Genomic DNA, 57,432 nt, shown 5'->3' with positions numbered 1-57,432 from the left:
CTATCACTGGATGCCACATAGCGACCATTGACAATTTTAATCTCGCCGGAAGCAAGCTTCTCTCTCACATCTCGACCTGCTGCTGCCTGCAGACGTTTGCCCATTTCAAGAGTAAGGCGTTCCACTGCGGCGTTGTTAAGGCTGGTAACTTTGAGTTGTGACGACATAACTTCTTCCTCCTGCGTCTATATCGGTATATGCGTTCCAACCGATAAACGGGCTGAACAGCCTGCTTGTACGGTGCCCCTGAAGACCGAGTGCTCGCGAATAAATTACTGAAAGATCAGTGCCTCGCTCATGCTCTCTATCTTCCGCGGCGCTGAAAACATATGCACCTGCATCGCAAATATTATAATGGTCATAAATTATACTTGCAACGTTTTGGAGCACACGCCCACCCGCTAATCCGTCAAACTTAACATGCTTAAAGCCTAAAGGTGAGTCTGTTACCGGGTCAATAGTGTCAAATAGTACTGCCCAGACACTATTGTTCTGTGGGAAACGAAACTGTGGGAACGCATGATTCAACTTTATATGTTTTGCTTCTAAATCTGCCAGCGTCGGCAATTCTTGAAAGCCGATCCCGTAGAGTTGCCCGCAATATAAAAACTTGCGATAGACCATCCCTCCCGCCAGAGAGTCATCGAAGGGATCTGGCCACTGTATCCGATTGTTCACCTGGCTTCTCCTTGCCGCAAACTGATAACTATTCAACTAAATGGCAGTAAATTAAATAAAATAAAAGTTACCTAACCCCAATTATTCAGATCCAAAGAAATTTGCTCTTTATAATCCTATGTTAACTATGTATGGAATCACAAATCTTCATTAAATGCTTCTAAATGTGCGCTTTTCGCTCGTAGCATACGGGGAGCGCCTGGCGCCTGTCCACTTAGAGCCAGGGCGTTGCTAACCGCGTAGTATAGTAATCTGTAGGAAGCTGGTGCCTGGAGGTTTAAATGCTTTATAGCTGCATGAATGATACAAAATGGAATGAAATCCGTCTGGCAATGGTGAACATGACATCGCCTCCTTTATGGAAAACGACCTCTCTCGATGGCTATGGATCCGCAGTGGATGGCGAGTGGTTTTACCATTTCAACGTGGGCGGCTATTCGGATATCCACTATCTTGATATTTTGACAAATTCAGTTGAGCAGCACGCGGAAGTTGGCGTTATTCTTCGCGCTATTCATCTTCCCGGTATTGAAACTTCAACCGGCTACAGGATTTTTGGATACGCGGATTCGACCAGCTATGTAGAATATCTTTAGTTGGGCAGCATTAATAAGCGGCCAACGGGATTATTAATGATAAGGTAAAATTTGTGTCCGTTTCTCGCTCAAAACAGTAGCCACACGGTATCTGATTTTCCCATGACGTCCGCTCCCACAAAGCGGACGTCACTTAAACATTCAGGGAACCCGATCACGCCATCTTTTAAATCAAATCGGTGGCGCCAATCGCGCTTTTTTTACGGTCGGCCACTTCCTTCAGCAGGGCGAAAGCAAAGATCACCATCCCCATCAGCGGCAGAACGGCGCCATAGCTGGCGGTCTGCGTCATCGGATAGCCCTGCTGCACCACCCAGGCACCCAGAAACGCACCCAGCGCGTTGGCGATATTAAAGGCGGAGTGATTCAGCGTCGCGGCGAGCGTTTGCGCTTTTCCGGCCACCTGCATCAGACGCACCTGTAGCGGCGCGCACAGCGCCAGATTGGTGCCGATCAGGAAAGCCCCCAGCAGCAGGCCGCTGACGGAAGAGACCATCAGCGGGAACAGGGTCAGCACCAGCACGCTCCAGGCCAGAATACAAAAAATAGAGAGCATGATTTTGCGGTCGGCCAGCTTGCCGCCAGCCAGATTGCCCAACACCATGCCCAGACCAAAAGCGAACAGCACCACCGGCAGCCAGAGCGTAGAGAGGTGCGCGGCCAGCGTCAGGATCGGCGTGATATAGCTGATCACGGCAAACATGCCGCCAAAGCCGATAGCCGCGATGCCCAGCGTCAGCCAGATGCGGCTGTTCGCCAGCCCGCGGATCTCTTTCAGCGGCGAGCTTTGCGCTTCCTCATGCTGCTGTGGGAAAAGTTTAAAAATCAGCAGCGCATCGGCCAGCGACAGCAGCGACACGCAGGCAAAGGCCCAGCGCCAGTCCAGGTGTTCGCCCAGCAGCGTCGCCGCGGGATTCCCCAGCAATGAGGCCAGCGTCAGGCCGAGCATGACTTTGCCCACCGCCTGACCGCGCCGGTTTTCTTCCACCAGCGAAGCGGCCGCCAGCGCCGCCACGCCAAGAAAAGCGCCGTGCGGCAGGCCGCTAATAAAACGGGAAATCACCAGCGCGTGGGCGCTGTCCGCCAGCATGCTGCTGACGTTGCCGCCTAAAAATAGCGTGATAAAAATCATCAGCTGATGCTTGCGGCTAAGGCGCGCGGTGCTCAGGGAAAACAGCGGCGCGCCGATCACCACGCCCAGCGCGTAGTAGCTGATAAAACGGCTGCCTTCGGCCAGGCTGACGTGCATCGCTGCGCTGACCTGCGGCAGCAGGCCCATGATCACAAATTCGCTCAGGCCGATGGCGAAGGCGCCCAGCGCCAGGGCAAACAGCAGCGGGCCGACGGCGCGCGCCGCAGGGGAAGTTGGGTTTTCAATAGTCATAAAAAGTCTTAATAAGAGAGGCTAAAACCTGTGCACAACGCGTGACGGGGACGATGAGGGCAGGGCAGGCAAGAGTAGTTATTATTGCCGGCTGGCAGCGTGCCGCCGGAAGGCGCTGAGTTTACCGTGTAGCGGCAGGGATAAACAAGCCGGGCCGCGTGGATGGCCCGTCAAAACGTTAGCGCAGGGCGCTTTATTCGGCTGGCTATCTGTCTATATGACCCAAATCCCGCTCGGGAAAACAGTAGTTCCGCACGCGCTGCTTCAGCTCTTTCACTTCCGGAAAGCCGCCATCCACTTTGCGATCCCACAGCAGATGACCGTCAACGGCAATTTGATAGATGCCGCCCGTGCCCGGCACCAGCGTGACCGAAGCTAAATCGGTGCCAAAAGTATGCAGCAGCTCCTGCGCCATCCAGCCCGCGCGCAGCAGCCAGTTGCATTGGGAGCAGTAGTGAATAGTGATGGCAGGCGTTGTCATTAGCGTAGTCCGGAAAAAAAGGGGAGCACCATCTTCTGGTCGGTGAGAGGCGCTGTCAAGCCCGCGACTGCTTGCCTTTTCCCGGATTGTGAATTCTTTATGGAGATTGTTGATAACATAAATCAATATGATTATCATTCGCATTTATTGAGGTCAGGGATCGACTATACCAGGCGCGGCGGGCGTCAGTAACGCTTTTGGCAGTGATGTGAGTCGATACTAATAAAGAAAAAGGCTTACCAGCATGTACAAGAATCAGTATTCTCAGGGAATTTTCCATCGTTCCGTGCTGTTTACGGCACTGGCGGCGGCCGGTTTATCATCAGGTGCGCAGGCGGCGGACGCGCGTGCCGCAAATGAGCAGCTGACCGTTGCCGACACGCACAGCGAACCACAGATGGTGGTCACCGCGCCCCGACAGGTAAAAGAGGCGGGCAGCCAGACCACCCTCACCGCAGCGGAAATGCAAAAAAAAGGGGCTAACGACTTCGGCTCGGTAATGCGTTATGAACCGTTGATCGGCGCGACCGGTGCCAGCGGCGGATCGGGCGCGGGCAAAAGCGGTTTCGATCGCGGCGGCTATACCGGCTACAACATTCGCGGCCTGGAAAGCAACCGCGTGGGGCTGGAGGTGGACGGCATTCCGCAGCCGGAAGCGGCCGGGCGCAGCTACGCCAGCCGCGCAGGTCTGAACACCTTCGGCATTGGCCGCGATTATATCGATCCTTATCTCTACGGCCTGGTAGAGATCGAATCCGGCGCGACCTCTACGGAAAAAGCCAACAACGCCATTGGCGGCGCGGTCTCCTTCCTGCCGAAATCGGCAGATGACTACCTGTCGCCCTATAAATCGACTTATTTCGGCTATCGGTCCGACTACGACTCCGCCAACCGCAGCTGGCACAACGGCATAACCGCTGCGGCAGGCGATGCCACGCTGCGCGGCATGTTCGTTTACAGCCGTCGCGACGGCCAGCAAACGCGCAATAACAGCGATACGCTGGCGGCTTATCCGGCCAACTGGCATTCAAACGCGCTGCTGGCTTCCGGCATCTGGCAGCCCAACGACGAGCACAAGCTGACCGGCACCGTCGATTATTATGACAAAACCAACCACACCCATTACGACTCGTGGGACAGCAGCGGCAACACCATCTGGGGAACCGCGCAGCAGCAAAGCAATACCCGCCGCTGGGGCATCAGCCTGAAGGATGAGTGGACGCCGACCAGCGATTTGCTCGACAGCCTGACCTCCCGGCTTTATTACCAGCAGACGCAGGCGCACGACAATACCCTGATGCCTGCCAGCGCGACGGCGATGGAGCGGGTTTATTCCGATTACAATGTGGATATCCGGGGCGTGGAAACCCGGCTGATAAAAACCCTGGGACGCCACGAGCTGAGCGGCGGCCTGAACGCGACCGTCACCGACACGCAGCGGCCCTTCCGTCAGACGCCTGCGCCCAGCCAGTACAGCGTCATCATGCAGCCGCAGGCCGACAGCCGCGGCTATCTGGCGGGCGGTTACCTTCAGGATAAAATCCACTTCGATCTGAACGGTCACGACTTCAGCGCGGTGCCGGGCGTGCGTATCGCTTACCAAAGCATCAGGCCGCAAAACCTGAGCAGCCTGGCCACCGGCAGCACGGCTATTACCGAAGCGGATCTGCAAAAGCTTTACGGGCAGAAAAATAGCGATACGCAGGTGCTGCCATCGCTGAGCCTGAACTACGAGCTGACGCCGGATCTGATGACGTATGTGCTCTACAAGCGCGGCGCGCAGTTCCCCAACGCCAGCCAGCTGTACGGCTCCTGGAATCTTGGCTCCAGCTATGCGGGATCCGCGCAGTACGCGCTGATCGGCAACAGCGCGTTAAAAACGGAAACCAGCGATAACCTGGAGTGGGGGCTGAAAGGCGAGGCGGCGAAAGGCGTATCGCTGAATGCCGCCATGTTCTACAACACCTACGACAACTTTATTGCCTATACCCGCTACACGCGCGCCGGCAGTCCGGCGAAGTTCAGCCGGGTGCCGTCGAATATTTACACTATCTATCAGGCAGAAAACCGTGATAAAGCTTTTATCTGGGGCGGCCAGCTTAGCACCAGGCTTGATGTCGGCAGCTGGTTTAGCGAGGTTAACGGCCTGAGCGCCACCTTTGCGCTGGGTTACAGCGAAGGCAAATCAAAATCCAGCTACGCTGGCGACAGCTATGTCGATTTAGACAGCGTGGCGCCGGTCAAAGCGATAGTGGGCGTAGCCTGGGACGATCCGGCAAAAGTCTACGGCGCTGCGGTAACGGCGACCTTTGTTAAGGGCAAGCGGGCGACCGAAACCAATCGCGAAAGCTACAGCAACAGCGGCGCGGCGCTGGCCGGGTCGGACGAGGAATACAGCCGCGTGCCGGGTTACGGCATGGTGGATATGACCGCCTGGTGGCAGGCGGCGAAAAACGTGCGCGTCAGCGGCGGTATCTATAACCTGACCGATCGTAAATATTGGGACTACCTGAGCAGCCGCAACCTGACGGAAAGCACGCGACAGGATGCCTTTGATAAAGCGCTGGCGGTGATGCCGGGCCGCACCTTCCAGCTGGGCGTCAATGTGGATTTCTGACCGCCTTAACTTTGCCCCGCGCTCGAGGCTTAATGGCGTAGCGGTAATGCCGGTTTCACAGTTAAGGCAACTTTGCCCCGCGCGCGGGGCTTAATGGAGAACAAGCGATGAACCTTTTACAACGTTACAGGCAGCTTAAAGCCGACCACCCGAAAAAATACGCCCGCGACCTGGCCGCGCTGCTGGACGTCAGCGAAGCCGAGCTGACCCATGCCCGCACCGCTTTCGACGCGGCGGCGCTGCGGCCGGATTTCAGTGCGCTGCTGGCCGCGCTGGAAGCGGTGGGCGAAACCAAATCGATTACCCGCAACGCCTTTGCCGTGCATGAACAAATTGGCCGCTACGAGAATTTGCATCTGGGCGGCCACGCCGGGCTGGTTCTGAACCCACGCGCGCTGGACCAGCGGATCTTTCCGCAGCGCTGGAAAAGCGCCTATGCGTTGCGTGAGGAGACGGCGCGCGGCGAACGTCACAGCATTCAGATTTTTGACGCGCACGGCGACGCGGTACTGAAAATTTACGCCACGCCCAACACCGATATGGCGGCCTGGCAGGCGCTGATCGCCGACTATCGCCTGATGGAAACGCCGGAGCTGGAGGTGATCCCGGTGACGCCTGCCAGCGTTAGTCCGCAGCCGGACAGCGCGGCTATTGAACAGGAATGGCGGGCGATGACTAACGTGCACCAGTTTTTCGGCCTGCTGAACCGCCACGGCGTTTCGCGCCAGCAGGCTTTCCACGCCGTTCCCGACGATCTGGCGCAGCGGGTGGACAACAGCGCGCCCGGCGAGCTGCTACGGCAGGCCAGCCAGGACGGCAACGAGATCATGATTTTCGTCGGCAATCGCGGCTGCGTGCAGATCTTTACCGGCGTGGTGGAGAAGCCGGTATGGAGGGAAAACTGGCTGAACATTTTCAATCCCACCTTTACGCTGCATCTGATGGCGGATCGCATAGCGGAAAGCTGGATCACCCGTAAGCCCACGGCTGACGGCTTTGTCACCAGCCTGGAGCTGTTTGCCGCCGACGGCACGCAGATCGCCCAGCTGTTTGGTCAGCGCACCGAGGGCCAGCCGGAACAGGCGCGCTGGCGCGAGCAGATCGCCGGGCTGACGAAGCAAGGAGCGACGGTATGAGGCTGTGGCTGATAGCGCTGCTGGCGCTGCCTTTTGCGCTGATGGCGGAAGAGCGAGTGGTAACGATCGGCGGCGACGTCACTGAGATTGTCTACGCGCTGGACGCCCAGCAAACTTTGGTAGCACGGGACTCCACCAGCCTGCGGCCCGCGCTGGCGACCAAACTGCCGGACGTGGGCTATATGCGTCAGCTGAATGCGGAAGGCATCCTGGCGATGCGGCCCACGCTGGTTATCGCCAGCGAGCTGGCTAAACCCTCGCTGGCCTTACAGCAGGTTGAGCAGGCCGGGGTCAGGGTGGTCACGGTAACGGGCGAGCCGACGCTCCAGGCGATCCATAAAAAAATCGCTACCGTTGCAGGCGCGCTGCATAAAGAAGAGGAAGGCAAAGCGCTGGACGCCAGGCTGGACAGCCAGCTGGCCGCAATGGCGAAAAAACCGCTGCCGGTCAAAGTGCTGTTTATCCTTAATCATAGCGGCATGAAGGCGATGGCGGCGGGAACGGAGACGGCGGCGGACAGCGCCATTCGCAGCGCGGGGCTGATTAACGCCATGGGGCAGGTGCCGCGCTACCAGCCGTTGACCCAGGAAGGTATCGTGGCCAGCGCGCCGCAGCTGGTGGTGATTGGCAAAGACGGCCTGAAGGCGATGGGCGATGAAGAGCGTATCTGGCAGCTGCCGGGACTGGCGCTGACGCCTGCGGGCAAGCAGCGCAACCTGCTGGTGGTGGACGATATGGCGCTGCTGGGCTTTGGTCTGCAAACGCCGGGCGCTATCGGCAAACTGCGTAAAGCGGCGGAAGCGACGCTGCCATGAGGAAAATGACGTCGCGCGGGCTGGGGATCATGCTTGCGCTGACGGTGGCGACGGCGCTTTTTGCCGCCAGCATGGGCGCGATGCGGCTGTCGCTGCCGATGGTCTGGCAGGCGTCCGCCGACAGCCTGGTCTGGCAGATCTGGTGGACTATCCGCCTGCCGCGCGTGCTGCTGGCGGTGCTGGTCGGCAGCGCCCTGGCGGTTTCCGGCGCGACCCTACAGGGGTTGTTTCGCAATCCGCTGGCCGATCCCGGCCTGTTGGGGATCAGCAGCGGCGCGTCGCTGGCGCTGGCGCTGGCCGTAGTGATGCCGCTGACGCTGCCTGCCGTGCTGGCTTTATGGTGGCCGATGCTGGCCGCCTTTGTCGGCAGCCTGGCCGTGACCCTGATGATTTTTTTGCTCAGCCGTCACGGCCGCACCACGCTCTCTCGCCTGCTGCTGGCGGGCATCGCTATCAACGCGCTCTGCGGCGCAGCGGTCGGCTTGCTCTCCTGGATCGGCAACGATCAGCAGCTGCGTCAGCTTTCGCTGTGGGGTATGGGATCGCTGGGACAGGCGCAGTGGTCAACGGTGCTGGCCAGCGCCGCGCTGATCCTGCCGGCGCTGCTGGCGACGCAGTGGCAGGCAAAGCGGCTCAATCTGCTGCAGCTGGGTGATGAAGAGGCGCACTATCTGGGCGTCGATGTGCAACGCACGCAGCGCATCGTACTGGTGCTCAGCGCGCTGATGGTGGCCGCAGCGGTGGCGGTCAGCGGCGTGATCGGTTTTATCGGCCTGGTGGTGCCGCACCTGATCCGGCTGGGCACCGGCGGCGATCATCGCTGGCTGCTGCCCGCTTCGGCGCTGCTCGGCGCCATACTGCTGCTGATAGCCGATACGCTGGCGCGCACGCTGGTGGCGCCTGCCGAAATGCCGGTTGGCCTGCTGACCAGCCTGCTGGGCGCGCCGTGGTTCTTATGGCTGATTTTGCGTCGGCGGGAGGGCGAATATGACTGATGCTTTACAGGCGCTCGATCTTTCCTGCCGCTCAGGGGCGCGGCTGCTGATCGATCGGGTTTCGCTGACGCTGACGCCGGGCGAAATGGTCGCTCTGATTGGCCCGAACGGGGCGGGGAAATCCACGCTGCTGCGGCTGCTGACGGGCTATCTCTCGCCGGATTCAGGTCAGTGCCTGCTGAACGGCCAGGCGCTGGATAGCTGGCCGCGCGATCGGCTGGCGCGCGTCAGGGCGGTGATGAGGCAGCAAAGCCACGTCGAGTTTCCGCTCAGCGTGCGCGAGGTGGTGGCGATGGGACGTGCGCCCTGGCCTGGCCGAGCCAGTGCGTCGATGCTGGACGAAGTGATGCAGCTGACCGGCTGCGACGAGCTGGCCACGCGCGACTATCGACGGCTTTCCGGCGGCGAACAGCAGCGTGTGCAGCTGGCGAGGGCGCTGGCGCAGCTCTGGCACGACGATGGCCCGCGCGGCTGGTTATTTTTAGACGAGCCGACCTCGGCGCTGGATCTCTACCATCAGCAGCATGCGCTGCGTTTGCTGCATCGGCTCAGCCGTAAAGGGCAGCTGGCGGTTTGCTGCGTGCTGCACGATCTGAACCTGGCGGCGCTGTGGTCCGACAGTATGCTGCTGCTGCACGAGGGCAGGCGGGTCGCCAGCGGCACGCCGGCGGAAGTGATGACCGAACCGACGCTGACGCGCTGGTATCGGGCCGAGCTACAGGTTTATCATCACGGCCCCACGCCGCAGCTTATGCTGCGGCGCTAGCGGCCGGGCTATTGCGCGGTCAGGTTGCTCTGTGGATCGGCGGTAGGGGCCATCGGTTTAACATCCGGCGGCAGGAAGATGTGGTCGAGAATATTTCTTACCAGCGGCGCGGCCGTGACGCCGTTGATGCCGCCGTTTTCCAGGATCAGCGCTATCGCCACTTTGGGCTTATCGAAAGGCGCAAAGGCGGTATAGAAAATATGGTCGCGCAGGCGGATCGGGATCGTTTTGGCGTTGTAGATCTGATTCTGCTTCAGGCCGAACACCTGCGAGGTGCCGCTTTTCGCCGCAATGCCGTAAGGCGCGGTATGGAAATATTTATAGCCGGTGCCGTTTGGCGCGTTGGCCATGCCGAACATGGCGCGGCGTACGATCCCCCAGTACGGCGAGTCAGGATCGCCGACCTGCTGAGCGGGCAGCGTCGGCTGCCAAAGGCTGACGTTTTTACCCTGTTTTTCCTCATACATCAGGTGAGGCTGGATAACGCGCCCGTTATTAATAAGCGTGGCCATCGCTTTCACCATCTGGATTGGCGTGGCAATCCAGTAGCCCTGGCCGATACCGACGGAAACGGTATCGCCCTGATACCAGCTCTTTTTATGCACCTTTTGCTTCCATTCGCGGCCTGGTAGCAGGCCGTTGTACTCCTCGTTGAGATCGATGCCGGTGGATTTACCGTAGCCGAACTGGCTGAGCATGGTATGAATGCGATCGATACCCATCATAAAGGCCACCTGATAAAAGAAGGTGTCCGCCGACTCTTCTATCGCGCGGGTTACGTCCAGCATCCCGTGTCCGGTTTTTTTCCAGTCGCGGTATTTGCGCTCGGTGCCCGGCAGCGTCCAGGTCGGCGCGCCGTAGAAGCTGGTTTGCGGCGTAATGACGTGATTCAGCAGTGCCGACATCGCCATATAAGGCTTAACGGTGGAGGCTGGCGGATAAAGCCCTTGGGTTACGCGGTTGATAAGCGGCAGATCTTTATTAGCCAACAGCGACTTGTAGGCTTTATAGCTGATGCCCTTCACAAAAGGGTTGGGATCGTAGCTGGGACTGGACACCATCGCCAGCACCTCGCCGGTTTTGGGATTTTCAATCAGGACGGCGGCCCGCTGGCCTGGCAGCTGCGTCTCCACGTACTGCTGTAAAGGAAGATCCAGCGTCAAATAAATATTTTTACCGGCAACGGGCGGCACCTCTTTCAGCACGCGGATCACCCGGCCGTGGTTATCCACTTCCACTTCCTGATAGCCGGTTTTGCCATGCAGTACCGATTCGTAATAACCTTCAATCCCCTGTTTGCCAATATTATGGTCGGCGGCGTAGTTCTCGCTAATCCCTTCTTTATCCAGCCTTTTATAATCGCTGTCGTTTATTTTAGAGACGTACCCCACCACGTGTGCCAGATCCGGGCCGTAGGGGTACTGGCGATCTTCATAACTGTTGATATCGACGCCGGTATACTTGAATTGATTAACAGAGAAACGGGCCACTTCTTCCGCCGATAGCTCGGTTTTCAACACCACCGGCTTGTAGCGGCTGGCGTTGTGCAGATTATGGGTAAACGTCTCGATATCGTCGGCAGAAAGATCGACTATTGGCGTCAGTTCAGCCAGTAACGCCTTCATATCATGCACTTTATAAGGCACAACTTCGATGTCATACCAGGTAACATTTTTTACCAGCGGCGTACCGTTACGGTCGAAAATAATCCCACGCGTGGGCGCGATGGGGATCATCTTGATATCGTTTTGATTGGAGCGCGTTTGATAGTATTGATTTTGCTCAATCTGCAGATGCCAGAGATTGATGCCAAGCGTGACAAAACCCGCCAGCACAACGCCAAAGGCCACCAGTGCCCTGCGAACAAACAGCTTTTCTTCTTCTGCAAAATCTCTGAATTTCATTCACTGCCAATCAGGTAGTCTTTTATTTACCCGCTACATGATAGAGATTACGCAACAAATCACGACCTGAAAGATGCGTCCCGGCCAGGTAAAGTGTGACATTTGTTGAAGTTGTAACAGAATGGCTGCCTTTTTTAAAAGAGTGATGATTATTACCGCTGCCGCTGCTCATAAATAATATTTATTTTTTCCGCCTTCTGGCGAAAATTTATGACCATTAAACGAGAATGCTGTTTCTGCTGATAACGCGCCGTGACTATAAAATTCAAATTATTTTTCCGCTCTGTTTATTATTTTTGGCTATCAGCCATACGCGGCTAATTCGACGTGGGCGTTTTATATTTTTTACGAACAGGCCTCTTTGGAGCAGTCTGAGTCCGTTACCCAAATTTATTGCTGATTTTGCCTGGCCTGCGGAAAGCCGCCTGCGTTAAGCGGAAAAGATCGGCCTGTGACCACGGCTGACGCTGATACCCACCCTGCGTACAGCATCAGCATTAACCGCTTAGTGAAGTTGCCAGCATTGGCGTAATAATCGACCGACATGACGTTGTCATCAGGCAACCTGTTTTACCGCCATCCATTAAGAGGTTTTTATGTCAGGGTTATTTTCCCCTTTTACCTTAAAAGACGTGACGTTACGCAACCGTATCGCCGTACCGCCAATGTGTCAGTACAGCGCTGAAGATGGGCTGAGCAACGAGTGGCACCGCGTTCATTATGCCAGCCTGGCCCGTGGCGGCGCAGGTCTGGTGATTGTCGAGGCGACGGCGGTTGCGCCGGAAGGGCGTATCACGCCCGGCTGCCTCGGTATCTGGAACGACGAGCAGGCTGAGAAACTGGCGATCATCGCCCGTGATATCAAGGCGGCAGGCGCGGTGCCGGGTATTCAGATTGCCCATGCGGGCCGCAAAGCCAGCGCTAACCGTCCGTGGGAAGGCGACGATCATATCGCGAAAACCGACCCGCGCGGCTGGGAAACGCTGTCGCCGTCCGCTACCGCTTTCGGTGCTAACCTGCCGCAGGTGCCGCACGAAATGACGCTGGAAGAGATTGCCCGCGTTCGCGATGATTTTGCCGTGGCGGCACAGCGCGCGCGTGATGCCGGCTTCGAGTGGCTGGAGCTGCATTTCGCACATGGCTATCTGGCACAGAGCTTCTTCTCCGTGCACGCTAACCAGCGTCAGGATCAATATGGCGGCGATTTCGAAGGGCGCAGCCGCTTCCTGCTGGAAACGCTGGCTGCCGTACGTACACAGTGGCCGGATAACCTGCCGCTGACGGCGCGTTTCGGCGTGATTGAATACGACGGTCGTGACGAAGAGACGCTGACAGAGGCGATTACGCTGACGAAAAAATTCCGCGAAGGCGGCCTGGATCTGCTCAGCGTCAGCATCGGCTTCTCCACGCCGGACGCTAATATTCCGTGGGGCCCCGCTTTCCTGGCGCCAGTTGCCGAGCGCGTGCGCCGTGAAGCGGATATTCCGGTGGCTTCCGCGTGGGGTATTGATGCGCCGTTAATTGCTAACGAAGCCGTTGAGAAAGGTCAGCTGGATCTGGTCATGGTTGGTAAAGCACACCTGGCCAACCCTAACTGGTCCTATCAGGCCGCGCGGGCGCTGAAAAAAGAGCAGCCTTCATGGGTGCTGCCAGCGCCTTATGCACACTGGCTGGAGCGCTATCGCGTTAGCGAGTAAAACCCTGGCAGAAGGTCTGGCGACCTTCTGCCGCTTTCTACTGTAGCCGGGAAAGCGACGATGCTGCGCGCCACGATGGCGGATCCCGCAACCCCAGATAGCTCTTGTTGAAGCCGGAATAAAGATTAAGAATTTCTTTATAGCAGACCAGTGCCATATCGTTGATTTTCATCATCCCCAGTTTGCGTACCGCATTCTGCTTATGCGAGCTAATTGTTTTAACCGAAATATTAAGTTTTCGGGAAATAAAGATAGCCGAGTGGCCGGAAGCCAGCTCTTTCAGGATCAGCGTTTCCTTTCGGGAGAGCTGATTGTAGTGTGAAGCTTCATAGTTCGGGATGGCTTTTAATAAAGGAATGTATTTTTTAAAGGTGCTTTTCTTGGAGATAAGCCAGTAAGGATGAAAGCCTTTATGCTCATCCTGTAAGGGAAGGTCGACAATAAAAACAATATTGATACCGAAATAATCAATATTTTTCGCCATGCCCAGTTTGGTATGGCAATTAGTAAAGTTGATATCAATGATCACGGTATCTTCTTTTGTTAACTTACCGGGGCGGAATTGAGTTAGCCAGCCTTCATAGCTAAATCCTTGCATCGCTATGCCATTTTCCGCCAGAAAGTATTTTAGCCCGGCCACAAAGTACATATCGTCGGAAATAACATATATGCACATAAATCCCTCTTTATCCTGTCCCTGTTACAGCTGAAAAAAAACCTCGCTTTTTTCAGTAGTAGTTAATGGTAAATGTAACGGTCGCATCTGCTCTTCCTGCACTTACGGTCGATTCGGTCTGAATGTAACGAGCGACAAGCGGCATAGACTGCGTGGTCGCCGCACTGTTTTGCATGCTGTAATCCTTGCTGCTGGCAAAATCTACCAGCAAGGGAGAAGCATCAGATTTATTGCCATAAGCCATCTGAATGCCGACGCCTGTGGCGCTGCCGCTGCCCGTTTTTATGCCAAGAATACCGTTAGCGCTGTCGATAATGGCGGTATTAGGTGACAGCGTCAGATTTAAAATGTTGTTGGTGATAGCACCCATGCCGCTGGCGCCGTTGTCGGAAGTCCAGGTATTTCTGCCGTCGTTCAGCGTCCCGTAAAAGCGAGGGCAGTTAACTAAGTTAATGGTGGCATCTTTCCATTCGGTGGTTTTCCCTGTTCCCGTAAAATACTCAGCGATGTCATATTTTCCCATCTCGACGGTGACGTCCGGCGTTTGACAGGTTTGCGAAACGATATTTATCGCCCCGGAAAAGTTCAGGCTCCCTAAATTTATCGCCGAAATACCCGGCGCCTCAAAATCATATTTCACCGTAGGCAGCTGCGATCCGATAAGCGTGCCGGGTGTGATCGTGCCGGTTTTAATCAGCACCACGTCAAATTCAAAGCCGCCTTGCGCTTGCCAAACGTTACTGTCGTATTGAGTTTCTCCCTGCCATGGCTGATAGCTGAAAGGAACGGAATAGTAGGTCAGGTTATAGGTATAAATAGCTATGCCTATACCCGCTACGCCGGTTTCATACACTTTGCCGGCGCGAAACGAGCTGTCTGACCAGTCGGACGCATTGTTAGGCAGATCGCTGTAATACCAGTTAATAGTGGGTTGATAGCTCTGTGTATTATCGCAATAAATATTTGTAGGCCGGGAGGGCTTAAAATACTGGCGATAAATAACGGTGCCGTTACTGACCCCTGGCCCGATGGTCAGATTGCTGCTTTGTAAGGGCAGCGTAAAATTCATAACGCCATAGCCTTTTTGCAGGCTACAGCTCAAGGCAAAAGCCTGCTGGCTCCAGACCGTGGCCATAGCCAGCAGAGCGAGTAACGGGGCGGACCGGCAATATTTTTGTATTAAACGACTCTTCATGTCTTCAATCCGTATTAACTGTGACTTTGACGGGATGTCGGCGGCGCCTCTGCCATGGTTCCCTCTGGCTGCGCGGTTTTTTCAATGGCTTCGCAAACGCTTTCAAAACGCGGTATTTCACGCTGGCGGTCGGTTTCCGCCTGCGGCATCAGGATATAGCTCAGGCTGCATTGCATATCCGGCGCGTCTCCCCATTTAACACGCAGCTTGTCCCGCTGCGCCTGGACGCGTGCATAGACTTCGCCGCCCTGGCCGACGGTACCGACATGGTTGCCCTTGCTGTCCAGCACCTCGGCACCGAAGGCCACAGGCTCACCCTGGAAGGTGGCCGCAATCAGCACCGCTGTGCCGCTGCGCGTGCCGTATTTCAGCTTCACTACGGCGCCTGATAACGGCGCTACTTTCAGCGAGGTGGTATCCAGCTCCACATCGCTGGCGGCCCCGCCAGGATCCAGCGTGACTTCGTTCAGCTGATAGGGATCCAGATAGGGCACGGCAGCGTAGCCGTTCCAGTCAACGTGAACGCCAGGATAGGACGAAACGCTGGCGCCCTGGGCGCCTTTGGCCTCGACCAGCGCGAAGGTATCGGAGGTGTAAGGCGTTAGCGTCACGCCGCCGGAATGGCCAATAACGGTGCCGCTCATCCCGCCAGACGCGCTGTAATAGTTGCTGCCTTTGCCGTACGAAGCGCTCAAAGAAGAAACGGCGCTGCGCCATGTACCATTAACCGTGCCGCTGCTGCCCGTGCCCTGATTGGCGTTGGCGGCGCTGACGCCGTAAGAAAACTGGCCAAGCTTACCGCCCGTGCCGGATATGGCTGCCTGTTCTGAGGTTCGCCCGTTGCTGTTATGCGCTAAATCAACACGCAGCTGGGGCGTGTAGCTGCTGCTGTTGCCCAGCGGCAGGCTGAAGTTCAGCAGATAGTTGTTCTCGGCCTCGCCGTACAGCGTCCAGGTGCGGTTAACGCTAAGACCCCATGAGAGATTTTTATAGCGATTGTTGTAGCCCAGCTGGTACTGCTTGCTGTTGCCGTCGCGGTTCCAGTAATCCTGTAGCGAGCTGCTGGCGTAAAGGGTTCCCCAGCGTTCCGGCAGCCCTTGACTGACCGTAGCGATAAAACGGTTTTTGGCGCGCCAGATTGCGCTGGTTGACAGCCCGTCGGCAACCGCTTCCCGCGTCTGCATCGCCGTCATAAATCCCATATAGCCGCTGGTGGAAAAACGGTAGGCCGCCAGCGACACTTTGCTGCTGGTAGCGCTGACGGTTTTGCTGTAGCTGAGCTGAAAGCTCTGCCCGCTCATGGATGTCGGCGTATCTTCGGCAGTCCCGCCCAGATGGGTGCGGGCCTGAGTGGCATCCAGCGCAAAAGCGCCGATTTCGGTACCAAGCGCCAGGCCCGATTGCAGCGCATAGTAGTTCTGACTCGCCTGGAAACCGCCATAGGCGGTAAGCATATTGGTCAGGCCATATTGCAGCGTAGCCTGATAAAGGGCGGGCTTTTCCGACAGCGAGCTGCTGCGCAGCCTGCCGGCGGTAACGGAGTAGCGGCTGTTGCCCGGCCTGAGCAGCTGGGCGACAGAGGAGTAGGGCACTTCAAAATATTGTTCGCTGCCGTCAGACTCGCGAACGGTGACCGCTAAATTACCACCGTAGCCGGTGGGATAGAGGTCGTTAATTAGAAACTCGCCCGGCGGCACGGTGGTTTCGTAAATAACCTGGCTGCCCTGACGTACGGTCACCCTGGCGTTAGTGCGCGCCACGCCGTGGATCTCTGGCGCATAGCCGCGCAGCGAGTTCGGCAGCATTCTTTCATCACTTGCCAGCTGTACGCCGGAAAAAGGCAGCGTTTCAAACAGCAAGCCTGAGGTATTCGCCTGGCCAGCCAGCAGACGGCTTTCCAGGGCGGGAATATCCCGCTGCACATAGGTATTAAGGGCGCTATATTTTTTCTGGCCGTGCTCAACCCAGTTCCAGCTGCCGTTATGGCGCAGATACCAGCTGGCGATATTTAATCCCGCCCGGATGCTGGCATAGACGGATTGATAGCGGGTTCCCCCGCTTTCGCTGGTGTAGGCGCTGGCATTATAAGCCAGTAGCGCTGCCGGAATGCCGCTGTCCCAGCGGTCCTTGCTTATCGCTCCTCGCGCGTTTCGCGCCATATAAATTTGCGGAACGATAATATCAAGCCGCTGTTCGTTACTGTCGTAATTGACGGCGATCTCGGGAATTTTTTTCTTCAGATCGTAACAGCCCCGGCCGCGCTCATCCTGCTCAAAAAAATTTGCGGGTATCCGGCCTGCATCGAAGGCGATTCTTTTTATCAGCTCTTCTTTTAAGCAGGGCAGAACGTTTTTGTTCTTATCGGCGCTGAATTCAATATCGTAATTTCCCAGCAGGTCATTATTAACGTAAACCGCCGTTCGATAGATGCCGGGCAACGCCGCCGCACCGTTAGCGAAGCGGCCGAGATCGATAGCGCTGCCGTCGCTGACGTTAAGAAATGTAGGATCGAACTCAACATTTTTGGCAACTTCCTGCGGTGCAGAAGGGGAAGGTTCGATCGCATAGGCTGAAGAAATAAAAGGAAGGAGCAACACCAGCTGCGCTTGCTTCCATCTTTTTCCTTGTGGCGAGGCGTTTTCCATAAAAATCCTTTTTATAAAAAACCTGATTAAGCGTCATTAATCTGTCCCGATGACGTAGAGTAGAATATCCATTAATTGACTTGCGCATCGACGCTGATAGAGGCGCCATAATCATTGATATAATTTACCTTTATTTTTTCCCCAGGGTTTGCTGCGGCAGTAAAGCTGGCTTCAGAAAAAGGCGCGATCGTATCTGCCTCGGTATTTTTATCGTTAATAACTATATTGGTCAGCGAGATATAATAAGGCGTAGGATTATTGGCTATCAGCTGCTGCCCGTTTTTTTTCCAGACAATTTTTTGTGCGGCATCGTTAGCGTTTCCTTTCAAACCGACGGGACGGAAAAAGAATTTAATACGCGAGCGAAAGGCCATTTGCAGCAGGTTGCTGTCTTTAAGCAACGGGTTTTTAGCCGGAATTTCCAAAACGTTCAGCCAGTAGATGCTTTCCCGATCGGCCGGCAGCGGCTTTCCCGTATAGCTGATACGCAGCGTCTGGCCTTTCTCCGGCTCCACGCGGTTGATAGGCGGCGTCAGGACAAAAGGCACATGGATAGTGTCCGGTTTGGCTTTTACATCGCCGTCATCGATCCAGCTCTGGATTAGCACCGGCTTTTTCCCTTTATTGGCTAATTTTACGCTGACTTCTCTGGCGTCTGAGGGATAAATAACCCGGGTGCCGGTAATCACTACGCTGGCAGAAGCCGTGTAGCTAAACGCCAGCAATAAAGAAGCGTTTAAACCGGACAAAAATAAGCGAGAAAATTTATTCATACTAACCTTCTGTAAAAAGCAGAGAGACGGCGTCTCTCTGCGGGGAGGTTTTATTTATACTGAAGAGCGTAAACCACGCTGCTGCTAACTTTACCTGCGGTAGCGGCGGCATCTTCCGCATAATAGCGAACGACGTAATCTAACGATGCGCTGCCAACTCCGTTAGCATCTAAAGTCACTTCTTTATAAGACGCATTGGCTTTTTGACTATCATCACCGACGGCAATAACATTGAGAGTAGTGCTATTAGCATCTAATAGCTCCAGCGTGACGTTTGACTTTTCCGTAGCCGTACTCTGGTTTGTCAGACGTCCGTTAGTATTAACGGTAGAACCGTACTGGAAGAAAGCCGACACTTCTGTCATATCGTTTGCCAGCTTACACTCCGTCAGTGCCATATTAAAATGTGTATCACCTGCGGTAGCAGCCTGCGCGGACATAGTAGAGGTTTCAAGCGTCGGCAGGGTAACATCACCGTCTGAATTACCTGAACCGTTTACATTTACCTTACAGGTGGTGGCAGTGAGTTCACCATTAAAGGTAATGGTGCCCGAAGAGTCTGTAGAAGCCGCCTGGGCAGTCACGCCGGTAAACGCGGTTGCCAGCGCAGCAGCAATCAGCAATTTTTTCATTGAACATCCTTATTTTCATCATGTTAAAATAAATCCCATCTTGTCGTTGGGATTGTTATTTTTCCCTGAGGGGAAGTATTTGCAGTGGTTTTATCTACAAATTCTTAGTGTCGAAGTAGTAAATAGGCGTGACGCGCTCTTTATTAATGCAGAATCCCCTGACGTGATCCTCTTCTGTCCGGGTGATAAAATCTTCAGCAATACCAAGCGTTGAAAGTTTGTTTCTCAGGCAGTGCATGACCTGCCAGAGCCGCTGTGATGAGGAGCTCAGGCCATACTTGTCCCACACATTGGTTAATATTTCTTCATTGCCGATAACTTTACTGTCGGCATTTTCCAGCAGGTAAATAAAAAGGCGCATCATGGTTTTTCTTAATTTTATTGCGCTGGTGCCCTTTTCGTTTGCCAGTAGTTTGATATTAATGATCCGGCTCTGGTTAATATTAACCTGGATGTCGGGCTCAATCATGTAACCGTAGACTTTTGCGCTTTCCCAATCCATTACCTTTCCTCCATGAAAACCAGACCGATTTTTTCAAAACGTGTCAAACGGAAACTCTTTCCTGAGTGCGGCTATAGTAACTGTTGAGATAAATCCATCTCAACACTTACTTTATTCTTTTATAAAGGGGGTATTATTTGTTAATTAAAGGGGGGAATGGCTACTTAAGGTTTTTTTTGTGGTTTTTTATATCAATGCATGCAGGTGTTTAAGGTTTTTATTTCGTCAAAAGGGGTAAGTCGATCATCAAACGGAAAATCTATTTTAGCCTGATATTTTAGAATAAAATATTAGATAATTTCTGCCATTACTGCTAATGATTCACAATCATGACGGCTTTTTTTAACACTTGTCGATTCCGGTAACTAAAAAAAATTAAATTTTTCCTTAGTTATTGTCATACGTTAGTGTCAGGCTATGGTTAAAAATTAAAAATAACGTTTTTACTAATGGTTCAGGTTAGTGAAGTCATCTGGCCTGCCAGCCAGGATTATTCTCAGGCCTGAATTAATGGTTGATATTTTATAGCTCATAGTTAGTTGGTGTTTTTAATGGGAATAGTCTCATATTTTTTTATTTTTACAATAGTTGCACAGAATAATTTTCCACCTTCAGTAAAATAGCAAAAAGGAGAAAGGCCGCCTTTTTCCTCCCTTATTTACAGCGCGGCGGCGATAGCGGCGCCCAGATCTGCCGTTTTCCCCGTACCGCCAATGTCCGAGGTTAACCGTATTTTATCTTCACTGCTCAGCACGCGTTCTATGGCTGCTACCACTGCTTCCGCCGCCTCGCTATGGCCCAGATGCTCAAGCATCATCGCGCCGCACCAGATTTGACCTATCGGATTGGCGATGCCTTGACCAGCGATGTCCGGTGCAGAGCCATGTACGGGTTCGAATAAGCTGGGAAAGGTACGTTCAGGATTAATGTTAGCGGAAGGCGCAATACCGATGGTTCCGGTGCAGGCCGGCCCCAAATCGGAAAGAATATCGCCGAACAGATTGCTGGCGACAACCACATCGAACCTGTCCGGATGCAGGACAAAGTGCGCCGTCAGAATATCAATATGGTATTTATCCACCGCCAGGTCGGGATAATGCTCGTGCATCGCCGCTACGCGACTGTCCCACCACGGCATGGTGATGGCAATGCCGTTGGATTTGGTGGCGGAAGTCAGATGGCGGGCCGGACGCTTTTGCGCCAGCTCAAAGGCGAACTTTAAAATGCGGTCCACGCCGGTACGGGTCATTACCGTTTCCTGAATAACAATTTCTCTCTCCGTATTGGGAAACATCGTTCCGCCAACGCTGGAGTATTCGCCTTCGGTATTCTCACGCACCACGTAGAAATCGATGTCACCAGGCTGGCGATCGGCCAGCGGGGATTTGATGCCGGCCAGCAGCCTCACCGGACGCAAATTAACGTACTGATCGAACTGGCGGCGGAACTGGAGCAGCGAGCCCCACAGCGAGACGTGATCCGGCACGATTTCGGGCCAGCCGACGGCGCCAAAGTAGATAGCGTCAAACGGCTTAAGTAAGGCAAACCAGTCGTCCGGCAGCATTTTACCGTGCTGCTGATAATAGTCCGCGCTGGCAAAATCAAACCAGACCCACTCCAGCACGATGCCGAATTTTTCTGCGGCGGCGCTGATAACCTTTACGCCTTCCGGCATCACCTCTTTGCCGATCCCGTCACCGGGGATCACGGCAATTTTGTAGTTTGCTACGGACATTGCGCATCTCCTGGAAAGTTAGCTTTTCGCCCTGAGTCTATTGCAGCATTATGGTTAAATAATTAGCCTGGAATTCAATGCAATGTTAACTAAAGGTAAAGAGTTGGCGACAACCAGCGAGGATCTGCGCTTTTTTACCCACGTGGCCAGACTGACCAGTCTGACGGAGGTCGCCCGGGAACTGGGATTAAGCCTGCCGGCCGTCAGTAAACGACTGACGCAGTTGGAAGAGAAGCTGGGCGTACAGCTGGTCAGACGAACTACCCGACGCCTGGAGCTGACGCCGGAAGGGCTGCTTTACGCCGAAGGCGCGGAGCCGATCCTCAGCCAGCTGGCGCAGCTGGAAGAGGAGCTGGGCGGCGAAAGCGCTATGCTACACGGCACCTTACATATCAACGCTTCCTTTGGTTTTGGACGTCGTTACGTTGCGCCTCTGGTTTCAGATTTTGCCGCGCAACATCCGGCGTTAACGCTTAATTTACAGCTATCCAGCCAGCCGCTGAACTTCCTTAATGCAGGTATAGATGTGGATATCCGCGTAGGCAGCGTGCCGGATTCCCGTTTGATTGCACGCCGTATAGCGGCTAATTATCGCGTGGTATGCGCCTCGCCGGACTATCTGGCCCGTTATGGTGTACCACAGCGCGTTGAAGATCTGGCGCAGCATAATTGTATTGTGCTGCGCCAGCATGAGTCGGATGCCGCTATCTGGCGATTCAGCAAGGCGGGTAAAGAGCATCGGCAGAAAGTACAGGGAAGCCTGACCACAAATGATGGTGAGGTTGCCATGCGCCTGGCGCTGGATGGCCATGGTCTGATCCTGCGCTCGTGGTGGGATGCACGCGAAGCGATCCTGGCCGGCAAGCTGGTTCAGGTGCTCACTTCATATCAGCTGCCTTCAGCGGATATCTATGCGGTTTATGCTCATAGCCGACAGACGCCAAAAAGGATCCGCTGTTTTACCGACTATCTGCATGAGCGTTTCGAAGCGCTATTTACAGACGAGAAGAAATAAAAGGGGTTGCGCGCTCATGATGTTCCTGGCAGCAGAAGTAGCAGGCTTTTACGCGGTTGCCAAACCGGGCTTTGGCCACGGTTAATGCCTGGAGAGGGGCATAGCAGCTGCCGATAAACGCCAGCTTATTTTTCCCGGGCATTTTCTGGCAGCCTCGGCGGTGTAACAGATGAAAATCCATTTGTTCTGGTCGTTGGGTCACATAATAGTATTCAGCTTGCATTTTCCCTTTCACTCTTGGCAGGCGATAGCAAATGACTTTATGATAATTTTAATAAGATTATTTTAACGCGGAACTATCGGAAAAGGTGCCGTCCCGTTGATTTACAGATAAATGCGTATAAGGCAAGTTAAGTGGCGTTAATTAATGGGCGCGGCGGGCACTTTTTTTTCTTATTAATAGCAGGTTCAGAGGTTACATGGTGTGTACAGATTTACAGAAAATCTTAATAAACGTGATTTATATTGGTAGTAAAAATATGCGCGTTTACCGAAACTGTGGGTAGCCGTTCCGCTGCAAAAAAGATGCAAATAAGAAGACACAGTGCAGCGCTTTCAGATCCGTAACAAGCTGAGTCGATTGGCTGAATATGTAACAGCGCTCTGTTACCCGTTTGCCCTTATTCCCTGAACGTAGTGAAAGATGCTGTAACAAAGTTAATCCATAACCTGAGTGACTAACGGCCCGTCAGCGGCAGGCCGCCGGCCCTTTAGTCGGTGTTTTTGGGCAGCATGACGCTTAAACAGTCGTCGATGCTTTGGCGAGTTCGGTTTTTATCCTGCTCGCTGAGCTGCCGGTAACGCTGAATTGCGCCCTGTGCCGAATGCTTGTCGAAAGCTACTTTGTCCACCGCGTAGGAAGCGTTTTCGTTGGTAATCACTTCGCGCAATTTGTCAGGGAAATCTGCCGAGTCTGGCGTGTCATGCATATCCTTGATCGCCACGCAGGCGGCGGCATAATAGTGCGGATCCTGCTCCGGAGGGAGGAAGGTCAGATAAAGCCCGCCGACGATAGCCAGCAAAGCTACAATGGCGATAGTTTTGCGTTTCATACAGGTTGTTTTTACTGAAGTGGTGGCGGCGAGCTTAACGTTTCCGGCGCCTTTTCGCCAGGTTAACGCCTTTGCCGTTACAGGCGGACAAAAGAAAGAGGATTGAACGTTTTCCATCAACCCGGCGGCCTGCGAAAATAGCCGGCAGCGGCAAAACTGCTAACATGGTGGTTTAACATCATGAACGAGTTGCTATGAACAACTATCACTACTTTTCCCGCTTTGCGGCGCTGGCTGGTTTTTCCGCGTCGCCGTCTGCTGATTTCGCCACCCTTAGTGCACTACATCAGCGCTGGCCTGCTCTTATTCCCTTCGAAAACATAGAGGTTTTGCTGGGCAGGCCGGTCAGTATCGACGTAGAGAAGATTGCCGACAAGCTGCTGAGCAAACAGCGGGGAGGCTACTGCTTTGAGCATAATCTGCTGTTGCGACAAATCCTTGAAGAAATTGGCTTCAGGGTTACGCCGCACCTTGCACGCGTGCTGTGGGGACAGGATAAGCCGGACGCGACGCCGCAAACGCATATGCTGTTAACCGTGGCGCTCGACGGCGTGCGGTATCTGGCGGATGTCGGTTTTGGCGGCGTCAGCCTGACCGCGCCTTTACGGCTGGAGGCGGGCGAACAGCAGGGTTACCGTCTTGAGCGGTTCAGCCAGGAAGAGTGGCTGCTGTCGATGAAAAGCGGCGGCAGCTGGCGGTTGATGTATCGGTTTGCCGATGGCGCCTGCGAACAGGCGGATATTCTTGTCGCCAGCCACTTTGTTGCCACGTATGACGAGTCGCTGTTTCGCCATAATTTGATGATGGCGAAAATAATAAACGGGCAGCAAACCAATCTGTTCAACCGGCATCTTACCGTCTACGGAGAGGAGAAAAGGCAGCAGGAGGCCGCGTCCTTTACCGACTTTCGCGCGTTAATCCTCTCCTTTTTCACGGCGGACAACGTGTTGAGCGAGACGGAAATACGGGCAATTTACGAAAAGTTGGCTGAAATCATATAGAGGCATAAAAGCATAAAGGCATAAAGGCATAAAGGCATAAAGGCATAAAGGCATAAAGGCATAAAGGCATAAAGGCATAAAGGCATAAAAGCATGAAGGCAGACCGGTGGCCTGCCTTATTCAGATCCTTCACGCAAAACTACGCGGCAGACGAGCTGTCGGCTGGGGTAGTTAATCCGGTCAGGATATTCGACAGGAAGGAAAGCTTCGCATAGGTGCGAGACAATCCTATAGCCTGATGCGTCAGTTTTTTGATGCTCCAGCTATCCGTCGTGGTAGAAATAGCATCAACGGTGGTTTGCAGTTTGGTTGAGACATTTTCCATAGCCGAGTTCAGGCCGGTGATAACGTCAGTCAGACCAGCGCCGCTAACCATTTGTACTTCATTATGGCTGATTTCTCTCATTACTTTCTCCTTGTATATAAGGTTAATACAGCGGAGTTAATATATTTATCTCTGCCGCTTGCGTAAAGGGCGAAAATTCCTGAATAGAATATATCCGCACGAATAGCCTGGATATAAAGGGCGCATCCCTGTCAGTGCTTTCTTATTAATGAATTTAACAGGAGTTTATTGCGCACTACAGGTGGTAAATATTGGAATGATTAATAACGGGGTGAGTTTGAATGGTGAGTATTATTTATTTGTGATTTAAATTATTTATTATCTATATATTTATTCCTTTTAAATAAATTACCGAAAAATGGCCGGAAGTCATTGACCATGCGCTGCCTGTCGCTCTCTTTTACCCTGCACCGGGCGGGCGTTTTTTCAGGCGGAAAAGCTTACCGACACCGATCATTTTGCTAACAGCGGCAGCAGGGCGTGGACGACAGGCATAAAGGTTTCCGTCATTGCTTCCGCCTCTACGCAGGCGTAGCCGAGGATCAGGCCGCGTCTTTTCGCCTCGCCCCTGTAGTAAACCGAAAGCGGGCGAGTCCAGATCCCCTGTTGCTCCAGCACGTAAGCGAGGGCGACGTCGTCAATTTCCGGCGGCAGCGCAAGGATCAGATGCAGGCCGGCATGGCTGTCCTGGCCGATAAATTCCGCGCCCAGCTCCCGGCGGATCGTCCCGACCAGCGCCTCGCGTCGCTGGCCGTAAAGCTGTCGCATACGGCGTACGTGCGCCGCATAGTGGCCTTCACGAATAAATTCCGCCAGCGCCAGCTGGGTCAGGCCGTAGCCGCCCCGGTAAAGTTCGGAATGGGCCACTTTCAGGCGGGCCGTCAGCGAGTCGGGCACCACCATATAGCTGGTGCGCAGCCCCGGATAGAGCGTTTTGCTGAAGGTGCCCAGATAGATGACGTTTTCATCCTGCGCCAGCCCCTGTAGCGCCGGTACCGGGCTTTCACCAAAGCGAAACTCGCTGTCGTAATCGTCCTCGATGATAATGCTGCCCCAGGCCTGCGCCTGGCGGAGCAGCGCCTGACGACGCGCCAGGCCCATCACGGCGCCGGTCGGATATTGATGGGAAGGCGTTACGCAAATCAGCCGTGGCGGCGCGACGCCTGCGGGCAGCGTCATGCCTTCGTCGTCTACCGCAATCGGCACTGTTTCCAGGCCGTTGATTTCCAGCACGCTGCGATGGCCCCAGTAGCCCGGCTCTTCTACCCAGACCCGATCGCCGGGATTGCAGAGCATTTTCGCCAGCAGATCCAGCGACTGATGCGTCCCGGAAGCGATCAGGATCTGCTCCGGCGTGCATTTAACCGAACGCGCCACGCGCAGGTAATCCGCCAGCGCATGTTGCAGCGGCGCGTAGCCGCCATGCTGCGAGTAACTCAACGTTTCTACCGGCAGCCGCAGGTTCAGGCGGCGCGTGATTTTATGCCAGGTTTTATGCGGAAAATGCCGTACGTCCGGCACGCCGGGCATAAAGGCTCCCCACTGACGCTGGCTGGCGCCGGCGCGGTTCAGCAGCTGCTCGCCCCGGCGGGAAAGCGCGATCTGCCCTGATGGCACGTCGGCGGAAACGATCCGTTCCACCGCCGAAAGATCGCTTTCCGGCAGACTGGCGCTGACAAAGGTGCCGCTGCCCGCGCGGGTGGTGAGATAGCCTTCCGACTGTAGCTGCTCATAAGCGGCCATCACCGTATTGCGCGATACGCCTAGTTCGGCGGCCAGATCGCGCGAGGCGGGCAGGCGAGTACCGGGCGCAAGCATCCCTTTCTGAATGGATTGCTGTAAGGCGTCGTAAAGACGCTTGCCCAGCGTGCCTGCGGCCGTCTGTCCAAGCCGGCAGGCGACCAGATCACCGACGAGTGTGCGCAAAGTGGCTCCCTAAAATAGTCAAAACTGGCTCTGGATAATAGCACCCCATCAGCGCTAAAAATCAAGGTAATTCAGGTACAACCCGGCTTCCCGTAACGAGGAGTAAAACATGAACGATTCCATCCGTCAGCGCCGTCTGGACGCCACACCGCGCGGTGTGGGCGTAATGTGCGATTTTCTGGTCGAGCAGGCTGAAAACGCCACGCTTATCGATACGCAGGGGCGCGAATACATCGACTTCGCGGCGGGGATCGCCGTGCTGAATACCGGGCACCGTCATCCGAAAGTGATCGCTGCCGTGCAGCAGCAGCTGACCCGTTTTACCCATACGGCTTTCCAGGTTATTCCTTATGAAAATTATATCTCGCTGGCGGAGCGCCTGAACGAACTGGCGCCGATAGCGGGCAAAGCGAAAACCACTTTTTTCACCACGGGCGCGGAGGCGGTGGAAAACGCGGTGAAAATCGCTCGCGCCGCGACCGGGCGTCCCGGCGTCATTACCTTTACCGGCGCGTTTCATGGCCGCACCATGATGACGATGGCGCTGACCGGCAAGGTCGCGCCCTATAAAACCGGCTTTGGCCCTTTTCCCGGCTCGGTGTTCCACGCCCGCTATCCCAACGAGCTGCACGGCGTCAGCGTGGAGGATGCGCTGAAAAGCCTGGACGATATTTTCCATTGCGATATCGCGCCGCAGGAAGTCGCCGCCATTATCTTTGAGCCGATTCAGGGCGAGGGCGGTTTCAACGTCGCGCCGCCGGAATTTGTCAGCGCGCTGCGCCACCTGTGCGACGAGCACGGCATTCTGCTGGTGGCGGATGAGATCCAGACGGGCTTTGCACGTACCGGTAAGGTGTTCGCCAGCGAATACTACCCGGATGCGAAACCGGATCTGCTGACAATGGCGAAAAGCCTGGGCGGCGGTTTCCCGATTTCCGGCGTGGTTGGCCGCGCCGAAGTGATGGACGCGCCGGGTCCTGGCGGGCTGGGCGGCACCTATGCCGGTAACCCAATCGCGGTAGCGGCGGCCCACGCGGTGCTGGATATCATTGAGGAAGAGCAGCTGTGCCAGCGTGCCGACAGGCTTGGCGCGGCCCTCAGCGAAGCCCTTATCGGCACCCGCCATCCCGCCATCGCTCAGGTACGCGGACGCGGCTCGATGATTGCAGTGGAATTCAATCATCCTGAAACCGGCGCGCCGGACAGCGCTTTTGCCCGCGATATTCAGCAGCGAGCGCTGGCGCAGAACCTGATCCTGCTGACCTGCGGCGTGCACGGTAACGTGATCCGTTTCCTTTATCCGCTGACCATTCCGGACGAGCAGTTCAGCCGCTCGCTAACCATTCTGACCTCGATCCTGAAAGCCTAAGACATTCCCGGCTGCGTCACGCGGCCGGGCATATTTCGACAGACCTTTCATCTACTGACGCCCAAAGCGGGCTGCATCACGCGGCCATAAATGTTCTGCCTTATTTCCCGCCCGTTTCCGCTCGCAGCTTGTTAAACTGCGGCGGCGGCTGGCGAAAACGGCGGGTCAGCCAGGCCAGATAAAGCACGCCGAGCACTGCCCAAATCAGCCCCATCGTCAGCGATGTCGCCTCCAGGTTGATCCACAGTACCGCGACTGTGGCGGCGCCCACCATCGGCAACACCAGATAATGCAGCTTCTCCTTCCAGGTGCGATTGCGGCCTTCGCGGCGGTAAAAGTGGTTAAATACGGCGAGATTCACAAAGGTAAAGGCCACCAGCGCGCCGAAATTAATCAGCGCCGTCGCCGTTACCAGGTCGAAATACTGGGCGGAAAGCGCCACGATGCCGACCATAATCACGTTAAGCGCGGGCGTGCGCCATTTGGGATGCACGTAGCCGAACACCCTGGCCGGAAAGACATTATCCCGGCCCATTACGTACAGCAGACGGGAAACGCTGGCATGAGACGCCAGGCCGGAGGCCAGCGTATTGATAAAAGTGGTGCAGAGGAAAATCGACTGAAACAGCTTGCCGCCGACGTAGAGCGCGATTTCCGGCAGCGCCGCATCGGGATTTTTAAAGCGGCTGATATCGGGGAAAAAGAGCTGCATAAAGAACGAGGCGGCAATAAAAATCAGCCCGCCGTAGAGCGCGGTCAGAAAGATGGCGCGCGGAATGGTTTTCCCGGCGTTGTGCGTCTCTTCGGAGAGCGTGGTAACGGCGTCAAAACCGAGAAACGAAAAGCAGACGATGGTCGCGCCGGTCATAATCGGCAGCAGGTGCGCGTTCTGGCTGATAAAAGGCTGTAGCGACCAGACCGTGCCGACGCCTTCACCGCGATACAGACCGTGGATCACCAGAAAAATAAATACGCTGATAATCGCGACCTGAGCCAGCACAAACAGCGTATTGAAGTTCGCCACCAGGCTGACGCTTTTCAGGTTGGCGGCGGTCATGATCGCCACAAAACCCACTACCCATATCCAGGGCGGCACTTCCGGAAACAGGACCGAAAGGTAAATCTTCGCCAGCAGCACGTTGATCATCGGTAAAAACAGATAGTCCAGCAGCGACGACCAGCCGACCAGAAAGCCGACGTGAGGATTGATCGCCTTCTGCGCATAGGTATAGGCGGAACCGGCTTCGGGGAACTGGCGCACCAGCTTGCCGTAGCTGACGGCGGTAAATAATACGCCGGCGAGCGCCAGCAGATAGGAAGCGGGAACGTGGCCGTTGCTGATACCGGAAACGATACCGAAGGTATCGAACACCGTCATCGGCGTCAGGTAGGCCAGCCCCATCATCACAATCTGCCAGAGCTTAAGGGATTTTCTCAGCCCCGGTTTGGCCGGGCTTTCTTCAGTGACGGCAGCCATTAGCAGCCCCCTTGCGGCGGCGCTGAGAGAACAGCCGTGGGCGGCTTAAGGGTATACGGGACGGGCAGATGCACCATTTCCGAACCTCATGATGTAGGGCGTTCCGCCGCCGCTTTTTTTCCTTCGGCGACAGGCGGTACGGGCCGGAAAACCGGCAGAGAGCGCGCTCGTTTCCAGACGGGGCGCATGGGCGAGGCTCTTCCTGAGGCCGGATGCCATCAGGCGTTTTTCAGCATCCAGTCAATTTCCGTATCTGTGATCAACCGCTCAAACTGCGTTAGCTCGTTGCTTTTGCAGGCGTGCCAGACGTGGCTGAAACGTTCGCCGAGCTGAGCACAGAGCGCCTCGTGCTGGGCGAATTCCCACAGCGCATCGCTCTGACGAATAGGGAATGGCAGCCCGTCCTGCTCCAGCCCGTTGCCCTCGACCTTCGGCGGCAGCGGCAAATCGTTATCCAGACCGTGCAGGATCCCGGCAAAAATGGCCGCCATTACCAGATAAGGGTTGGCATCCGCGCCCGCGACCCGATATTCCACGCGATGATTATCGCGATCGCCACAGGGAATGCGCAGGGCGACGGTGCGGTTATTGTGGCCCCAGGAAGCCTGCGTCGGCACATACATGCCTGCCTGAAAACGGCGATAGGAGTTGATATTAGGTGCCAGCAGCGCCATGGAGGCGGGCATCATCTCGATCATCCCGGCCAGCGAGCGTTGCAGAAGGGGGGAGTCGTTGCCGTGCCGGTCGGCCAGCACGTTCTCGCCCTGGTCGTTCAGCATACTGATATGAATATGCATGCCGCTGCCGGCGTATTCCTCGTAGGGCTTGGCCATAAACGTGGCGTGCATATGATGTTTTTCCGCCACCAGCCGGATCAGGCGCTTCAGCGCCAGCGCATGATCGCACGCCTCCAGCGCGTTGCGGGTATGGTGCAGGTTAACTTCGAACTGGCCTGGCGACGCCTCCGCCAGCGCGCCGTCCGCCGGGATCTTTTGCAGCTGCGCCAGCTCGTCGATATCGTTTAACACGTCGGCAAAGTGATTGAGATTATCCACGGAGTAGACCTGGCTTTGCATATTGCGATCCTGGGTGCCGGGCGCGCAGGGCGGCTGAAGATAGCCTTCGGCGTCACGCTGCCGATCCAGTAAATAGAACTCCAGCTCTACCGCTACCACGGGATGCAGTCCACGCTGCTGTAGCTGCTGCCACAGGCGGTTAAGGACATTTCGCGGCTCAACGTCAAAGGGAGCGCCATCTTCGTCCAGCATCGTCAACAGCAGCTGGCCGATGGTCTGTGGATCGGCGGCGGAGGGCGTCAGCGTCCCGGCGATGGGCACACAGATGCGGTCGGGTTCGCCGGATGCCTGGCCCAGGCCCGCCGCCTCCACCACGTTGCCCAGAATATCCATCGCGAAAACGGAGGCGGGGAAATAGCAGCCTTTCTCCAGCTTACGCAGCGCCGCCACCGGGATGCGCTTGCCCCGGAAACAGCCGTTAAGATCGGTCAGCATCACATCGACGTAATGGGTATCCGGATAGCGGCTCAGATAGGCTTCGACCTCTCTGGCGAAGGCGCTGCTCCGTCTCTCTTCCGGCTGCTTAAAGTTTTCCACTGCTACAAGGTTAGTTTCCATGATTCACCGCTGTTGGCTTGGTAGGGGATAACAGGATCGCATTCACGTTGTTAAATATAATGCACACAAAAACAATCTGGACGGAAACAAATTGTTTGTCAAATGTTGCATTTGATTTAAAAAAGGGTTATCAAAATACCAGTCAGCGGAAATATTGCGCATTTCAGGTAATTTCAGACGCTTTTGTAAAAAATTCAGTCCGAAACAAGAGGTGAAGCATGGTCGATATATTTTACAGGCCGATTGTCGGGGTGGTGATGTGCAGCAACCCCGTCAAAGGCCAACAAAGTCATACCTTGCAAGATAAGTACCTGAATGCGGTTCTGGACGCGGGCGGTTTACCCATCGCCTTGCCGCACGCGCTGGCAGAGCCGGAATTGCTGGCAGGCGTGATGCCGCTGCTGGACGGCGTGTTGCTGCCGGGCAGCCCCAGTAATATGCAGCCGCACCATTATGGTGAAAACGGCGATGAGCCTGCCGCCGATCCCGGGCGAGATCTTCTGAGCATCGCGCTGATTGCGCAGGCGCTCGAAAGGCGCATCCCCATTTTTGCCATCTGTCGCGGTTTGCAGGAGCTGGTGGTCGCGACGGGCGGTACCCTCTACCGTCGCCTCTGCGACCATCCGCAGTTTCTTGAGCATCGTGAGGACCCGGATCTGCCAATAGATCAGCAATATGCGCCCTCGCATGAGATCAAAATCCAGCCGGACGGATTAATTTCGCAATTGATACCCGGAAGCAAAACATTCTGGGTAAACTCGTTGCACGGGCAGGGCGCAAAAACCCTTGGCCCGCGGCTTCGCGTGGAGGCGTACTCCCAGGACGGGCTGCCGGAGGCGGTCAGCGTGCTCGATCATCCCTACGCGCTGGGCGTACAGTGGCACCCGGAATGGAAAAGCAGCGAATATGCGCTGTCGCGCCTGTTGCTTGAAGGCTTTATCACGGCATGTCAGCAGCATCACGCTGAAAAGCAGCAGCTCTGACTCACATTGAAGGAAATGCGTTTATGAACAATGACGGCCTGGCACCAGGCAAGCGTTTGTCCGGGATCCGCCAGCAACTGGGTCTGTCACAGCGCCGGGTTGCCGAACTGTCTGGATTAACACACAGCGCCATCAGCACCATTGAACAGGACAAGGTCAGCCCGGCCATCAGCACGCTGCAAAAGCTGCTAAAAGTTTACGGGCTGTCGCTGTCCGAATTTTTTGCGGAGCCGGAGATCCCGGACGAGCCTCAGGTGGTGATTAATCCTGACGAGCTGATTGAGATCGGCAGTCAGGGCGTCTCCATGAAGCTTATCCATAACGGCGCGCCGAACCGCACGCTGGCGATGATGATTGAAACTTATCAGCCAGGCACCACCACAGGAGAGCGCATCAAGCATCAGGGGGAAGAGATAGGCACCTTGCTGGAAGGGGAAGTCGTGCTGAAATTCAACGGTCAGAGCTATCATCTGGTGGCGCAGCAAAGCTACGCCATTAACACCGGCATTCCGCACAGCTTCAGCAACACCTCGGCAAAAATTTGCCGCATTATCAGCGCCCATACGCCTACCACCTTCTGATGCCTGACGGCCGCTGCCGCGCGGGCCTGTGAACCACGACGGTGCATTCCCGCGCCTTTTGACGCCATACAGAGCGGCAACGGGCGCGGGTCGCGCCGCAAATACTCACCGAACCGATATCCGTCTGGATCTCTCTGGAGCCGTAAGCATGACTGAACATACGCAAAGCTACTATGCCGCCAGCGCCAACGCCTACACGCCGTTTCCGCCGCTGGAGGAGCCGATCTCCTGCGACGTTTGCATCATTGGTGCAGGCTACACCGGGCTGTCTTCGGCGCTGCATCTGGCGGAAAACGGCTACCAGGTCGTGGTGCTGGAAGCGGCGAAGGTCGGTTTTGGTGCCAGCGGGCGCAACGGCGGTCAGGTGGTCAACTCCTACAGCCGCGACGTGGACGTGATTGAAAAAAGCTACGGCAAAGATGCCGCCAGAATGCTGGGCAGCATGATGTTTGAAGGCGGCGATATTATTCGCGAGCGCATTAAACGTTACGGCATCGCCTGCGACTATCAGCAGGGCGGCCTTTTCGTGGCGCTGAACGCCCGTCAGTTCGCCACGCTGGAGGAGCAGAAGCAGAACTGGGAACGCTACGGCAACGACCAGCTGGAGCTGCTGGACGCCGGGCAGATCCGCCAGGAGATCGACAGCGATCGCTACGTCGGCGCGCTGCTGGACAAGCGCGGCGGCCATCTGCATCCGCTAAATCTGGCGATTGGTGAAGCGCAGGCGATAGTCCTGAACGGCGGCCGGATTTTCGAGCAGTCGCCGGTAGTGGAGATCCAGCATGGCAGCCCGGCCGTGGTAAAAACGGCGCAGGGCCAGGTTACGGCGCGCTATGTTATCGTCGCGGGCAACGCCTATCTCGGCAGCAAACTGGAGCCGTCGCTGTCGAAACGCAGTATGCCGTGCGGCACGCAGGTGTTGACCACGGAGCCGCTTGGCGCAGAGCTGGCCGCGTCGCTGCTCGCCTCCAACTACTGCGTGGAGGACTGCAACTACCTGCTGGACTACTTCCGGCTGACGGCCGACCATCGCCTGCTGTACGGCGGCGGCGTGGTCTATGGCGCGCGGGATCCTGAGGATATCGATCGGCTGATCGTGCCGAAGCTGCTGAAAACCTTCCCGCAGCTGAAAGGAGTAAAAATCGACTACCGCTGGACAGGCAACTTCCTGCTTACGCTCTCAAGGATGCCGCAGTTCGGCCGCCTGGAAAACAACATCTACTATATGCAGGGTGATAGCGGGCACGGCGTTACCTGTACCCATCTGGCCGGTCGGCTGATTTCGGAAGTGCTGCGCGGCGACGCCGAACGTTTCGACGCCTTTGCCCGCTTGCCGCACTATCCGTTCCCCGGCGGCCGCAATATGCGTATTCCGCTTACGGCGATGGGCGCGGCTTATTACAGCATCCGCGACAGGCTGGGCGTGTAGAGAGACAGCCATTTTGCAGCGTAATAAACAGGAACGGGCGCCTGGCGGGCATTACTGACGGACGAGGCGGCCCGTGGTCGGCTGCGCTTCAAAATCGCTTCTGAACGGATTGATATCCAGCCCGCCCCGGCGGGTGTAGCGGCCGAACACGCTTAGCTTTTCCGGGCGGCAATAGTGTTTGATATCGTTAAAGATGCGCTCAATGCACTGCTCGTGGAACTCGTTGTGCATCCTGAACGAAATCAGATAGCGCAGCAGTTTTTCCCGCTCGATCCGCTTGCCTTCATAATGGATGACCACGCTGCCCCAGTCGGGCTGATTGGTCACCAGACAGTTAGACTTAAGCAGGTTTGAGGAGAGCGTTTCGGCCACAACATCGCCGGAGGCGGCATCCTGCAGATGCTGCGGAGAAAAATCGTAATCCTCCACGGCGATATCAAGATGGTCAATGCATTCGCCGGGCAGCGCTGCGGTAAAAGCGGCGTAGCCGTTTAAATCGGGATAGAGCTTGACCTTCACGCTGCCGTCGGCCGCCCGCGACAGATCGTTTTCCAGCGTGGTGGCGACCTCTTCCGGCGCGGCGAAGCGCGTCTGATTAAAGCTGTTCAGGTAAAGCTTAAAAGATTTTGATTCGATCAGATGCTGGCTGGTGGCCGGGATCCAGAATTCGGCGATAGCCACCACGGGTTTGCCCTTAGCGTTAAGCCAGGAAAGCTCGAAGCCCGTCCACAGGTCGAAGCCGGAAAAGGGCAGCTCCGCCGACGTCAGGCCGATTTCCTGGCGACCGCGCGACCGCGGCAGCGCCTCCAGCAGCTCCGGCGCATAATGCTGAACATAGCCGGTGCTTTTGCCCAGCAGCGTAATTTCCTCTGTTTTCATACTACTTCCTCTGCACGGTTAACCTGTTTTTCTTTATTGATATAGCGTCTGAACAGTTCACGGGTAGCGTAAATAGGGCCAACGCCCAGCAGCGCATAGCCCAGCTTGATAATGAACTGCGAAATAATCATGGTTTTAATCGTCGCCATGCTGAGCACGTTGTGAAAAGCCAGCGTACAGAAAATCACGCTATCAAGAGCCGAAGCGATAACGTTGCTGGTCAGCACGCGCACAAAAAGAAAGCGCGAATTGGTCAGCTCTTTTATTTTGCACAGGATCAGCGAGTTAATATTTTCCGACACCAGATACGCGGCCGAAGAGGCGAACAGTACGGAGACAATGCTGTTAACAAAGGTGGCGTAGGAGATATTCAGCTCCCACTCTTTCAGACCGGGTAAAAGGCTGGTCAGCCACAGGCCCGCCACAAACAGCGTATTAGAAATAAATGAAATAAATATCGTTCTTCTTGCCATTCTCAGGCCGTAAAACTCGTTGATAATATCCACCAGGATAAACGAGAGCGGATAGAAAAAAATGGCGGGCGGCACCACGAAATTCACCACGGGGATCAGCACGGGTTTCACGCCGCTCACGGTGCTGAGCGTATAAATAACCGTCAGCGCAATGCTGATGATCAGATAGGCGTACCAGGAGCGTTCATGCCTGTCGCCAATATCGTAAGAGGTCACGGTGCTGTTATCGCCATAAAGGCGACGATAAAGCGATTTCAGTTCATGCCGGTTAAAATCATCCGTGATTTCGCTGCTTTCCAGCTCGGGCAGGCCGATGCTGATATGCTTGCCGGTCGCCAGCACCATGACGTTAGCCGTAATCACATCCGAGCGGGTAAAGCCCAACAGCTTGTATTTCTTGTTTTGTTCCATGCAGAACAGTCCTTAGGGTTATTGGATTCTTTCTTCGATAATGGCGCCCAGCAGGGAAGCTTCCTCAGCGCCGGAGTGGATATCACTGACAAATAGCGCCTGAGTCGGGGAGGAAAACAGCGCCAGCTGCTTCTCCTGTGGCGGCGTATGGCGTTTGATAATAAGCACATCGCCAGGAAAAAACAGGTTGCCCAGATTTCTTTCAACCTGTAGCGCGACCGTGTTAGCGACCTCGCCAAAAAACCAGGTAACGGGATAGTGCGCCACCAGCTGGCCCACTCTTTTGTCCGCGCAGCGTAAAAATGCCGATTGAGGAATAACCGGCACGGCAGCCGGGTTTTTATCGCCGTCGGGCGACAGCGTATTTTCGATCAGTTCGATAGATTGCAGATCGTGATTTTCAATAATCTCGCACGACACGCCAAAGAAATCCGCGATTCGCGTAATGGTCGAGCGCTGTACGTTATTGACTTTGCCATCCAGGATTTTATACAGCGTCGCGCGGGTGACGCCGGTACGGTTGGCGAAAGAGACTTTTGTCTCGCCCCGGCTTTTAATAATATAATCTATATTGTTGATTATATTGTTTTTTCTCTGCAATGCCGATGTTTTCATGATAAGCGTCCGGTTGCTGTCATCTGCCGCATTTTATAAGCAAATTTAATGTTATTCAATAAATGTGAAGCAGGGAGTAGACAGGTCAGACCTGGTTTTGTCTGCTTTTTTGCTGTTGCATTAAGTGTTAATTTAAATAAAATCAATCATTTATACTTTTATGGCTGGTTTGGTATTCATTTTAGTGGAAGTTTTGTCTCTTTTTTTGTTGACTTCATTAAGGGTGTAAGATTAAGTTATCTGTACAAAGCAGCACATAATAAAAATATCTCCAGTATTCTTGCCAACGCCAGGGAATCCAGTTCACCGTGCGAACCTGATGCTTACCCATCAGGTTCGCCAGAGTTGTTACGCTTAAAGGCGTAGATCCAGCTACACAATAACCTCTGTCTTTCGCGCCCCTTCTGTTGCGAAGCATGAACCATGCCAAAAAAATAACCAGGGTATGGTCGCTGAACGCAGATTGTCGACCGCCGCATTTTTCACAAATCCTTATCGTCCCAAGGCTTCTCATATAAAAATTTAATTTTTTCCGGTTTGGTAAAATTAAACCCCATTACGCCTGGTATTTTTCGTATTACGTTTGCTGCAAAAAGTGTGGGTATTAAACCCGCCGTTAATTAATGCGCGTTTCGCGCGGAGATCCGACACCAGAAATAGCTTGCCGGGACGGCTCTTATTTGTAATTAATAATCATTCTCATTATAGTGGCGTTTTCCGCTTGTCGGCTATCACGCAGCCGGGCCTGCATTTTTGAGGAGAAACCGACAGACGCGACTTTTCCTCATCGCCTGCCTGTCCGGGTTTTTATTGAGAGCATGTAGATGAATATTAAGTTATTTTTCACCCGAAATGCGCGCGCGGCTTGCCGGCTGGGCGCGCTTTTTTTTACCTGTTTTTATACGACAGGCGCCTGGTGTCAGCCCGATATGCGGCCGTCTGGCCCGAATATTGCGGATAAGGGATCGGCTTTTTATCACTTTCGCGTCAGCACGCTTGATTCCGCCGATGGACAGCGACATTACAAAATATGGACGGGCATTCCCAATAAGAAAGCGCCGCCTGCCGGCTTTCCCGTGATGTATCTGCTCGACGGCAACGCCGTAATGGACAGGCTGTCGGAAGGGCTGCTGCAAACGCTGTCGGCGCAAAACCCGCCGGTGATTGTCGCCGTTGGCTATCAGACGACGCTGCCTTTTGACCTGGCCGCCAGAACCTATGATTACACGCCGCCGGACGGCGAAAAAAGCGCCCGGCCCGGAGGAAGAAAGGGCGGCGGCGACGCTATTTTTCGCCGTCTGCTTGAGGAAAAAATTGCGCCGCAGGCCGAAAGAGGGTTAAAGATAAACTCCGCCGGGCGTGGCCTCTGGGGCCATTCCTTAGGCGGGGTCTTTACGCTGAACGCCTGGCTCTCCTCGTCGTTCTTTCATTTTTACTATCCGACCAGCCCAACGCTGAACCGGCAGTACGACGGCGTGCTGGCTAAGTTGGCGAAGGTCGAAGCGTCGCGCTTCTGCGCGAAGTCGCTCTATGTCAGTGAAGGCGACGGCCAGCCGGGAAACAATCCGCATGCGCCGGCGGCGGAAGTGCAGGACAGGGTTCGCGCCACGCTGGCATCGCTGCGCCAGGCCGGTTTATCTGCCGCCTACTGGTCGTGGCCTGAACTTTCGCACGGTCAGACCTTTGATGCCGGTTTCCGGCAGGCCTTACGCCATCTGGCGCAGCATGGCGAAGAGCGGGGCGCGTGCCGACAGGCTGAATAGAGATAAAAGGCGTGCGCGGCGCAGGGATAAGCCATGCACGCGGGCGTCTTCCGCCAGCGAGCATGTGCTTGCCGCGCCGTAGCGCGGGTTTTACGGTTACTTTACCCCGCTAAAGACCGGTGTTTTTGTCAGCTATACCCAGGCCGGTTCTCCAGCAGAAAATCAATCAGCGCCTTTACTCTTTTCGTTTTACCCGCGCTTTTTGCGTAATAGAGATAAACCGGCGGATAGGTCTTCCAGAAAGCTTCCATCACCGGCAGAAACCTCTCTTTATCCGGCTGCAGCTGCAAAACCGGCTCGAACAGCCTGCCGATACCCAGCCCGCTGCGGATGCCGTCAGCCATCACGTCGATGTCGTTGCTGATAAGCTGGCCCGGCATATCCACGGTCAGCTGTTCGCCGTTGTGCTCCAGCATCAGCGGCAGGAGGCGGTGAGCGGTAATAAATCGGTAGCCGATAAGCTGGTGCTGCGGCAGATCGGCTGGCGTTGTCGGCGTACCGAACGCCTTCAGGTAGGCTGCCGAAGCGTACAGCCCTTCACGAAAGGGCTTCATCAACTGGCGCGCCACCACGCCGCCCTCAAGGATATCGCCAAAACGGATCCCCACATCGACCCGCTCATCAACAAGATGCACGGTGCCGTCGTACACGGACACTTCCAGCCGGATGCCCGGATAACGCTGGCAAAATGCCGCCATCACCGGTTTGAGGATCAGCAGATAAGCGAAGCGGGAAAGCGTGATCCTGACCAGCCCGGAAGGCGCCTGCTGCTGACCCCGGATATTTTCCAGCGAGTTTTCCAGCGATTCCACCGCGGATAAGGTTTGCTCTAACAGCTGCCGTCCGGCATCCGTTAACTCAATACGCCGGGTGGTGCGCACGAAAAGAGGATGGCCGATATGCTGCTCAAGCAGCTTAAGCGCCTTGCTGACCGAGGGCGGCGTGATTTCCAGTTTCCTGGCGGCGGCCGAAATAGAGCCTTCACGAGCGATGCTCTGAAAAATGCGGATCTGGTTGTATATCACGTTATTCATTACGTCGTCCTGATGCAGCCACGCCGCTGATTATTAGCCACAGGCTAATTATCCATAAGCCGATACTGTCCTAATTCTATCAGGATCGCGAGCCTATACTTTCCTTCGGCAACCTCCCGCCGGGTAAATCAGGGAAAATGAGAAAGGAGATTAACGGCTAAAAATGAATATAGTTATTATTTCCGGACACCCGGATCTGACGAAGTCAATCGGTAACGCAACCATCCTGAACGAGGTGGCTAAGGCGCTGCCAGATGCGGAAATCCGTCGTCTGGATGCCTGTTATCCGGGCCATCAAATTGACGTGCGGGCCGAGCAGGAGGCGTTGTTAAAAGCCGAGGCGATCGTCTGGCAGTTTCCGTTTTCCTGGTATTCGCTGCCGGGGATCATGAAAGTCTGGCTGGACGAGGTTTTTGTTCACGGGTTCGCACAGGGTTCAACGGCAAAACTCGGCGGCAAAAAACTTATCCTTTCCTTTACCACTGGTGCAGCACAGGCGCTTTATTCTGCTGAAGGTGCATTCGGGCATAGCCTTGATGATTATCTTATTCAGTTTGAAACGACGGCCAGGCTGTGCAATCTGGAGATGCAAACACCCGTGTACACCTGTGGCATAAGTTACGCGGAGCGGGATGAAAACATCGCACAGCAGAAAATGTTGGCCAAGGATCACGCCGCACGGCTCATTGCGCAGTTAAAAGCGTTAGCGTCGAAACCGGCGCTTTAGATCCTGTTAATAAAGGAGAAAAGGTAATGGACTATACGCAACTGGGGAAAAGCGACTTAACGGTTTCCCGTCTCTGTCTGGGCTGCATGGGATTTGGCGATGCGGCGACGGGCCAGCACAGCTGGACGCTGGCTGAAGCGGAAAGCCGTGAGATCATCCGTTACGGCCTGGAGCAGGGCGTGACTTTTTTCGATACGGCGATAGCCTATCAAAACGGTTCAAGCGAGCGCTATCTCGGCCGGGCGCTGCGGGATATGGCGAGGCGCGATGAGGTGGTGGTCGCCACCAAATTTCTGCCGCGCACGCCACAACAAATAGCCAGCGGCGTTACCGGCAAACAGGCTATTGCTCGATCGCTTAACCAAAGCCTGCAAAACCTGGGCATGGAACATATCGATCTCTATATCTGTCACGCCTGGGATCACCATACGCCAATACTTGAGGTGCTTGAGACGCTGCATCAGGCCATTCAGGCGGGCAAAATCCGTGCTATCGGCATTTCTAACTGCTTCGCGTGGCAGCTGGCTAAAGCGAATGCGCTGGCCGAGCGGGAAGGTCTGACCGGTTTTGTTTCCGTACAGAGCCATTACAACCTGATTATGCGCGAGGACGAGCGCGAATTAGTCGGCTTATGCGCTGAAGATAATATTGCGATGACCCCTTACAGCGCGCTGGCCAGCGGTCGTCTTGCCCGGCTGGATAATCCGCCAACGCGGCGTGCCGCTGAAGATGCGTATGCGAAAGGAAAATACGATAAAACGGCGGCGCAGGACCGCATTATTATTGAACGCGTAGCGGAGCTTGCCCGTCGGTATCAGGTTTCCATGACCGAAATTTCACTCGCCTGGCTGTTAACCAAAGTCACCGCGCCGGTCGTCGGCGCCACCAAAAAGCAGCATCTCGACGGCGCGGTAAAAGCCGTGAAGTTGCAGCTCAGTCAGGAAGATATTCACTTTCTGGAGGCGTGCTATCAGCCGCACGCTCTGGTGGGGATGATGGCGCAAAAAACGCCTCAGACAGAGGATCGAAAGAAGGTATGAGCGCGTTAAGCATTGTCCTGCCCTGATAGCAAAGAAAGGAGAGGGTAAATCATGATGAAAAGGCTCCTCGCGGCACAAATCCTGGCGGTAACGCTGTATCTGCCGATCGACAGCCCGGCGTTTGCCACTGACGCAACAGCGGCGAATAAACCGGCTATGAGTCTTGTCGAGCTGGAAGTTAAAGCGGGAAAAAGCGATCGCTACCGTGACATCATCAAAATGACCAGCCGTTCCGCTATAGAAAACGAGCCGGGAACCTTAGCGCTGTACGCTTTCAGGCATCAGGACAACCCTTATCTGACCTACAGAGTAGAAGTATATGCAGATGATGAAGCGTACAAAAAGCATTTAGCGTCCAGAGCGTATCAGGCTTTTATTCAGCAGGCGCCTGAGGTGGTCGCTAAGGAGAGAAAAACAGAACTTGTTCCGCAGTTCCTGGGCGATAAGCGCATCGTTCAGGATGAAAAAACGATCGATAACCTGGTGATTGTCGATGTGAAACCCGAGCATCAGCAGGCGTTTAAAAATATCGTGCTGCCGGAAATGGCCGAATCTTTAAAAGTTGAAGAGGGCGTCCTGGCAATGTATGCCGCGACGGATGCGCAAAATACCCGCCGCTGGTACTTCTACGAAATCTACGCCAGCGCCGCTGCGTATCAGCAACACCGGGCAACGCCGCACTTCAGAGCGTATATAGCGCAAACGGCACAAATGTCCGCCAGGAAAGAATCTGTCCCTGTCACGCCCGTCCTGCTCACAAACAAGGGCGGTATAAGGCCGGATAAAACACGTTAAGAATGCTGTCTTGCGTTTAATGGATCCTTGAGGCTAAACGATGAAAAAAGTGCTTGCCGCCGCCGCGATATCGCTGGTCCTTGCCGATGTCGCTTTTGCTGAAGAGAAAAGAGGTGAATTTATGTTGAAGGTTACTCCATCCGCCCTGTCGGTCGCGGATATCGAGTCGGTTTCTCCCGCGCTGGCCCGCTTTGGGCGTGAGGCTATAACGGACGATCTGTGGAAACGCGACGCGCTGTCGCTGCGGGATCGTAGCATCGTGACGGTGGCTATTCTTATCGCCAGAAATCAGCCTGCCGAGCTTGGCCATTACGTCGGCGTGGCGCTGGATAGCGGCGTTACGCCAGCGGAAGTATCAGAAATTATCACGCATCTCGCTTTCTATTCCGGCTGGCCAAATGCCATGGCCGCGATTGCCGCGACTAAAAGTGTGTTTCACGAGCGCGGCGTCAGCGCCGAACAGCTAGCCGAAGCCTCTCCGGCGCTGTTGCCGCTTAATCAGGAGGTGGAAAAACAGCGGGCGGAAACGGTGGAAAAAAACGTGGGGCCTGTTTCTCCCGGTCTGGTTAAGTTTACGGCCGAGCCTCTTTTTCTCGATCTGTGGCAGCGACCCGCGCTGGCGCCAAGGGATCGCAGCCTGGTCACCGTCAGCGCGCTGATTGCCTCGGGGCAGAGCGCGCAGATTGGTTATCACCTTAACCGCGCGATGGACAATGGCTTAACGGCTGAGGAGGCGGGTGAGATTGTAACCCAGGCAGCCTTCTACGCCGGCTGGCCAAATGCGTTTTCCGCCGCGCCAGTTGTAGGCGAAGTGCTGCGCGCTCGCGCGGCGAAAGAAGGCTAAACAGCCATCAGCACAACATGCCCGGCGTTTTTGCGCCGGCCCTTTATGCTTCATTCTGCCATTCTGCCATTCTGCCATTCTGCCATTCTGCCATTCTGACCGCCTGACCGCCTGACCATGCGCGCTTCCTTATTCACAAGAACGCGCTCTTCTTCAAAACAGTTCCTGACTGTCCTCTGTACGGCTGCACTGCCCGATGAGCTTCTGACGCGGTAGCACGCGCTAACCGGGCGTTCTTAACGTAGAGCACTTTGATGAAATTCATCATGATTAATAACTGCCGTTATGGTGATTATTGGAAATAATATTAATTAATTAACTAATTAAAAGGTTTTACTCTGAATTAGATTGAGATCAAAAAAAGAATAATTTTTAAGATGAATCCGATTCTTTTTTAGTTACCCTATTCAGTCACTTAACGCAAATTTTAATAAAATCCCTTATAAATCAGATCACAAATTATAAATCAGCATATTGCCTGTGGCGGGCAGGCTGCTATAGTCACGCCCGTACACAAGGAAAGTGTGCGCTCTGCCTGCTTTCCATGCTTATTTTTTACAGGAATAAATATGAGCAACTCTTATCAGAACGAAATCCCCAAAGCCCGCGTTAACATCACGTTGGATCTGCATACCGGCAACGCCCAAAAGAAAATGGAGCTGCCTTTGAAGCTGCTGGTCACCGGCGACTTCAGCCACGGTCAGGAGCAGCGCGCGCTGTCCGAGCGTGAAAAAGTCAACGTGAATAAAAACAACTTCGACAGCGTTCTGGCGGCGTTCTCCCCGGCTCTCAATATTTCCGTGGAAAACACGCTGGCCAACGACGGCAGTGAGGAAAACGTCCGGCTGACTTTCCGCGAGATGAAGGACTTCAAGCCGGAGCAGGTGGCGCGTCAAATCCCACAGCTTAAGGCGATGCTGGCGATGCGCAATCTTCTGCGCGACCTGAAGGCCAACCTGCTGGATAACGTCACCTTCCGCAAGGAGCTGGAAACCATCCTGAAAAACCCTGCCCTGAGTGACGAACTGCGCACCGAACTGTCCGCCCTGGCAACGGAAAAAGCCTGATTGCTGACGCCTGGTCCCGAACACTTCAGGTTGCAGCACGGCGGCAGACGGGCAGCTCCCGGCAGGCTTACTTAAGCCGCCAGGCGAGCAGCTGACGCATTTGCAGCAGGAAGCGTGACGGAAATATTAATGGACTAATACAAGAGAATGCTGATGTCTGTACAAAATGAAACCTCCTCTGCCGGTACCGCTACCGTGCTCGATCGCCCTGCTACGGGCGGTGTTTACGCGTCACTGTTTGAAAAAATCAATCTGAGTCCGGTAACGCATCTCAGCGACCTGAACGTCTGGCAGGACAACCAGGCGATGTCCGATGCCAGCGTCGACGAACGCGTAACCGCCGCCATGAAGGTGCTGGTTGAATGTCTGAACCAGTCCGGTTCGCAGGTGGATAAACTGGATAAAACTCTGCTGGATCACCATATCGCGCAGCTGGATGAGCAGATCAGCCGCCAGCTTGATGCGGTGATGCACCATGACGAGTTCCAGAAAGTCGAATCCCTGTGGCGCGGCCTGAAGTCGCTGGTGGATAAAACCGACTTCCGTCAGAACGTGAAGATAGAAGTGCTCGATCTGTCGAAAGAGGATCTGCGTCAGGACTTCGAGGACGCGCCGGAAATTATCCAGAGCGGCCTGTACGCGCACACCTATATTGCCGAATACGACACGCCGGGCGGCGAACCGATTGGCGCGCTGATCTCCTCCTGGGAGTTTGACGCCTCGGCACAGGACGTGACGCTGCTGCGCAACATATCTAAAGTAGCCGCTTCCGCGCATATGCCGTTTATCGGTTCGGTCGGCCCGCAGTTTTTCCTGAAGGACAATATGGAAGAGGTGGCGGCGATTAAAGATATCGGTAACTACTTCGACCGCGCGGAATACATCAAGTGGAAGTCGTTCCGCGAAAGCGATGACTCGCGCTACATCGGCCTGACCATGCCGCGCGTGCTCGGGCGTCTGCCGTACGGCCCGGATACCGTGCCGGTACGCAGCTTTAATTATGTCGAAGAAGTGAAAGGCCCGGATCACCACAAATATCTGTGGACCAACGCCTCATTCGCTTTTGCCGCCAACATGGTAAAAAGCTTTATCAACAACGGCTGGTGCGTGCAAATCCGCGGGCCGCAGGCGGGCGGCGCGGTGACCGATCTGCCGATCCACCTGTACGATCTCGGCACCGGCAATCAGGTGAAAATCCCTTCTGAGGTGATGATCCCGGAAACCCGCGAGTTTGAGTTTGCCAACCTTGGTTTTATCCCGCTGTCGTACTATAAAAACCGCGACTATTCATGCTTCTTCTCCGCCAACTCAACGCAAAAACCGACGCTGTACGACACCGCCGACGCCACGGCCAACAGCCGGATCAACGCGCGCCTGCCGTATATCTTCCTGCTGTCGCGCATTGCGCACTACCTGAAGCTGATCCAGCGCGAAAACATCGGCACCACTAAAGATCGTCGCCTGCTGGAGCTGGAGCTGAATACCTGGGTTCGCGGCCTGGTGACGGAAATGACCGATCCGGGCGACGAGTTGCAGGCTTCCCATCCGCTGCGCGATGCCAAAGTGATGGTTGAAGATATCGAAGACAATCCGGGTTTCTTCCGCGTCAGGCTGTTCGCGGTGCCACATTTCCAGGTGGAAGGCATGGACGTCAACCTGTCTCTGGTTTCCCAGATGCCAAAAGCGAAAGCGTAAGGCGGAGACGGGATGAAAACGCAACAGCCGCTGTGGGATCGGGGCGTCATGGTCTCGCCACAGCATTTCCAGCAGCAGGCCGCGTATGCGGCCTGGTCAGCGGAATGTATCGCACAGAGGGGACTGAATCATCCCTGGGGCGTAATCCGCGCCGAATTTGAACCCGAGATCCTGAAGCTGGGGCGGCTACAGGCGCGTCATCTTCACGTGCGCTTCCAGGACGGCACGCTTATCGATACCGACAACGGCGACGATCTGCCGCCGGCGATCGTGCCGGAAGGTCAGGAGGTCGTGGTCGTGCTTGCGCTGCCCTTGCTCAGGGCGAACGGCGGCAACTGCCTGCGTCCCGATGAGATTGCCGAACGTCCGGTGCGCTATCGTCAGCGCTGGCGCGACATTCGTAACCAGTTTGGCGACGATACGCGCCAGATTGCGGTGATCAAGCCCGAGCTGACGCTGCGTTTTGCCCATCAGGACAACAGTGATTATCTGGTCTGTCCGGTAGCGCGTCTGAAGCAGGACAGCCAGAGCGGCTGGACGCAGGACGAGACTTTTCTGCCCGCGATACTTACGGTGCAGAGCAGCCCGTGGCTGCTGTCGCAGCTTGACCTGCTGATGACCCAGCTGCGCACCCGCCTTAACCGGCTGATGGCCATGCGCCGCGAAAGCAACGAGCGCATGGCGGATTTTGCCGTTGCCGATGTCTCGCTGTTCTGGCTGCTCAACGCGCTGAACAGCGCCGAACCGGTGCTGAGCCAGTTTCTGCGCTTTCCGCAAAGCGCGCCGGAGCGGCTTTATCCTGAGCTGGCGCGTCTGGCAGGCAGCCTGCTGACCTTTTCGCTGGCGCATCAGGTCAGCGCCATCCCGGCTTATCAGCATGCCCGGCTGAACGACGTTTTCCCGCCGCTGTTCGCGCTGTTGGGCGATTTGCTGGAGGCCAGCCTGCCGTCGCGGGTGGTGCCTGTCGCTCTGGAGCAGGATAAGCGGCTGCGTCAGTGGCTGGCGCGCCTGCACGATCCCCGACTGCGCGAGGAGGCGGATTTCTATCTTTCCGTCCGTTCGCCTTTGCCTGCGGCACAGCTGCAGGAGCAGTTCCCGCGCCAGTGCAAAGTCGGCAGCCCGGATTACGTTACCGGGCTGGTAAACGCCTCGCAGCAGGGCATTCCGCTGAAGCCGCTGCATCACGTGCCTGCGGCCATTCCGCTGCGCCTGGAAAACCAATATTTCGCGCTCGATCTGTCGCATCCGGCCGCCGCAGAGATGCTGGCAAGCGGGAACTGCATGTTCTACGTGCCGGGCATGTTGGGCGAACCTGAACTTGAACTGTTTGCGGTGCTGAGAACATGAGCCAGAAAGAAGAGTGTGATATCGACGCGCTGCTGCAAAACACCTGGCTGCAGGTCATCAGTCTGCGCCATGGCCCGGTATTTGAGGAGGGGGAAGGGCGCGTACTGTGGGAGCGCTGCGTGGCAGAAGCGGAACAGGTGCAGCTGGCGCTTAGTGAAGCCGGCTACGACGAACAAAGCCGCGAGCATATTTTGTATGCGCAATGCGCCCTGATTGACGAGGTCGTTAAGGGGCGCGGCGTGCAGGATGACGCCTGCGTGCAGTGGTATCACATGCCGCTTCAGGGGCATTTCCTCGGCACGCTGGACGCTGGCGACAGGCTCTGTAACCGCATGAGAGAAGTCCTTCACGAACCTGCGCCAAATCCTGCCGTTCTGACCTGCTTCCAGCGCGTGATGCTGCTGGGTTTCCTTGGCGGCTATCGTTCGCTGAACGACCCGGAACGGGAAAAGCTGGTGCAGGCGCTGAACGATCAGGTTGCACCATTCAGCGGGCCGCGGACGCAGAGCGTACTGGCGGAAAGTAAACCCGGTCGGGGGCTCGGCGGCTGGCTGGCCAGCTGGCCGCTGCGTATTGGCTTTTCGATCCTGTTACTGGCCGTCGTCTGGTGGGGGCTGGATCGCTGGCTGAGCAGCCTGGTGGCGTCGCTGCTGCCGGGAGTCGTGCCGTGAGTCCCGGACTGCAACGCACGCTGGCGTTCTGGGCCGCGCTGCTTGCTGCCGGGCTGTGTCTGCTTTTTCTGCCGGTTTCGCGGTCTGTTGCCGTGGTGCTGATGTTGTGCTGGTGGGCGCTGATTATCGTGGTGCTGGCCGGCCGGCCTCGTCCGGCGCAGGAAGACGCATTATGTGCCGACGATCTTCCTGATACCGCTTACCGGCAGCCGGTGGTGCTGGTCTGTGGCGACAGCGCGCAGGCGTGGCCGGATGACGCCTCGGTGTTGACCGTAGCGCACGGCTGCTGGGTGCGGGTGGCCAGGCATCAGGCGCTGGACGCGGTAGGCCGTCAGCTATTGTCCCTGCGGCCGGAGTGGGGCCGCCAGCTTTCGGTGACGATCGGTATTTCTCCTCAACAGCATCAGGACTATGAAGCCCTGACCAGCCAGCTGCTGACGCTGCGCTGGCAGCTTGAGCAGCTACGGCGCGAAACCGGCTATTCCGTGCCGCTGGTGCTGTGCGGTCAGGTAGGTAGCGCGATGGTCAGCGAGCCTGTCTGGCAGGCGGCGATGCCCGATGAGCCGCTACGCGTCTGGCGCGACAGCATGGCTCCTTGCACGCTGAGCAGCTGGCTGGCGGCGGGCGGATACGCAGCCTGGCAGCAGCAGGTGTTGTTCAACAGCCTGACGACGTGGCTTCAGCGACACGTTGAGGCGGTATTCGCCGACGGCGCGCGGCCAGTCTGCGTCGTTCGGGGGCTGAGCGCGATGATTGACGGCGGCGCGTCACCTTCTTCCCTCTGGATCCGCTGGATGCAGCAGCATAGCGCGCTGAACCGCGTCAACGGGTGGCTCCCGGCAGGATCTTCCTCGTTATCTTCACCGCTGCCGGAATGCGTTCTGCCGCTGTTGCCGGAGGGCGGCGGCCTGACGCCACCCCAGCGCGCCTGCCGCTACGGCCTGGGACTGTTCGTTATCGCGGCGACTGTCGCGCTGTGCAGCAGCGCCTGGAACAATCGCCAGCTGGTACAGCGCATCGCGTTCGATATCAATGATTACCAGCGTATCGCCATGGACGACTACGCGCCGAAAGCGGCGGCGGTCGAGGTGCTGCGTCAGGATGCCGCCGGGCTGGATAACTATGCCCGCAACGGCGTGCCGCTGCGCCTCGGGCTGGGGTTATATCAGGGCGGACGACTGCAACGGCCGCTGCTGGAGGCTATCCGCGCCTGGGTTCCGCCGCCGCCACCACCGGCGCCCGTCGCGGAGAAAGCGCCGGAAACCGTCCGCCTCGACAGCCTTTCGCTGTTCGATACCGGCAAAGCGGTGCTTAAACCCGGCTCGCTGAAGCTGTTGGTTAACGCGCTGGTGGATATCAAAGCGCGACCGGGCTGGCTGATTGTGGTGGCCGGGCACACCGACAGTACCGGCGAGGCGCAGGCCAACCAGCAGCTGTCGCTGAAGCGGGCAGAAGCGCTGCGTGACTGGATGCTGCAAACCAGCGACGTTTCGCCGACCTGTTTTGCCGTGCAGGGCTTTGGGGCCAGTCGCCCCATCGCCACCAACGCTACCCCCGCAGGGCGCGCGTTAAATCGCCGGGTTGAAATTAGTCTGGTGCCGCAGGCAAACGCCTGCCTGGCGGCAGACCATCCCCAAACGTCATCACAGGATGATGACATAACAGCAAACCCTGAATAGTTCGGGCTGTCTCGCGGCGTCCGCTGAGCGCATTTTCCCATGCTGTGGTCGGGGAAAACGGCGGCGGCCAGCCAGAAGGCGGCACAAATTAGGACGGGATAAAAAGGAGAAGTAACACATGGCAATTCCAGTCTATCTGTGGCTGAAAGACGACGGCGGCGCGGACATCAAAGGCTCCGTGGATGTGAAAGATCGTGAAGGCAGCATCGAAGTGTTGGCGCAGGAACATAACCTGTACATCCCGACCGACAACAACACCGGCAAGCTGACCGGCACCCGCGTGCATACGCCGTTTATGTTCGCCAAGGAAATCGATTCCTCCAGCCCGTACCTCTATAAAGCGGTGACCACCGGCCAGACCCTGAAATCCGCCGAGTTCAAGTGGTATCGCATCAACGATGCGGGTCAGGAAGTGGAGTATTTCAATACCAAACTGGAGAACGTCAAGCTGGTGAAAGTGGCTCCGCTGATGCACGACGTCAAGGACGCCTCGAAGGAGAAGCATAACCACCTGGAGCGTATCGAACTGCGCTACGAAAAAATCACCTGGACCTATAAAGACGGCAACATCATTCATTCCGACTCCTGGAACGAACGGACTACTGCCTGATAAGCCCCAGCGGGCGGTTCGCCGCCCGCTGTTTTATTTGCTGAGCCACTGCTGAGCGGCGGCTCAGCAAATAATCCCACCTTCTGACCTGATGCGCTTCGGGTTCCTCACAGCAGGGAATAGCGACGGGCGGTAGCGTGTCTGAACCTGATTAATTACGGAAGAGAGAAGAACATATGGAAAACCAGTCGGCCGTTCTGCTGCGTCGTTTAAATCCGTTCTGCGCCCGCGCGCTGGAGGCCGCCGCGTCGCTGTGCCAGACCCGCGCCCACAGCGAAATCCGCATTGAGCACTGGCTGCTGAAGCTGCTGGAGCAGGGCGAAGGCGATATCACCGTGCTGGCGCGTCGCTATGAATGGGACATGGATGGTATCTGGCAGGCTCTGCTGAGCTGGCTGGATAACGTACCGCGTTCGGTGCGCACCCGCCCTGGGCTTGCCGACTCGCTGCTGGCGCTGATTAAGCAGGCGTGGCTGATCGCCTCGCTGGAAGACGATGCCGCCCATATTCGCAGCCACCACCTGCTGGCGGCGCTGACCGATAAGCCGTCGCTGGTTGGCTGCGAAGGGCTGTGGCCGCTGCTGAGCCTGAGCCGCAGCCAGCTGGATCGCCTGCGTCCGCTGCTGGACGCGCAGTCCGACGAGCGCCCGGAAGTGCAGCAGCAGGAGAGCCTTAACGTCTTATCCACGACGCTGGGCGAGGCGGAGGAGCAGGCGAACGGCAGCGTATCCGGCGGTACGCTGAGTGAAGCCTTACAGGCGGCACTCGACAAGTTCACGCTCGACATCACCGCCAAAGCGCAGGCCGGGCTGATCGATCCGGTATTTGGTCGCGATACCGAAATCCGCCAGATGGTCGATATCCTGTCGCGCCGCCGCAAGAACAACCCGATCCTGGTCGGCGAGCCGGGCGTCGGCAAAACCGCGCTGGTGGAAGGGCTGGCGCTGCGCATTGCGGAAGGCAACGTGCCGGGCAGCCTGAAAACCGTCTCGCTGCGTACCCTTGACCTGGGGCTGTTGCAGGCTGGCGCGGGCGTAAAGGGCGAATTCGAGCAGCGTCTGAAAAACGTTATCGAAGCGGTACAGCAGTCGGCGACGCCGGTGCTGCTGTTTATCGACGAGGCGCACACCATTATCGGCGCGGGCAACCAGGCGGGCGGAGCCGATGCCGCCAATCTGCTGAAGCCGGCGCTGGCGCGAGGCGAGCTGCGCACTATCGCCGCCACCACCTGGAGCGAGTACAAGCAGTACTTTGAGAGGGATGCCGCGCTGGAGCGCCGCTTTCAGATGGTGAAGGTTGACGAGCCGGATGACGAGACCGCCAGCCTGATGCTGCGCGGCCTGAAATCGCGCTACGCGCAGCACCACGACGTCCATATCTCCGACGACGCGGTAAAAGCGGCGGTCACCCTGTCGCGCCGCTATCTGACGGGGCGTCAGCTGCCTGACAAAGCGGTGGATCTGCTGGACACTGCCGCCGCGCGCGTGCGTATGAGCCTGGATACCGTGCCGGAGGCGATCACCGCTCTTAACGCGCAGATCACCGCGCTGGAGATGGAAAATCAGGGGCTCCAGGAGGATCTCGCTCTCGGCGAGACCATCCGTAACGGACGGCTGACCGAAATTGAAAGCGGGATTGCCGCGCGTCGGGATGAGCTGGCGATCCTGGAGGCACAGTACGATCGCGAAAGATCGTTAACGCAACGGCTGCTGGCGTGCCGTACCGACATCAGCCGCCAGGCCGAAACGGGCGAGCTTCAGCAGCAGCTGCTGGCCGTCCGGCAGGATAACCCGCTGCTGGCGCTTGACGTTGACGCCCGTACGGTGGCTGGCGTGATTGCCGACTGGACCGGCGTGCCGCTCTCCTCCCTGATGAAGGATGAGCAGGCGGAGCTGCTGACTCTGGAAGCGGAAATCGGCAGGCGCGTGGTCGGCCAGGATGGGTCGCTCAATGCCATCGCACAACGCCTGCGCGCGGCGAAAACCGGGCTGACCGCTGAGAACGGTCCGCAGGGCGTGTTTCTGCTGGTCGGGCCGAGCGGCACCGGCAAAACCGAGAGCGCGCTGGCGCTGGCCGACGTGCTGTACGGCGGCGAGAAGTCGCTGATTACGCTTAACCTGTCGGAATATCAGGAGCCGCATACCGTCTCGCAGCTGAAAGGCTCGCCGCCGGGCTACGTCGGCTACGGCCAGGGCGGCATCCTCACCGAGGCGGTGCGCAAGCGCCCGTACAGCGTGGTGCTGCTCGACGAGGTGGAAAAAGCGCATCGCGACGTGCTCAACCTGTTCTACCAGGTCTTCGATCGCGGCTTTATGCGCGACGGCGAGGGGCGCGAGATCGATTTTCGCAATACCGTGATCCTGATGACCTCCAACCTCGGCAGCGACGCTATCATGCAGCGGCTGGAAGAGAACCCGGACGCCACGGAAGGCGAGTTGCAGACGCTGCTGCGCCCAATGCTGCGCGACCACTTTCAGCCCGCGCTGCTGGCGCGCTTTCAGACGGTGATTTACCGCCCGCTGAATGAAACCGCGATGCGCACTATCGTGGACATGAAGCTGAACCAGGTCAGCCTGCGCCTGGCGCGCCACTACGGCCTGAAAACCACCCTGGGCGAGAGCCTGCCAGCGGCGCTGACCGCCGCCTGCCTGCTGCCGGATACCGGCGCGCGCAATATCGACAGCCTGCTTAACCAGCAGATCCTGCCGGTGCTGAGCCAGCAGCTGCTACAGCAGATGGCGGCGAAGCAGAAACCGCAGCATCTCCGGCTTTACTGGGATGAGGAAGAGGGCATCGTGCTGGAGTTTGACGGCCCGCAGGCGGACGCGCTGTAACCCCTTAACCCGAGGGGGATACCTTTGTGCCCCTCACAGTCAGCATTTATCCCACCAACAGACAAGGTAATAAAAATGAAAACGCAAAATATCCCGGTTTCACCCGCTTTTATCGCAATCTCCTGGATCGCCATGCTCGGCGGCGTGCTGGTCTACCTGTTCGGCCTGTGGCGTGCCGACATGCAGCTGAATGAAAAAGGTTACTACTTTGCCGTACTGATCCTCGGGCTGTTTTCCGCCGTTTCGTTGCAGAAGACCGTGCGCGACCGCTTTGAAGACATACCGACCACGCAGCTTTACTACTTCATCTGCCTGCTCTCCTTTACGATCGCCGTGATTTTACTGGTCACGGGCTTGTGGAACGCCACGTTGATGCCCAACGAAAAGGGCTTTTACGGGGTGACGTTCTTTATGGCGCTGTTTGGTGCCGTTGCGGTGCAGAAGAACACGCGCGACAGCTTATGCAACGTTCAGTCCGCGCCGAATGAGTTACAGGATCAGCCTGCGCAAGATTAAGCCCTGACTGGACTTCTCCCGCTTTATCCACAGGGAAATAGCCACGCTGCCGCACGCGGCAGCGGCCTGATAAGGACATCATATGAGCATAAATCCGGTTTCTTTTTTCAGCCACAGCCACCACCTGCTGGCGGTGCGCGACAGCCAGGCGCAGCCAGACGTGCTGGCTTTCCGGGGCGAGGAGCGCCTGAGCGAGCCGTTCAGCTGGCGCGTTGAGTTCACCAGCGCCGACCCCGGCCTCACCCGCGAGGCGATGCTGCTGAAGCCGGCCTCGCTGACCCTGCGGGCGCCGGTCAGTCAGGGGATGGGGATCCGCGTACAGCGGCCGGTGCGCGTGGTGCAGGGCGTGGTGACGGGCTTTGAGCGCCTCGGCACCTCCGCCGACCAGACCCTCTACGCCGTAACGCTGCGGCCGCGCCTCGCCCTGCTGTCGCGCAGCCGCCACAACGCCATCTATCAGGACATGTCGGTGCCGCAGATTGTGGAGAAAATCCTGCGCGAGCGGCACGGGATGCGCGGCCAGGACTTCGTCTTTACGCTGGCGCACGACTATCCGCGTCGCGAGCAGGTGATGCAGTACGGCGAGGACGACCTGGCGTTTATCACCCGCCTGCTGGGCGAGGTCGGCATCTGGTTCCGCTTCACCCCGGACGCGCGCCTGCATATTGACGTGGTGGAGTTCTACGACGGCCGCCAGGGCCACGTGAAGGGGCTGACGCTGCCGGCCGTGCCGCCGTCCGGGATGCACGACGCGGGCAGCGACTCGGTGTGGAACCTTGCCAGCCGCTCGGTGGTGGTGGAGAAAAGCGTCAGCGGTCGCGACTACAACTACCGCAACGCCATGCAGGACATGAACGTCCATGCCGACGTCACCGGCGGCGACGACACCACCTGCGGCGAATCTTACAGCTGGGGAGGTAACTACCTGACGCCGGGCGAGGGGCCAGAAGCGGCGCCGGAAAGCGGCACCTTCTACGCCCGCCTGAGCCACGAGCGCTGCCTGAACGAGCAGACGCGGCTGTCGGCGGTGACCTCCTGCCCGACGCTGGCGCCCGGCAGCGAGCTGAGCGTGACCGGCGGCGAGGAGGTCGGCGGAGCGTTTCGCAGCGGGATGCTGGTTACCGCCGTGGTCAGCACCGCGCGGCGCGACCGCAGTTTTGAAACCGAGCTTGACGGCATTCCGCTGAACGACCGCTACGGCTTCCGGCCGATCCCGCTTCCGCCGCCGGTGATGGCCGGCACGCTTCCGGCGCGGATCACCAGCACCACGGTGAACGATACCTACGGCCACATCGACCGCGACGGACGCTACCGCGTCAGCATGATGTTTGACCGGGCGACGTGGGAAACCGGCTTCGAGAGCCTGTGGGTGCGCCAGGCACGCTCCTACGCGGGCGACACCTACGGGCTGCACCTGCCGCTGCTGGCGGGCACGGAGGTGGCGATAGCCTTTGAGAACGGCCATCCGGACCGGCCGTACATTGCGGGGACGCTGCACGACTCGGCGCACGGGGACCACGTCACCATCCGCAACTTCAGGCGCAACGTGCTGCGCACGCCGGCGAACAACAAGCTGCGGATGGACGACACGCGGGGGCAGGAGCACGTCAAGCTCAGCACGGAGTACGGCGGCAAGAGCCAGCTGAACCTCGGCCATCTGGTGGACGGCGAAAAGCAGAAGCGGGGAGAGGGGTTCGAGCTGCGCAGCGACGGCTGGGGCGCGATACGGGCGGGCAAGGGACTGTTTATCACGGCGGACGCCCAGGTGAAGGCGCAGGGCGAACAGCTGGAGATGCAGGCCGCACTTGGCCAGTTACAGCAGGCGCTGTCGCAGGCGCAGGCGCTAAGCAGCGCGGTGGAAACGGCTAAGGCTGAACTGGCTGATATAGAGTCACAAAAATCCCTGCTGGCAGAGAGCCTGACGGAGCTGAAAAAATCGGCACTATTGTTGAGCGCTCCGGCGGGTATTGCTCAGGCCACCCCGGCCAGCCTACAGCTCGCGGCGGGGGAAAATATCATTAGCACCAGCGGTAAAAACACCGATTTTAGCGTAGTAAAAAAATTCACCGTGGCAGCCGGGGAAGCTATCAGTCTGTTTGCAAACAAGCTGGGGATAAAACTCTTTGCCAGCCGGGGAAAAGTGGAAATTCAGGCACAGAGTGATGAGATGACGCTGGATGCACTGAAAGATATCCGTATCTCCAGCAGCGAAGGAAAACTGTTTATCAGTGCTAAACAGGAAATCATCTTAACCAGCGGCGGCGGATATATTCGCATCGCTGATGGATCAATAGAGTGCAGTGCGCCGGACAACATCATTCAGCGTGCGGCGGTGTGGCAAAAGTTTGGTGGACAGAGTATCAACGTGGCGGCTCAGCAGTGGAGTACCAGTGATTTTGCGGTAACGCCAACGGTGCTGCGCCTGTCAGACCGATCTCCCGTGGCGGGCCAGCAGTTAATTTTCAAAAATGAAGACGGCATCCAGCCAACCCTGCCAACCCTGGCATCGGGGGCGGTGGATACGCAGAAAAGTATCAATATTGATTCACTCAGCGCTACTTTGCCGAAAAAAAGCTAAAGGAAAGGCGCCAGGTGGCGTAACGACAGGGTAAGCCCCTGAACAAAAAGGATGAAACGAATGGCGGAAGACAAACCAGCGGTAACCGATGACGGTCAGCCTGTGACCTGCATACTGCCGGAGTGGGATCGGCACGGGCAGGTTAACTGGAACGGTATTCAACACCAGAAAAAATCATTAAATGCCAGGGCTGTTTTGCTACAGCCACCCCTTAAAGTTATTCCGGTTATTTTCCTCCCCGGGGTGATGGGGACTAATTTGATGTCGGACCAATCTGAACAGCCACAGGCCATCTGGCGTGGCGACAGTATGGGGGGCGTTTATTGGGATTGGGCATCGAAAAATGGAGACAATCGACGAAAGCTGCTCAACCCGGATACCACCATAGTGGATAACCGTGGCGCTATTGATGAAACCCTCTTTTCCCCGCTCTCCGATGACGGAAAACTATTTCCAACCCGGCGGGAACGCGGCTGGGGAGAGGTTTTATCCTTCAGCTACGGAAAGTTTTTAAGCGTCTTTCAGGGCGCACTGCTGGATGACTGGCAGCAGGACCTGGTTAATTACGCAACGCCCGCCGGGAAAAAGGGCGGGGTCCTGAGCCAGCTGGTGGGCGCGCACCTGTCGGAAGACAAAGGGGCGCAAATCACCGGCGGATCCGTGATGACCCGGCAGGAGCTTGACCACTTTCAGAATTTTTTATTTCCGCTGCACGTGTATGGCTATAACTGGCTGCAGGATAATAAAACCTCGGCCGGGGGGCTGGTCGCCTGCATCGATAAGGTAATTGACCTCTACACTCACCAGCACTGTCACGGCATGGCCTTTCCCGCCGGCCAGGAGAAAGTCATTATCGTCACCCACTCCATGGGGGGGCTGGTGGCGCGCTATGCGTCGCAGATTTCAGGGGCGCAGGATAAAATACTGGGGATAGTTCACGGCGTTATTCCGGACCTGGGTTCCCCGGCGGCGTACCGCCGCATGAAAGTCGGGGCAAAGCAGGAGGGCATGGCGGGGGCCGTGCTGGGCAACACGGCGCAGGAGCTGATGCCGGTATTGGCGCGCGCCCCGGCGCCGCTACAGCTGTTGCCCTCCGCTAAATATCTCGGTGGCGCGCCCTGGCTGACGGTGGAAGGGGGCAACGAGGATGGCAGCGACGTCAGGCTGCCGAAAACGCAGGATCCGTTCGGCGAGATTTACCTCAATGAAACCCTGTGGTACCGCCTGTACGAGGCCGATATTATCGATAAGGATGCGGCGGTCATTGAGAGTAACTGGGAGGAATACAACGACCTTATTGATAAAAAAGTACAACCATTCATTGAAGAACTGGACAATACATATCATCCCAATACCTATGTCTTTTATGGTCATACAAAACCCTCTGACGGGACGCTGAAATGGAAGAAAACCTCCCACACCTTCCCGAAAAACCTACATCCGGGTGACAGGAAACTGCCCAATAATTACCGGGAGGTCCCGCTGCCGTTTAACAAATCTCAGATCTATCAGGTCGTTTCATCCAGCACGGAGGGCGATGGTACGGTCCCGGTGGAATCCCTCAGCGCCATACGGCGTAGCAGCAGCATCAAAAGCGTGCTGGCAACCGATGTTGACCATCAGGGCGCCTATGACGTCAAAAGCCTGAAAGATATCCGTAACAGACCGGCCCTGAAATTTACCCTGCGGGCCATCGTGAAAATGGTTCAGGAGGTCCCGGCCCCATGAAATATATTCAAAAATTTATCGTACTGACTTTTATAACGGCCGGCATGTTTTTAACGGCACCGGCTACAGCCGCCGCATTACCGCAA

50 protein-coding genes (1 of these 50 only partly in view) are annotated in these 57,432 nt (G+C 56.4%); 29 read left to right on the top strand and 21 right to left on the bottom strand.

Going from position 1 to position 57,432, the window contains the following annotated elements; translation table 11 throughout:
* Together AB6T85_RS17040 and AB6T85_RS17035 are read right to left on the bottom strand one after the other, a co-directional pair.
* Positions 1–167 carry the 5' portion of a hypothetical protein gene (locus AB6T85_RS17040; RefSeq protein WP_253458380.1) on the bottom strand. Its footprint begins 73 nt before the window's first position, so 167 of the gene's 240 nt are visible here — the first part of the coding sequence; its start codon is at positions 165–167; its stop codon lies beyond the left edge, outside the window.
* Positions 136–678 (bottom strand): hypothetical protein, encoded by a 543-nt coding sequence (locus AB6T85_RS17035; protein ID WP_253458383.1) that lies wholly within the window; start codon positions 676–678, stop codon positions 136–138. The genes AB6T85_RS17040 and AB6T85_RS17035 overlap by 32 nt, the downstream gene beginning before the upstream one ends.
* Positions 679–959: 281 nt before the next feature.
* On the opposite strand from AB6T85_RS17035, the gene AB6T85_RS17030 reads away from it, so the two are divergent.
* On the top strand, positions 960–1,274 hold the full coding sequence (locus AB6T85_RS17030; protein ID WP_369896245.1) for a DUF6678 family protein: 315 nt from the start codon (positions 960–962) through the stop codon (positions 1,272–1,274).
* 166 nt (positions 1,275–1,440) lie between these two features.
* Here AB6T85_RS17030 and AB6T85_RS17025 read toward each other — a convergent pair whose 3' ends face one another.
* Positions 1,441–2,658 (bottom strand): MFS transporter, encoded by a 1,218-nt coding sequence (locus AB6T85_RS17025; RefSeq protein WP_369896244.1) that lies wholly within the window; start codon positions 2,656–2,658, stop codon positions 1,441–1,443.
* Between the two features lie 205 nt (positions 2,659–2,863).
* The gene (locus tag AB6T85_RS17020) at positions 2,864–3,139 is read right to left on the bottom strand and encodes an Rdx family protein (protein WP_253458390.1); all 276 of its coding nucleotides are present in this window, start codon (positions 3,137–3,139) and stop codon (positions 2,864–2,866) included.
* A 244-nt stretch (positions 3,140–3,383) separates the two neighbouring features.
* On the opposite strand from AB6T85_RS17020, the gene AB6T85_RS17015 reads away from it, so the two are divergent.
* The 5 genes from AB6T85_RS17015 (at position 3,384) to AB6T85_RS16995 (ending at position 9,468) form a co-directional block, all read left to right on the top strand.
* Positions 3,384–5,756, top strand: coding sequence for a TonB-dependent receptor domain-containing protein (locus AB6T85_RS17015; protein WP_369896243.1), 2,373 nt, complete (start codon positions 3,384–3,386; stop codon positions 5,754–5,756).
* A 107-nt stretch (positions 5,757–5,863) separates the two neighbouring features.
* Positions 5,864–6,892 carry a hemin-degrading factor gene (locus tag AB6T85_RS17010; RefSeq protein WP_301250607.1) on the top strand — a complete coding sequence of 343 codons (1,029 nt, stop codon included), beginning with the start codon at positions 5,864–5,866 and terminating at the stop codon, positions 6,890–6,892.
* Positions 6,889–7,707: a heme/hemin ABC transporter substrate-binding protein gene (locus AB6T85_RS17005; protein WP_253458396.1), complete on the top strand. Its 819-nt coding sequence runs from the start codon at positions 6,889–6,891 to the stop codon at positions 7,705–7,707. Before AB6T85_RS17010 ends, AB6T85_RS17005 begins: the two co-directional genes overlap by 4 nt.
* The gene (locus AB6T85_RS17000) at positions 7,704–8,702 is read left to right on the top strand and encodes a FecCD family ABC transporter permease (protein ID WP_301250606.1); all 999 of its coding nucleotides are present in this window, start codon (positions 7,704–7,706) and stop codon (positions 8,700–8,702) included. The genes AB6T85_RS17005 and AB6T85_RS17000 overlap by 4 nt, the downstream gene beginning before the upstream one ends.
* Positions 8,695–9,468 carry a heme ABC transporter ATP-binding protein gene (locus tag AB6T85_RS16995; protein ID WP_301250605.1) on the top strand — a complete coding sequence of 258 codons (774 nt, stop codon included), beginning with the start codon at positions 8,695–8,697 and terminating at the stop codon, positions 9,466–9,468. The genes AB6T85_RS17000 and AB6T85_RS16995 overlap by 8 nt, the downstream gene beginning before the upstream one ends.
* A gap of 8 nt (positions 9,469–9,476) precedes the next feature.
* Here AB6T85_RS16995 and mrdA read toward each other — a convergent pair whose 3' ends face one another.
* Positions 9,477–11,372, bottom strand: a complete 1,896-nt coding sequence (mrdA, locus tag AB6T85_RS16990) for a penicillin-binding protein 2 (protein ID WP_253458402.1) — start codon at positions 11,370–11,372, stop codon at positions 9,477–9,479.
* A gap of 596 nt (positions 11,373–11,968) precedes the next feature.
* Here mrdA and AB6T85_RS16985 point away from each other — a divergent pair.
* Positions 11,969–13,069, top strand: a complete 1,101-nt coding sequence (locus AB6T85_RS16985; protein WP_253458406.1) for an NADH:flavin oxidoreductase/NADH oxidase — start codon at positions 11,969–11,971, stop codon at positions 13,067–13,069.
* A 37-nt stretch (positions 13,070–13,106) separates the two neighbouring features.
* On the opposite strand, the gene AB6T85_RS16980 is transcribed toward AB6T85_RS16985, so the two are convergent.
* The 7 genes from AB6T85_RS16980 to AB6T85_RS16950 all read right to left on the bottom strand — a co-directional run bounded on the left by AB6T85_RS16980 (position 13,107) and on the right by AB6T85_RS16950 (position 21,227).
* On the bottom strand, positions 13,107–13,745 hold the full coding sequence (locus tag AB6T85_RS16980) for a helix-turn-helix domain-containing protein (RefSeq protein ID WP_369896242.1): 639 nt from the start codon (positions 13,743–13,745) through the stop codon (positions 13,107–13,109).
* A 52-nt stretch (positions 13,746–13,797) separates the two neighbouring features.
* A complete protein-coding gene (locus tag AB6T85_RS16975; protein WP_301730030.1) occupies positions 13,798–14,940 on the bottom strand; it encodes a fimbrial protein in 1,143 nt (380 codons plus the stop codon).
* A 14-nt stretch (positions 14,941–14,954) separates the two neighbouring features.
* The gene (locus tag AB6T85_RS16970; protein ID WP_369896241.1) at positions 14,955–17,585 is read right to left on the bottom strand and encodes a fimbria/pilus outer membrane usher protein; all 2,631 of its coding nucleotides are present in this window, start codon (positions 17,583–17,585) and stop codon (positions 14,955–14,957) included.
* A gap of 71 nt (positions 17,586–17,656) precedes the next feature.
* Complete coding sequence (locus tag AB6T85_RS16965) at positions 17,657–18,358, bottom strand: fimbrial biogenesis chaperone (protein ID WP_301730033.1); 702 nt, start codon at positions 18,356–18,358, stop codon at positions 17,657–17,659.
* 50 nt (positions 18,359–18,408) lie between these two features.
* Positions 18,409–18,990, bottom strand: coding sequence for a fimbrial protein (locus AB6T85_RS16960; RefSeq protein WP_369896240.1), 582 nt, complete (start codon positions 18,988–18,990; stop codon positions 18,409–18,411).
* A gap of 94 nt (positions 18,991–19,084) precedes the next feature.
* Complete coding sequence (locus AB6T85_RS16955; RefSeq protein WP_253458423.1) at positions 19,085–19,492, bottom strand: winged helix-turn-helix domain-containing protein; 408 nt, start codon at positions 19,490–19,492, stop codon at positions 19,085–19,087.
* A 658-nt stretch (positions 19,493–20,150) separates the two neighbouring features.
* Positions 20,151–21,227 (bottom strand): tartrate dehydrogenase, encoded by a 1,077-nt coding sequence (locus AB6T85_RS16950; RefSeq protein ID WP_369896239.1) that lies wholly within the window; start codon positions 21,225–21,227, stop codon positions 20,151–20,153.
* A gap of 82 nt (positions 21,228–21,309) precedes the next feature.
* Here AB6T85_RS16950 and AB6T85_RS16945 point away from each other — a divergent pair, with 82 nt between their 5' ends.
* Positions 21,310–22,242: a LysR family transcriptional regulator gene (locus AB6T85_RS16945; protein ID WP_301250598.1), complete on the top strand. Its 933-nt coding sequence runs from the start codon at positions 21,310–21,312 to the stop codon at positions 22,240–22,242.
* Between the two features lie 710 nt (positions 22,243–22,952).
* Here the strand turns inward: AB6T85_RS16945 and AB6T85_RS16940 are convergent.
* Positions 22,953–23,294, bottom strand: coding sequence for a hypothetical protein (locus tag AB6T85_RS16940; RefSeq protein WP_369896238.1), 342 nt, complete (start codon positions 23,292–23,294; stop codon positions 22,953–22,955).
* Between the two features lie 194 nt (positions 23,295–23,488).
* On the opposite strand from AB6T85_RS16940, the gene AB6T85_RS16935 reads away from it, so the two are divergent.
* On the top strand, positions 23,489–24,295 hold the full coding sequence (locus tag AB6T85_RS16935) for an arylamine N-acetyltransferase family protein (RefSeq protein WP_369896236.1): 807 nt from the start codon (positions 23,489–23,491) through the stop codon (positions 24,293–24,295).
* A gap of 139 nt (positions 24,296–24,434) precedes the next feature.
* Here AB6T85_RS16935 and AB6T85_RS16930 read toward each other — a convergent pair whose 3' ends face one another.
* Together AB6T85_RS16930 and pdxR are read right to left on the bottom strand one after the other, a co-directional pair.
* Positions 24,435–24,701 carry a hypothetical protein gene (locus AB6T85_RS16930; protein WP_253458441.1) on the bottom strand — a complete coding sequence of 89 codons (267 nt, stop codon included), beginning with the start codon at positions 24,699–24,701 and terminating at the stop codon, positions 24,435–24,437.
* A gap of 393 nt (positions 24,702–25,094) precedes the next feature.
* Positions 25,095–26,567 (bottom strand): MocR-like pyridoxine biosynthesis transcription factor PdxR, encoded by a 1,473-nt coding sequence (pdxR, locus tag AB6T85_RS16925; protein ID WP_301250596.1) that lies wholly within the window; start codon positions 26,565–26,567, stop codon positions 25,095–25,097.
* A gap of 109 nt (positions 26,568–26,676) precedes the next feature.
* Here pdxR and AB6T85_RS16920 point away from each other — a divergent pair, with 109 nt between their 5' ends.
* Positions 26,677–27,936 (top strand): 4-aminobutyrate--2-oxoglutarate transaminase, encoded by a 1,260-nt coding sequence (locus tag AB6T85_RS16920; protein WP_253458447.1) that lies wholly within the window; start codon positions 26,677–26,679, stop codon positions 27,934–27,936.
* Between the two features lie 100 nt (positions 27,937–28,036).
* Here the strand turns inward: AB6T85_RS16920 and AB6T85_RS16915 are convergent, their stop codons facing one another.
* Positions 28,037–29,413, bottom strand: coding sequence for an APC family permease (locus AB6T85_RS16915; protein WP_301250594.1), 1,377 nt, complete (start codon positions 29,411–29,413; stop codon positions 28,037–28,039).
* A gap of 218 nt (positions 29,414–29,631) precedes the next feature.
* A complete protein-coding gene (locus AB6T85_RS16910; RefSeq protein WP_253458453.1) occupies positions 29,632–31,047 on the bottom strand; it encodes a glutamine synthetase family protein in 1,416 nt (471 codons plus the stop codon).
* A 218-nt stretch (positions 31,048–31,265) separates the two neighbouring features.
* Here AB6T85_RS16910 and puuD point away from each other — a divergent pair, with 218 nt between their 5' ends.
* The 3 genes from puuD to AB6T85_RS16895 all read left to right on the top strand — a co-directional run bounded on the left by puuD (position 31,266) and on the right by AB6T85_RS16895 (position 34,040).
* The gene (gene puuD, locus AB6T85_RS16905) at positions 31,266–32,030 is read left to right on the top strand and encodes a gamma-glutamyl-gamma-aminobutyrate hydrolase (RefSeq protein ID WP_301250593.1); all 765 of its coding nucleotides are present in this window, start codon (positions 31,266–31,268) and stop codon (positions 32,028–32,030) included.
* Positions 32,031–32,053: 23 nt separating this feature from the next.
* The gene (gene puuR / locus AB6T85_RS16900) at positions 32,054–32,611 is read left to right on the top strand and encodes an HTH-type transcriptional regulator PuuR (RefSeq protein ID WP_253458460.1); all 558 of its coding nucleotides are present in this window, start codon (positions 32,054–32,056) and stop codon (positions 32,609–32,611) included.
* Positions 32,612–32,759: 148 nt separating this feature from the next.
* Entirely contained in the window at positions 32,760–34,040 is a 1,281-nt protein-coding gene (locus AB6T85_RS16895; RefSeq protein ID WP_369896233.1) for an NAD(P)/FAD-dependent oxidoreductase, read from the top strand.
* Between the two features lie 51 nt (positions 34,041–34,091).
* Here the strand turns inward: AB6T85_RS16895 and queF are convergent, their stop codons facing one another.
* From queF to AB6T85_RS16880, 3 genes are read right to left on the bottom strand one after another with little or no spacing between them, the layout of a single operon-like run.
* Positions 34,092–34,919 carry an NADPH-dependent 7-cyano-7-deazaguanine reductase QueF gene (queF, locus tag AB6T85_RS16890; protein ID WP_253458467.1) on the bottom strand — a complete coding sequence of 276 codons (828 nt, stop codon included), beginning with the start codon at positions 34,917–34,919 and terminating at the stop codon, positions 34,092–34,094.
* Complete coding sequence (locus tag AB6T85_RS16885; RefSeq protein ID WP_253458470.1) at positions 34,916–35,803, bottom strand: queuosine precursor transporter; 888 nt, start codon at positions 35,801–35,803, stop codon at positions 34,916–34,918. Before AB6T85_RS16885 ends, queF begins: the two co-directional genes overlap by 4 nt.
* Positions 35,804–35,821: 18 nt before the next feature.
* On the bottom strand, positions 35,822–36,418 hold the full coding sequence (locus tag AB6T85_RS16880) for a helix-turn-helix domain-containing protein (protein WP_253458473.1): 597 nt from the start codon (positions 36,416–36,418) through the stop codon (positions 35,822–35,824).
* A gap of 48 nt (positions 36,419–36,466) precedes the next feature.
* Between AB6T85_RS16880 and AB6T85_RS16875 the strand changes: the two genes are divergently transcribed.
* The gene (locus AB6T85_RS16875; protein WP_301250590.1) at positions 36,467–36,784 is read left to right on the top strand and encodes a hypothetical protein; all 318 of its coding nucleotides are present in this window, start codon (positions 36,467–36,469) and stop codon (positions 36,782–36,784) included.
* 458 nt (positions 36,785–37,242) lie between these two features.
* Positions 37,243–38,181 carry an alpha/beta hydrolase gene (locus AB6T85_RS16870; RefSeq protein ID WP_369896230.1) on the top strand — a complete coding sequence of 313 codons (939 nt, stop codon included), beginning with the start codon at positions 37,243–37,245 and terminating at the stop codon, positions 38,179–38,181.
* Positions 38,182–38,309: 128 nt separating this feature from the next.
* On the opposite strand, the gene AB6T85_RS16865 is transcribed toward AB6T85_RS16870, so the two are convergent.
* Complete coding sequence (locus tag AB6T85_RS16865) at positions 38,310–39,215, bottom strand: LysR family transcriptional regulator (RefSeq protein ID WP_253458482.1); 906 nt, start codon at positions 39,213–39,215, stop codon at positions 38,310–38,312.
* Between the two features lie 163 nt (positions 39,216–39,378).
* Between AB6T85_RS16865 and AB6T85_RS16860 the strand changes: the two genes are divergently transcribed.
* From AB6T85_RS16860 to AB6T85_RS16795, 14 genes are all read left to right on the top strand, one after another.
* Positions 39,379–39,942 carry an NAD(P)H-dependent oxidoreductase gene (locus tag AB6T85_RS16860; protein ID WP_301250588.1) on the top strand — a complete coding sequence of 188 codons (564 nt, stop codon included), beginning with the start codon at positions 39,379–39,381 and terminating at the stop codon, positions 39,940–39,942.
* A gap of 26 nt (positions 39,943–39,968) precedes the next feature.
* Positions 39,969–40,982: an aldo/keto reductase gene (locus tag AB6T85_RS16855; RefSeq protein WP_369896227.1), complete on the top strand. Its 1,014-nt coding sequence runs from the start codon at positions 39,969–39,971 to the stop codon at positions 40,980–40,982.
* Positions 40,983–41,033: 51 nt separating this feature from the next.
* Complete coding sequence (locus tag AB6T85_RS16850) at positions 41,034–41,777, top strand: putative quinol monooxygenase (RefSeq protein WP_301250586.1); 744 nt, start codon at positions 41,034–41,036, stop codon at positions 41,775–41,777.
* A 40-nt stretch (positions 41,778–41,817) separates the two neighbouring features.
* Positions 41,818–42,621 carry a carboxymuconolactone decarboxylase family protein gene (locus tag AB6T85_RS16845; RefSeq protein ID WP_253458499.1) on the top strand — a complete coding sequence of 268 codons (804 nt, stop codon included), beginning with the start codon at positions 41,818–41,820 and terminating at the stop codon, positions 42,619–42,621.
* Between the two features lie 569 nt (positions 42,622–43,190).
* Positions 43,191–43,688, top strand: coding sequence for a type VI secretion system contractile sheath small subunit (gene tssB, locus AB6T85_RS16840; RefSeq protein WP_253458501.1), 498 nt, complete (start codon positions 43,191–43,193; stop codon positions 43,686–43,688).
* 147 nt (positions 43,689–43,835) lie between these two features.
* Positions 43,836–45,383, top strand: coding sequence for a type VI secretion system contractile sheath large subunit (tssC, locus tag AB6T85_RS16835; RefSeq protein WP_253458504.1), 1,548 nt, complete (start codon positions 43,836–43,838; stop codon positions 45,381–45,383).
* A gap of 12 nt (positions 45,384–45,395) precedes the next feature.
* Positions 45,396–46,730 (top strand): type VI secretion system baseplate subunit TssK, encoded by a 1,335-nt coding sequence (gene tssK, locus AB6T85_RS16830; RefSeq protein ID WP_369896224.1) that lies wholly within the window; start codon positions 45,396–45,398, stop codon positions 46,728–46,730.
* Positions 46,727–47,401 (top strand): type VI secretion system protein TssL, short form, encoded by a 675-nt coding sequence (gene tssL / locus AB6T85_RS16825; protein WP_369896222.1) that lies wholly within the window; start codon positions 46,727–46,729, stop codon positions 47,399–47,401. Before tssK ends, tssL begins: the two co-directional genes overlap by 4 nt.
* A complete protein-coding gene (locus AB6T85_RS16820; RefSeq protein ID WP_369896220.1) occupies positions 47,398–49,080 on the top strand; it encodes an OmpA family protein in 1,683 nt (560 codons plus the stop codon). Before tssL ends, AB6T85_RS16820 begins: the two co-directional genes overlap by 4 nt.
* A gap of 118 nt (positions 49,081–49,198) precedes the next feature.
* Positions 49,199–49,690, top strand: a complete 492-nt coding sequence (locus AB6T85_RS16815; RefSeq protein WP_253458518.1) for an Hcp family type VI secretion system effector — start codon at positions 49,199–49,201, stop codon at positions 49,688–49,690.
* A 176-nt stretch (positions 49,691–49,866) separates the two neighbouring features.
* The gene (tssH, locus tag AB6T85_RS16810; protein WP_369896218.1) at positions 49,867–52,524 is read left to right on the top strand and encodes a type VI secretion system ATPase TssH; all 2,658 of its coding nucleotides are present in this window, start codon (positions 49,867–49,869) and stop codon (positions 52,522–52,524) included.
* Positions 52,525–52,599: 75 nt separating this feature from the next.
* Positions 52,600–53,040, top strand: a complete 441-nt coding sequence (yiaA, locus tag AB6T85_RS16805) for an inner membrane protein YiaA (RefSeq protein WP_253458524.1) — start codon at positions 52,600–52,602, stop codon at positions 53,038–53,040.
* Between the two features lie 82 nt (positions 53,041–53,122).
* On the top strand, positions 53,123–55,618 hold the full coding sequence (locus tag AB6T85_RS16800; RefSeq protein ID WP_369896216.1) for a type VI secretion system Vgr family protein: 2,496 nt from the start codon (positions 53,123–53,125) through the stop codon (positions 55,616–55,618).
* 60 nt (positions 55,619–55,678) lie between these two features.
* Complete coding sequence (locus AB6T85_RS16795; RefSeq protein ID WP_369896214.1) at positions 55,679–57,346, top strand: lipase family alpha/beta hydrolase; 1,668 nt, start codon at positions 55,679–55,681, stop codon at positions 57,344–57,346.
* Positions 57,347–57,432 lie beyond the last annotated feature (86 nt).

It is taken from the genome of Erwinia aeris (assembly GCF_041224955.1).
In the GTDB taxonomy this organism is placed as follows: Bacteria; Pseudomonadota; Gammaproteobacteria; order Enterobacterales; family Enterobacteriaceae; genus Erwinia; species Erwinia aeris.
Note: the sequence above shows the minus strand (reverse complement) of the source record. Positions and strands in the feature narration are given on the sequence as shown.

Excerpts from the sequence above, each read along its gene's own strand:
- AB6T85_RS16880 (WP_253458473.1), bottom strand. The coding sequence starts at position 36,418 with ATGAAAACATCGGCATTGCAGAGAAAAAACAATATAATCAACAATATA.
- AB6T85_RS17025 (WP_369896244.1), bottom strand. The coding sequence starts at position 2,658 with ATGACTATTGAAAACCCAACTTCCCCTGCGGCGCGCGCCGTCGGCCCG.
- AB6T85_RS17000 (WP_301250606.1), top strand. The coding sequence starts at position 7,704 with ATGAGGAAAATGACGTCGCGCGGGCTGGGGATCATGCTTGCGCTGACG.
- puuR (WP_253458460.1), top strand. The coding sequence starts at position 32,054 with ATGAACAATGACGGCCTGGCACCAGGCAAGCGTTTGTCCGGGATCCGC.
- AB6T85_RS16940 (WP_369896238.1), bottom strand. The coding sequence starts at position 23,294 with ATGAAACGCAAAACTATCGCCATTGTAGCTTTGCTGGCTATCGTCGGC.
- AB6T85_RS16960 (WP_369896240.1), bottom strand. The coding sequence starts at position 18,990 with ATGAAAAAATTGCTGATTGCTGCTGCGCTGGCAACCGCGTTTACCGGC.
- AB6T85_RS16895 (WP_369896233.1), top strand. The coding sequence starts at position 32,760 with ATGACTGAACATACGCAAAGCTACTATGCCGCCAGCGCCAACGCCTAC.
- AB6T85_RS16865 (WP_253458482.1), bottom strand. The coding sequence starts at position 39,215 with ATGAATAACGTGATATACAACCAGATCCGCATTTTTCAGAGCATCGCT.
- AB6T85_RS16800 (WP_369896216.1), top strand. The coding sequence starts at position 53,123 with ATGAGCATAAATCCGGTTTCTTTTTTCAGCCACAGCCACCACCTGCTG.
- tssB (WP_253458501.1), top strand. The coding sequence starts at position 43,191 with ATGAGCAACTCTTATCAGAACGAAATCCCCAAAGCCCGCGTTAACATC.
- AB6T85_RS16915 (WP_301250594.1), bottom strand. The coding sequence starts at position 29,413 with ATGGCTGCCGTCACTGAAGAAAGCCCGGCCAAACCGGGGCTGAGAAAA.
- AB6T85_RS16980 (WP_369896242.1), bottom strand. The coding sequence starts at position 13,745 with ATGTGCATATATGTTATTTCCGACGATATGTACTTTGTGGCCGGGCTA.
- AB6T85_RS16950 (WP_369896239.1), bottom strand. The coding sequence starts at position 21,227 with ATGTCCGTAGCAAACTACAAAATTGCCGTGATCCCCGGTGACGGGATC.
- AB6T85_RS16955 (WP_253458423.1), bottom strand. The coding sequence starts at position 19,492 with ATGGATTGGGAAAGCGCAAAAGTCTACGGTTACATGATTGAGCCCGAC.
- AB6T85_RS16870 (WP_369896230.1), top strand. The coding sequence starts at position 37,243 with ATGAATATTAAGTTATTTTTCACCCGAAATGCGCGCGCGGCTTGCCGG.
- AB6T85_RS16910 (WP_253458453.1), bottom strand. The coding sequence starts at position 31,047 with ATGGAAACTAACCTTGTAGCAGTGGAAAACTTTAAGCAGCCGGAAGAG.
- AB6T85_RS17010 (WP_301250607.1), top strand. The coding sequence starts at position 5,864 with ATGAACCTTTTACAACGTTACAGGCAGCTTAAAGCCGACCACCCGAAA.
- AB6T85_RS16965 (WP_301730033.1), bottom strand. The coding sequence starts at position 18,358 with ATGAATAAATTTTCTCGCTTATTTTTGTCCGGTTTAAACGCTTCTTTA.
- AB6T85_RS16985 (WP_253458406.1), top strand. The coding sequence starts at position 11,969 with ATGTCAGGGTTATTTTCCCCTTTTACCTTAAAAGACGTGACGTTACGC.
- AB6T85_RS16885 (WP_253458470.1), bottom strand. The coding sequence starts at position 35,803 with ATGGAACAAAACAAGAAATACAAGCTGTTGGGCTTTACCCGCTCGGAT.
- AB6T85_RS16930 (WP_253458441.1), bottom strand. The coding sequence starts at position 24,701 with ATGAGAGAAATCAGCCATAATGAAGTACAAATGGTTAGCGGCGCTGGT.
- AB6T85_RS16850 (WP_301250586.1), top strand. The coding sequence starts at position 41,034 with ATGATGAAAAGGCTCCTCGCGGCACAAATCCTGGCGGTAACGCTGTAT.
- AB6T85_RS16935 (WP_369896236.1), top strand. The coding sequence starts at position 23,489 with ATGAACAACTATCACTACTTTTCCCGCTTTGCGGCGCTGGCTGGTTTT.
- AB6T85_RS17015 (WP_369896243.1), top strand. The coding sequence starts at position 3,384 with ATGTACAAGAATCAGTATTCTCAGGGAATTTTCCATCGTTCCGTGCTG.
- AB6T85_RS16845 (WP_253458499.1), top strand. The coding sequence starts at position 41,818 with ATGAAAAAAGTGCTTGCCGCCGCCGCGATATCGCTGGTCCTTGCCGAT.
- AB6T85_RS16970 (WP_369896241.1), bottom strand. The coding sequence starts at position 17,585 with ATGGAAAACGCCTCGCCACAAGGAAAAAGATGGAAGCAAGCGCAGCTG.
- AB6T85_RS16995 (WP_301250605.1), top strand. The coding sequence starts at position 8,695 with ATGACTGATGCTTTACAGGCGCTCGATCTTTCCTGCCGCTCAGGGGCG.
- AB6T85_RS16875 (WP_301250590.1), top strand. The coding sequence starts at position 36,467 with ATGTTATTCAATAAATGTGAAGCAGGGAGTAGACAGGTCAGACCTGGT.
- queF (WP_253458467.1), bottom strand. The coding sequence starts at position 34,919 with ATGAAAACAGAGGAAATTACGCTGCTGGGCAAAAGCACCGGCTATGTT.
- tssC (WP_253458504.1), top strand. The coding sequence starts at position 43,836 with ATGCTGATGTCTGTACAAAATGAAACCTCCTCTGCCGGTACCGCTACC.
- yiaA (WP_253458524.1), top strand. The coding sequence starts at position 52,600 with ATGAAAACGCAAAATATCCCGGTTTCACCCGCTTTTATCGCAATCTCC.
- AB6T85_RS17005 (WP_253458396.1), top strand. The coding sequence starts at position 6,889 with ATGAGGCTGTGGCTGATAGCGCTGCTGGCGCTGCCTTTTGCGCTGATG.
- AB6T85_RS16855 (WP_369896227.1), top strand. The coding sequence starts at position 39,969 with ATGGACTATACGCAACTGGGGAAAAGCGACTTAACGGTTTCCCGTCTC.
- AB6T85_RS16795 (WP_369896214.1), top strand. The coding sequence starts at position 55,679 with ATGGCGGAAGACAAACCAGCGGTAACCGATGACGGTCAGCCTGTGACC.
- AB6T85_RS16945 (WP_301250598.1), top strand. The coding sequence starts at position 21,310 with ATGTTAACTAAAGGTAAAGAGTTGGCGACAACCAGCGAGGATCTGCGC.
- AB6T85_RS16815 (WP_253458518.1), top strand. The coding sequence starts at position 49,199 with ATGGCAATTCCAGTCTATCTGTGGCTGAAAGACGACGGCGGCGCGGAC.
- AB6T85_RS17020 (WP_253458390.1), bottom strand. The coding sequence starts at position 3,139 with ATGACAACGCCTGCCATCACTATTCACTACTGCTCCCAATGCAACTGG.
- AB6T85_RS16860 (WP_301250588.1), top strand. The coding sequence starts at position 39,379 with ATGAATATAGTTATTATTTCCGGACACCCGGATCTGACGAAGTCAATC.
- AB6T85_RS16920 (WP_253458447.1), top strand. The coding sequence starts at position 26,677 with ATGAACGATTCCATCCGTCAGCGCCGTCTGGACGCCACACCGCGCGGT.
- puuD (WP_301250593.1), top strand. The coding sequence starts at position 31,266 with ATGGTCGATATATTTTACAGGCCGATTGTCGGGGTGGTGATGTGCAGC.
- AB6T85_RS17030 (WP_369896245.1), top strand. The coding sequence starts at position 960 with ATGCTTTATAGCTGCATGAATGATACAAAATGGAATGAAATCCGTCTG.
- tssL (WP_369896222.1), top strand. The coding sequence starts at position 46,727 with ATGAGCCAGAAAGAAGAGTGTGATATCGACGCGCTGCTGCAAAACACC.
- mrdA (WP_253458402.1), bottom strand. The coding sequence starts at position 11,372 with ATGAAATTCAGAGATTTTGCAGAAGAAGAAAAGCTGTTTGTTCGCAGG.
- tssK (WP_369896224.1), top strand. The coding sequence starts at position 45,396 with ATGAAAACGCAACAGCCGCTGTGGGATCGGGGCGTCATGGTCTCGCCA.
- tssH (WP_369896218.1), top strand. The coding sequence starts at position 49,867 with ATGGAAAACCAGTCGGCCGTTCTGCTGCGTCGTTTAAATCCGTTCTGC.
- AB6T85_RS16975 (WP_301730030.1), bottom strand. The coding sequence starts at position 14,940 with ATGAAGAGTCGTTTAATACAAAAATATTGCCGGTCCGCCCCGTTACTC.